This window comes from Geothrix fermentans DSM 14018 (assembly GCF_000428885.1).
In the GTDB taxonomy this organism is placed as follows: domain Bacteria; phylum Acidobacteriota; class Holophagae; order Holophagales; family Holophagaceae; genus Geothrix; species Geothrix fermentans.
In genome coordinates, this window is the sequence record NZ_AUAU01000023.1 from 1 (window position 1) to 54963 (window position 54963).

The window sequence follows — 54963 nt, forward strand, 5'->3', positions numbered from 1 at the left end:
AAAGGCCGCGGCTGAGTTCCTGGCCGACTGGTGCGAGATGGTTCTGGAGGCTGGGTTGGAACCCATGAAGAAGGTCGCCCGAACCCTGATGGAGCATGCCGATGGCGTCCTGCACTGGTTCTGGAGCGGGTTCAGCAACGGACTCCTCGAAGGCATCAACTCCTTGATCCAGGCCGCCAAAGCCAAGGCCCGCGGCTATCGGACCACCCGCAACCTCCTCAACATCGCCTACCTCATCGCCGGCAAACTCGACTTCGCCTTACCGGTCCGCTGAGGTCCTACCCACCCAATTCAGCGAGGAACCGTCTTATGGCGTTCAGAGAATAGACGAATGAGTTTCATGGTTGGAGAGCCCTAACTCTGGATTAGGCATACCGCTCCGTTCGGAACGAGCGATGCCTGGGGTGGGACGGCAACACGATCAGAGCCGGGTATTTCGGCGCACATGCTCCCACCGCGCCGGTCTGATCCTGATCACAACCGGCCGAACGGTAGCAAATCACCCCCCGAACGGTCGTTGAGTGGCCCTGCGGCCTGCTCATCTCCGTCCTCTCCGGCTCACAGCTTTGACCCGCGTCCCATCGCGGACCTCATCCTCCGGTTGCTACCCCGCGCCGAAGCCTCTCCCGCCATCCTCTCGTCCCCTGAGAACTGCCGCCCCTCACCCGCCCGCTCGCCGTACCCGGCTTGGCCCAAGCTCCCGCCTGCCCTCACGCCTCCGGGCGAAGGGCGACGGGCAGCTCAATGCGGCGGTGGGCACGGCTCGCCTCACCGGCCCGCTTCCACCAGGCGCTGCCGGCCTTCCTGGAATAGCTGGTTCCGAAGCGGGCTCAGCTGCCGGGCTTGCAGTCCTCGCAGGGCCTCATGCCGGCCTTCTTGGCCTCGGCCACGGACTTGAAGTCCACGCGGGTGCCGGCCTTCTCGATCTCTTTCACCCACTTGCAGCTGGCCCTGTGGTACAGCTTCGTGTCCTTGCAGCCGACGATGACCTCGGACTTGGGCTCGGCCTTGGCGGGGCCTTCGGCCGGGTGGGCCATCCGGGCCCCCAGGGGGCCGGCCATCAGGCTGGCCAGGACGACGAACGTGAGCTTCCGCATCGGGCACCTCCCGGGATGGGAATCCAGAGACTCAGTTTCGGCCTTGAGGCTCCCCTCCGCCAGGCGAATCCGGGCCCGGCGGTGGGCTCCTGCTAGGATCCCTCCAGACGTTCACGCGGAGTCCCATGCGGCGCCCGAGGCATCGGATCGGCCCATTCCTGGCGGCGGCCCTGCTGATGTCCGCGGCCTGCACGCGGGCGCCCCGCCCGGTGCCCGCCCGGGAGGCCCGGCGGCCGGAGGGGCCGGCGCGGGCCCGGGCGCTGCCGCGGCTGGGCTATACGCTGCAGGCAGGCGCCTTCGCCAAGGTGGAGAACGCCGCCCGCTTCGCCCAATCGCTCCAGGCCCAGGGGCTGGAGGCGGCCTACTACGGCTCCGGGGATGGCCTCTACCGGGTGCGCTTCGGGGACTTCGCCACGAAGGAGAAGGCCCGGGCCCGGGGCGAGGCCCTGAAGGCCGCGGGGGTGATCGAGGCCTTCTGGGTGGTGGCGCCGGACGGATCGGCCCCCGGGGCCGGGGGGCGCCTCCAGGCGCATCCCGAGGACGAGCGGGGCCTGCGGGCCAGCCTGGTGGAGACGGCCCGGGGCTACCTGGGCGTGCCCTACCTCTTCGGCGGCACCACGGAGCGGGGCTTCGACTGCAGCGGCCTCACGGGCGCCGTGTACCGGCTGAACGGCCTGAAGCTGCCGCGCTCCTCCCAGGCCCAGTTCGAGGAGGGCCGGGCGGTGGACCTGGACGACGCCCGGGCCGGGGACCTGCTCTTCTTCGCCACCAACGGCGGGGCCCGGGTGAGCCATGTGGGGCTGTACCTGGGGCAGGGGGCCTTCATCCACGCGCCGCGCCCGGGCCAGGGCATCCGGCAGGACCGGCTCTCGGACCGCTACTACAGCCGCGCCTTCGTGGGGGCGCGAAGCTACCTGTAGGCCGCGCCGGACGATTGACCCGAAGTAAATCGAGACGCATATTCAACCCGCTGACGTCGCGCGCTGGGCCGATGCCTACCCCGGAGGTGTTCGGATGGTCACCTATTCCTATGGTGAATGTCTCAAGCGGTCCTACCGGGTCAACTGGAGAATCAAGGATGTGCTGGGAACGGTGGGGTTCGACCTGAACCGTCCCTGGCTGCCCACGGAGCTGTCCGGGGCGGGGGGGATCCGCTGCCTGGATCCGGGAGAAAAGCGGAAGCTGACGCACCTGGAGATGGGGGCCTACGCCCACCTGTTCCGGTTCGTGGAGGCCTTCATCACCCCCGAGATGCTCGGCCTGGCCCAGGAGGCCCGGTCCCTCAACCTGGAGGCCTTCGAAGCCCTCACGAACTTCGCCTCTGAAGAGGTCAAGCACATGCACCTCTTCGGAGAGATCCGCCGGCTGGTGGACGAGGCGGTGGGCTTCCCCCTGGAACTGCTGGAGGGCGAGAACGAGGTCGCCGGCGTCGTCCTGGGGCGGCATCGGGGCGCCGTGCTGCTCCTCACAGCGGCCATCGAGTGGTTCACGCAACACCACTTCCTCACCGCGATGAAGGATTCCGAGGAACTGGATCCTCTCACCCGGGAGATCTTCCGGCACCACTGGATGGAGGAGGCCCAGCACGCCCAGCTGGACCACCTGGAGGCAGTGCACCTGTTCCGCGAACTGTCCCAGGCCGGACGGGACCAGGCCATCGAGGATCTGGTCTGGCTCCTGGCGGCGGTGGACGGACTGCTCCAGCGCCAGGTGGGCCATGACCTGGCCAACCTCGGGAGGTATCTCGGCCGCACCTTCACGGAGGCGGAGCGGGGGGAGATCCAGGGACACCTCCTCAAGGCAAAGCGCCACTGCTTCATCGAGAGCGGCTGGGCCCATCCGAACTTCCAGGAGCTCTTCCAGATGGTGACCACGCCGGACCAGCAGGCCAGCGTCGGGCAGGCCGTGGGCCTCCTGCTCCAGGGAAATCCCGTGCCCCTGGGCCACGGGGTGGCCTGAATTTCAGGGTTCCGTCGATTTTTTGAAAATCCACGGCCGAATGACCCTACACTGGGAAGGTCCGCCGGTTGTGCGGACATCAGAAAAGCGTTGCTGCCTCGCCTGGAAGGAACAATGCATCTACATCACCAGGTCGAAGAAAGCAGGTAGCAACATGGCTCAGGGAACCGTCAAGTGGTTCAACGCCGAAAAGGGTTTCGGATTCATCACCCCCGATGACGGTGGTGCGGATCTGTTCGTCCACCACTCCGCCATCGAGTCCACGGGCTTCCGCAGCCTGGACGAGAACCAGCGCGTGAGCTTCAACGTGGGTCAGGGCCAGAAGGGCCCCCAGGCCACCAACGTCACCAAGATCTGACCGCACCGGTCACTCTGGATCGGCCTCCTCCGGGAGGCCGATTTTTTTCATGGGGTTGGCGGCAGCTTGCATTCAGCTAATTTCCTTGGCCCGAAAGGCGTCCGGCCGTATTCTGGTCCCTTGCGCAAGGAGGAGCCCATGGCTCACGAAGGTCACGAGCACGGACCGGACTGCAACCACGATCACGACGATTCCTTCGAAATCGAAGTCGTTGAGCTCGAAGACGAGAATGGCGAGAAGGAGGAGTTCGCGATTCTGGAGGAGCTCGAGTTCGAGGGCCGCGACTTCGCCATCCTCGCGCCCCTGGCCGAGCTGCAGGCCCAGGAGGACGGCACCGCCGATCCCGAGGACGGCCTGAGCCTGGAGATCTTCGAGGTGAAGGACGAGATGTTCACGCCCCTCGAGGACGAGGAGCTGGCCGAGCGCCTCATGAAGCACCTCGACGAGCAGGAGGCCAAGCTCAAGGCCGAGGAAGAGAAGGACTGAGCCCGTCCGGCGCACGAAGGCCCCCGGTTCCGGGGGCCTTCGTGCGTACGGGAGAACCCGGTACCCTGGGAGGATGCTGTCCGATCCTGTCCGCTTCGAAGGCCGAGTTCTCTTTCTTACGGAGGATCCGGCCCGGATCCTCCGCCAGCTGGAAGGCGAGGACCTGGACCCATCCGAAGCCCTGCCCCTGCGGGACCAGATCAGCACCGACGAGATCACCCCGGCCTTCATCTGCTACCACTACGACGAGAAGCTGGGCGACTTCCCCTACCTGGGCCTGAAGTGCGGCGAGGCTTTCCCCGTGAAGGCGGGGGCCGTGCGGGCCGGCGGCTTCGCCGTGAGCGTGGCGGGGAAGCGGCGGGGCAAGGGCAGCAGCCGCGAGGCCAGCCCCTACGCCGAGCGGTGCGCGGGCATCCGCCTGGCCATCGCCGAGAGCTTCGAGCGCATCTACCGGCAGAATTGCCAGAACCTGGGCCTGCTCACCAGCACGGACTTCGGCCTGGTTCCGCGCATCCGCCGGGGCGAGGCCATCCCCCTGGCGGAGTTCACCGAGGGCCTGGATCCCGTCACCGCCGAGATCGTGCGCCGCGGCGGCCTCTTCGCCTACAACGCCGCGCGCATGGCGGGTGACGTGGCGCCGCCCCTGCCAGCCCACGGGCTGCGTCCCATGACCTACGCCGAGAAGCTGCTGGCCCGCCATGCCGTGGTGGACGCTGCCGCGGGGCGGGTGGGCCTGCCGGTCGTGAAGCCCGGTGACGGCCTCTTCGTGCAGGCGGACTGGCGCTTCAGCCACGAGTACGTGACGCCCATGGCGGCGAGCTTCCTGGAGAAGGCCCTGGGGCCCGAGGCGGCGCTGCGCGATCCTGCCTCCATCCTCGCGTTCCGCGACCATCTCACCTTCCTGCACCACAGCATGAAGCCCGAGCACCGGGCCATGGGCCTGCTGGCGGTGGCCGACGGCCTGAAGCCAGCCCAGGAGGCCTTCTGCGCGAAGCACGGCATCCGGCTCCACGGTGAGCTGGCGGACGGATCCGGCAGCGAGGGCATCTGCCACGCGCTCATGGCCGAGCGCTACGCCCGCCCCGGCCAGGTGGTGGTGGGCACGGATTCGCACACGCCCCATGCGGGGGCCCTGGGCTGCCTGGCCTTCGGGGTCGGCACCACGGACATCGCCTGCGCCTGGGTGACGGGCGACGTGCGCGTGACCGTGCCGCCCACGCTGCGGGTGCGCCTGAACGGGCGCCTGCGCCCGGGCGTGTCGGCCAAGGACCTGGTGCTGCACCTGCTGGCCCAGCCCCTCATCCGCGAGGGTGGGGCCCTCGGCCACGTCATCGAGTACCAAGGCGGGGCCCTGGCGGACCTGGACACGGACGAGCGGGCCACCCTCACGAACATGGCCGCGGAGATCGGCGGCTTCACGGGCCTGATCGCGCCGGACGCCGAGACCCTGCGCTTCGTGCAGGAGCGGCGCGGCGTAGAGCTGACCCTCGAGCCCTGGATGCGGGGCGATGAGGAGGCGGAGTACACCCACACCCTGGACGTGGACTGTGCGGCTCTGGGCCCCATGCTGGCCCGGCCCGGCGACCCCGGCAACGGCGTGGCTCTGGCGGACCTGGACGGGGCCGTGCCCATCCACATCGCCTACCTGGGCAGCTGCACCGGCGGCAAGCGCGAGGACCTGCGCCGGGCCTACGAGGTGGTGAAGGCCGCCGCGGCGGCGGGCAGGCGCGTGCCCGAGGGCGTGCGGTTCTTCGTGCAGTGCGGCAGCGAGGACGTGCGCCGCCACGCCATCGAGCAGGGCTGGATCGCCGCCTTCGAGGCTGTGGGCGCCGTGGTGCTGGGCAGCTCCTGCGGCGCCTGCATCAACGCGGGCCCCGGCGTGTCCACCCGGCCCGACGAGGTGACCATCAGCGCCATCAACCGCAACTTCCCGGGCCGCAGCGGGCCGGGCCAGATGTGGCTCGCCAGCCCCGCCACCGTCGCCGCCAGCGCCCTGGCGGGGCGCATCGCCGAGGCGGAGGCGTGATCGATCCCGTTCTCGCCGCCCGCTACCGCGCCCTGGTCCTGGTGGGTCTCGCCCGCCCGGGCGCGCCTGCGCTGGCGCCGGGGGCCCGCGTCCTCGTGGTGGACGTGGCCCGCCAGCGCCTGGGATTGCTGGAGGATGGACGGCTGGCCTTCGAGGCGGTGATCTCCACGGCGAGGAACGGCCTGGGCTGCGAGGAGAACTCCTACCGCACGCCCACGGGCTGGCACCGCATCCTCGCCCGCATCGGCGAAGGCGCCGAGCCCGGCGCGGTGTTCAAGGCCCAGAAGCCCACCGGCGAGGTGTGGCGGGGAGAGGCCCGGGAGGAGGACCTCATCCTCACCCGCGTGCTCACGCTGGACGGCCTGGAGGAGGGCTGGAACCGCGGGCCGGGGCGGGATTCCCGGCTGCGCTGGATCTACCTTCACGGCACGAACCAGGAGCAGGAGCTGGGCACCCCCGTGTCCCACGGCTGCGTGCGCCTCTCCAACGCGGACGTGACCGACCTCTTCGACCGCGTGGCCGAGGGCGATCCCCTGCTCATCGCGGAGGACCTGCCCGGCGACGCCTTCGGCCTGGGCCGCCTGCGCTTCGCGGGCGTGGCGGGCAGCGGCATGAGCGCCCTGGCCCAGTTCGCGGCCATGAAGGGCGGCCGGGCGAGCGGCAGCGACCGCAGCTTCGACCGGGGCCAGCGGCCCGAGGCGCGAAGGCAGCTGGAGGCCCTGGGCGTGGTCATCCATCCGCAGGACGGCTCGGGCCTGGAAGGCGACTGCGCGGCCCTGGTGGTGTCCACGGCCGTGGAGGACGAGGTGCCGGACGTGGCCACGGCCCGGCGCCTGGGTGTGCCCGTGCTGCACCGGTCGGAGCTGCTGGCGCACGTCGTCGCGAAGTACCGCACCGTGGCCGTGACGGGCACCAGCGGCAAGTCCACCACCACGGCCATGGTCTTCGAGATCCTGCGGGGGGCGGGCCTCGACCCTTCGGTCATCACCGGCGGCGAGCTGGTGGCCCTCCAGCGCGAGGGGCGCTGGGGCAACGCCTGGGCCGGGGCCTCGAACCTGCTGGTCATCGAGGCCGACGAGAGCGACGGCTCCGTGGTGCGCTACCACCCGGCCCTGGGCGTGATCCTCAACCTGCAGAAGGACCACAAGGAGATGGAGGCCGTGGCGGAGATGTTCCGCGCCTTCCGGGCCCAGGTGCGCGAGGCCGCGGTGGTGGGCGAGGCGGAGAACCTGCGGGCGTTCGCCGTGGGAGCGGTCACCTTCGGGTTCGGGGAAGGCTGTGGGGTGCGGGCGGAGGCGGTGGTGCTTGGCGCGGAAAGCTCTGCTTTCCGCGTAGGGGGAAAAGCATTCAGGCTGCCGGTGCCGGGGCGGCACAACGTGGAGAACGCGCTGGCGGCCATCGCGGCCTGCTCATCGCTCGGGGTGCCGCTGGAGGCCATGGCGGGGCCGCTGGCGGCCTTCCAGGGCGTGGCGCGGCGCTTCCAGGTGCTGGGGACGCGGCGGGGCGTGACGGTGGTGGACGACTTCGGCCACAATCCCGCCAAGGTGGCGGCCTCCATCCGCGCGGCTCACCTGCGCACGGCGGCCATTGGCGGCCGGGTGCTGGCGGTCTTTCAGCCCCACGGCTTCGGGCCCCTGAAGTTCCTGCGCTCCGAGTTCGTGGAGGCCTTCGCCACCGAGCTGGCGCCGGAGGACCGCCTCTGGTTCCTGGAGGTGTTCTACGCCGGTGGCACGGCCTCGAAGGACATCACCAGCGCCGAGGTGGTGGCCGAGATCGCCGCCCGGGGCGTGGCGGCGGAGGCTGCACCGACCCGCGAATGGCTTGTGGCGCGGCTGGCCGCCGAAGCGAGGGAGGGTGACCTCATTCTCGTCATGGGCGCACGGGATCCCTCGCTCACGGAGTTCGCCAGGGCCATCATTGAGTCGCTTTGATCCGGGATGATGAGAACAACCTCAAGCTGGCTTTGTAGCTCTTTAGCTCTTTAGCCCTTTAAGGCCTCCACGAAGGGCACGAAGGAACAAGCCGGGGCCACGAAGGCAGGGGTCGGCATCCGGCCCAGGACATCCGGGCCTTCGGCCCCCGGGCGCGCGTGGCGCGACCGGCTTTTCGGGCGGCGGTCCTTGGCGGCTTCCAAGGGCCGCCATGACCGCCGCCCGCAAAGGGATGTCACGGTGCGTCGGGACCCATTCGCGGCCTTTTCACGCCCGGAAGGGCGCCTTCATGCCCTTCGTGGTGATCTTTTCAAGCTGAAACTTGCGGGCGATCAGGAAGTGGGAATGCTCCCATGGTGTCCTCTGGGCCTCCCGTCTCGCGGTACCCTGGAGCATGGAACCGACCACCCTCCGCGCCGTCATGGCCGCCCTCCGCAAGCCGGAGACGGGCTGCTCCTGGGACCTGAAGCAGAACCACCAGTCGCTGGCCCGCTACCTGCGGGAGGAGGCGGCGGAGGTGCTGGACGCGCTGGCGGCCCACCAGCCCGGCGATCCCGCCACGGAGGCTCACCTCTGCGAGGAGCTGGGCGACCTCTGGCTGCAGATCGCCTTCCACGCCCAGCTGGCGGCGGACCGCGGCGCCTGGGACCTCCACGACGTGGAGCGCACCGTGGTGGAGAAGCTGGTGCGCCGCCATCCGCACGTCTTCGCCGAGGTCAGCGTGGAAGGCGCGGAGGAGGTGCTCACCAACTGGGCCGCCATCAAGCGCGAGGAGAAAGGGCTCCACAGCGAGGAGCCGCGCCTGCTGGAGGGTATTCCCGCCTCGCTGTCGCCCATGGAGGAGGCCCTGGAGATCGGGCGCCGCTGCGCCAAGGTGGGCTTCGAGTGGCCGGACCTGGAGGGCGTACTCGACAAGGTGAAGGAGGAGGTGGCCGAGTTGCAGGCCGAGTCCGAGCCGGTGCGGGTGGAGGAGGAGTTCGGCGACGTGCTGTTCAGCCTCATGCAGTGGGCCCGCAAGAAGGGCGTGGATCCCGACCGGGCCCTGCGCCGCCAGATGGCGCGCTTCAAGGGCCGCTTCCAATCGGTGGAGGACGATGCCCGGGCCGCGGGGGGCTGGGAGCACCGCACCCTCGACGAGATGGAAGCCGCCTGGCAGGCCGCCAAGCGCAGGTCGAAGCCGTGATGGCCCTGACGCTCCTCGCCCCGCGGGGCGGATCCCCGCCGCCCGCGGTGTTCCTGCTGGTTCCGGTGGTCTTCCTGGCGGTGTCCTGGCTCACCAACCGGCTCATGGGCATCCCGGCGCTCTACGCGGCGTTTCCGGCGGATCGCACGGATCCCATCGAGGCAACCCTCGGCTGGCAGCAGGTGGAGTTCGGCGCCCTGCGCGGCCACTCGCCGATGTCTCTCAAGGCTGGCCGCCGCTGCCTGCACCTGAAGCAGCCCTTCCCCTTCCAGCTTGCCTGGTGGCTGGGACCGGCTTCCGTCCCCTGGGATCAGATCCGGGTGGAGAAGGAGGCCAGCGAGTCCTCCTGGGCCTTCCTCAGCGCGGCGGAGTTAAGGCTGGGCGCCGAGGGCCGGGTGATCCGCCTGCGCGGCAAGACCGCCCGGACCCTCCAGGCGAAGGTGCGGGAGAAGCAGGGCCAGTCCGTCGGAATGTCACCCCTCGCGGCGGGGCCAGGGACCATCCGGCCGAGGTGACGTCGGGCTCGATCATTGAAAAGAATTTTGTAAGCGGAGATTGGCGGAGTCGCGGAGGAGCGCGGAGAAAGGCCACGCCACAAGAAGGCGGTTTGCTGTTCTCAGCTTTCCTCAGTTCCTCGTCTGTCCTCCGCTTCTGGCATTCCTTTCCAACGCATTGCCCGATCTCCTGATTCGGCGTGTCAGACCGCGTCGGCGATGGCCTTGCCCATGTCCACGGTGCTGGCCTTGCCGCCCATGTCGGGGGTGCGGGGGCCCGTGGCCAGCACCTTCTCGATGGCGGCCACCACGGAGGCGCCGGCCTCGGGGAAGCCCAGGTGGTCGAGCATCATGGCGCCGGCCCAGATCTGGCCCACAGGGTTGGCGATGCCCTTGCCGTAGATGTCCGGCGCGGAGCCGTGGACGGGCTCGAACATGGAGGGGAACTCGCGCTCGGGGTTCAGGTTGGCGCTGGGGGCGATGGCGATGGTGCCGGTGCAGCCCGGTCCCAGGTCCGAGAGGATGTCGCCGAAGAGGTTGGAGCCCACCACCACGTCGAACCAGTGGGGGTTGCGCACGAAGTGGGCGCAGAGGATGTCGATGTGGAACTGGTCCACCGTCACCTCGGGATAGCGGGCGCCCATGGCCTTCACCCGCTCGTCCCAGTAGGGCATGGTGATGGCGATGCCATTGGATTTCGTGGCCGAGGTCAGGTGCTTCCTCGGGCGCGACTGGGCCAGGTCGAAGGCGTATTTCAGGATGCGGTCCACGCCCTGCCGCGTGAACACGGTCTGCTGCACAGCCATCTCCTGGTCCGTGTCCTCGTAGAGCCGCCCGCCGATGGAGGAGTACTCGCCCTCGTTGTTCTCGCGCACCACGATGAAGTCGATGTCGCCCACCTGCCGCCCGGCGAGAGGGCAGGGCACGCCGGGCATGAGCTTCACGGGACGCACGTTGGCGTACTGCTTGAAGCCGCGCCGGATGGGGATGAGCAGGCCCCAGAGCGACACGTGGTCGGGCACGCCGGGGAAGCCCACGGCGCCCAGGAAGATGGCGTCGTGGTGGCGGATGCGGTCGAGCCCATCCGCGGGCATCATGCGCCCGTGCTCGAGGAAGTACTCGCAGCTCCAGGGGAACTCGTCCCAGGTGAAGCGCAGGTCATGCTTCATCCCGGCGGCCTCCAGCACCCGGATGCCTTCCGGCACCACCTCCTTGCCGATGCCGTCGCCGGGGATGACCGCGATCCTCAAGTCACGCATGGGGTGCTCCTGAGAAGAAACCTGCAAATGGATTCAATCGGAGTGGGTATGGATCCAGCAGAACCGCGCAGATACCGCTTCACACCATGCGACTCAGGGGTAGACTACGCCGCGGATATCCCAAAACCATCCTACTCATTGGAGGCTCCCCATGAGCCATGAATCCGTTCACGGAACGGCCCCGGCCGGAGGCCTGCCCGCCTGGCAGGGCGCTCGGCCCCTCTCGACCCTCGCCGCCTTCCTCCTGGGTCTGATCCTCTACTTCGGTCTGCCCCGGTTGCTGCCCGTGCCGGACGCCAAGCTCTTCACGGGCCAGCCTGCCGCGGCCAAGCCGGCTCCCGCCGCGCCTCCGAAGCCCCTCACCAAGCCCGCGGCGGTTCCCGCGCCCGCCGCCGCACCGGCTCCAGCCAGGCCCCTGACCAGGGCCGAGCAGGAGGCGAAGGCCAAGGTGGATGCAGAGGCCAAGGCGAAGGTGGAGGCGGAGGCGAAGGCCAAAGCCGAGGCCGATGCCCGGGTGAAGGCCGAGGCGGAGGCCAAGGCCAAGGCGGATGCCGAAACCAAGCGGAAGGCCGACTGGGTGAAGGGGCTGCACCTCTTCGCCATCTTCGTCACCACCATCGTGGGCATCATCCTCAAGGCCCTGCCCATGGGTGCCGTGGCCATGGTCGGCATCGCCGCCACGGCCCTCACGGGCACGCTCGGCATCGCCGATTCCATGAGCGGCTTTTCGGACGTGACCATCTGGCTCATCGTCCTGGCCTTCTTCATCTCCCGGGGTTTCGTCAAGACGGGCCTGGGCGCCCGCATCGCCTACACGTTCATGGCCCTGCTGGGGCGCCGGACCCTCGGACTCAGCTACGGCCTGGCGGCCACGGACCTGGTGCTGGCGCCCGCCATCCCCAGCAACACCGCCCGGGGCGGCGGCATCATCATGCCCATCATGGCCTCCCTGGCCCGGGCCTACGGCAGCCAGCCCGGCGACACCAGCGCCCGGAAGATGGGGTCGTTCCTCACGCTGACGGCCTACCAGGTGAACTGCATTACCAGCGCCATGTTCCTCACGGCCATGGCCGCCAATCCCCTCGCCCAGAAGCTGGCGGGGGACCTCAAGGTGAACATCACCTGGGTGGGCTGGGCCGTCGCGGCCGTGGTGCCTGGCCTCGTGGCCCTGCTGCTGGTCCCCTTCCTCATCTACCGCCTCCACCGCCCGGAGATCACGGAGACGCCGGGAGCGGTGGTGATGGCCAAGGACCACCTGCGGGACCTGGGCCCCATCAAGCGCCAGGAGTGGATGATGCTGGGCGTCTTCGTGATGCTGCTGGTGCTCTGGATCTTCGCCAAGCAGCTGGGGGACCTCAATGCGACCACCTCGGCGCTGGCGGGCCTGGCCGTGCTGCTGCTGACCGGGGTCCTCACCTGGGATGACATCAAGACCGAGACCGGCGCCTGGGACACCCTGGTGTGGTTCGCGGCGCTGGTGATGATGGCCAGCTTCCTCAACAAGCTGGGCATGATCCCCTGGTTCAGCAGGACCATGGGCGGCATGGTGGCGGGCAAGGGCTGGATCGCGGCCTTCCTGGTGCTGGGCCTGGTCTACTTCTACAGCCACTACTTCTTCGCCAGCAATACGGCTCACGTGGCCTCGATGTACGCCGCTTTCCTCGGCGTCTCCATCGTGGCCGGCGCCCCGCCGGTGCTCGCGGCCCTGGTGCTCGCCTTCTTCAGCAACCTCTTCGCTGGTATGACCCACTACGGGACCGGTCCCGCTCCGGTGTTATTCGGCACAGGCTACGTGGAGCTCGGCACCTGGTGGCGCCTGGGGTTGTTCATCAGCCTCGTCAACATCGTCATCTGGGTGGGCCTCGGCGGCCTCTGGTGGAAGGTGCTGGGCCTCTGGTGATCGTTTCCCCTGCGAAAAAGCCCCGCCATCCGGCGGGGCTTTTTCGGACGAAGAGGAACCTCAGCCCAGGATCTTCGACAGCCCATAGGCGACGCAGGTGGAGACGCTGACGCCGATGAGGCCGGGGATCATGAAGCTGTGGTTGAGGAGGTACTTGCCGATCCGCGTGGTGCCGGTGCGGTCCATGTTGATGGCGGCGAGGTCGCTGGGGTAGAAGGCGAAGAAGAAGTAGGCGTAGCTGGCGGGGATGAGGCCCAGCAGCAGGGGCGTGGGCAGGCCAAGGGCGTAGCCGAAGGGCAGCATGATGGTGAGCGTGGCGGCCTGGCTCTTCACGAAGGCGGAGACGGCGAACATGGCGATGGCGAAGGTCCAGGGGGCCATCTGCACCATGGCCTTGATGTGGGCCACCAGGTAGCCCTCGTTGGCCTTGATGAAGGTCTCGCTCATCCAGGCGATGCCGAAGATGGAGACCACGGCGATCATGCCCGCGATGAAGACGCTGGAGCGCGCGATGTCCGGGGCCTTCACATTGGTGGCGAAGAGGATGAAGGCGCCGAAGGCCAGCATGATGATCTGCACGACGGTGGTCATGGGGACGACCTTGCCGTTCACCAGGGGGAGCAGGCCGGGCTTCAGGGCGATGAGCACGATGGTGAGCACGCCGGCGAAGAAGAGGGCCACGGAGAGCTTCGCCTTGACGGGGATCTCCTTGTCCAGGGTGGTGACGTTGGCGTCCAAGCCCTTGGCGAACTCGGGGTCCTTCATGCGCTCGAGGAACTCGGGATCCTCGTCCAGCTCCTTGCCGCGGTTGAAGCTCCAGGCCGCGGCGGCCAGGACGCCGATGATGCCGGCGGGCAGGGTGATGCGGACGATGTCGAAGAGGCCCACGGGATGGCCGTTCTTGGCGGCCATGGCCAGGAAGGTGGTGACGGCCGCGGCCACGGGGCTGGCGGTGATGCCCATCTGGGAGGCCACGCTGGAGATGGCCATGGGGCGCTCGGGCCGGATGCGGGTCTTCAGCGCCACGTCCGAGATGACGGGCAGCAGGGCGTAGACCGCGTGTCCCGTGCCCACACAGACCGTGAGGAAGAACGTGGAGAGCGGGGCGAGGATGGTGACGTACTTCGGGTGGGCCCGGAGCAGGCGCTCCGTCAGCTGCACCAGGTAGTCCAGGCCGCCCGCCACCTGGAGGGTGGCCGAGGCGGTCACCACCGCCAGGATGATGAGCATCACGTCGATGGGCGGCGTGCCCGGGGCCACCCGGAAGAACAGCACCAGCACGGCCACGCCCAGGCCGCCGATGAGGCCCAGGGCCACGCCGCCCTTCCGGATGCCCAGAAGGATGGCGGTGAGCACGAGGATGAATTGGATCCAGAACATCAAGGCTGGGGACAGCATGTCTTCTCCTTGGGGACGAGGGGCCCGGTTCCACCTGCTCCCTCGTCGAGCGAGCATAGCAAACCTAACGGTAATGAATGACTCGAACCCGCCGCTTTCTTTAGATCCTAAACCCTTCTCCGGGTAGGCGGAGGCCGCTCCGGCCGTCCCGGGCCAGTCCCGGGCCAGCCCCAGGCGAGCTTGGCGGCAGGCTAGGATGACCTGTGCGAGCCGCGCGATGACGACACTCCCCTTCCATCTGGTGACCCTGACCCACGCCACCTGGGACCAGGCCCTGGCCTGCGCCCGGAGGCTGGGGGGGGACGCGCTGCCGGAGCTGCGCCTGGACCTGTTTCCGGAGGCGGATCCCCGGGCCCTGGTGCAGGCCCTGGGAGGGCGCTGCCTGGTGACCTGCCGCCGCCAGTCCGAGGGGGGGCGCTGGCCGGAGGACGACGAGGCGGGCCGCCTCGCCCACCTGCTGCGCGCCCTGCCGGGCTGTCCCGCCTGGCTGGACCTGGAGTGGGACCTGCCCCTGCCGCCCGAACTCCAGGCGGCCCGGCCCGGGGTGCGGCTGCTCCGCTCGGTGCATGTGGCTCCGGGTGTCTTCGACCTGGACCAGCGCCTCGCGGCCCTGCCCGAGGGGGAGGCCTTCAAGTGGGTGGGCTGGGCCGGGCGCCTGGGGGACTGCGGCCGCCTGCGGCCGGCCCTGGCCCGGGCCCGGGAACGGGGCATCGCCCTCTCCGCCTTCCTCATGGGGCCCAAGGGCCTCGCCAGCCGGGCCATGCAGGCGGCCTGGGGCGGGGCCTTCACCTATGCGGCCCCGGACGATGGTCCTGCCGCGGCGCCGGGCCAGTTGCCCCTGGCCACGCTCCGGGCCTGGCGCAGCGCGGAGCTGGCCCCGGGGGCCGGCCTCTGCGGTGTCATCGGCGATCCCGTGCTGCACTCGCGGGGCCCGGCCTTCCACAACCCCCGGTTCCAGGCCGCCGGCCGGAACCTGCTCTACGCCCCCCTCCCGTGCGGCGAGGCGGGGGAGGCCCTGGAGGCCCTGGAAGCCCTCGGGATCCTGGGCCTGAGCATCACCGCGCCCCTCAAGCTGGCCCTGCCCCAAGCCCTCGGGCTGGAGGGCCCCCTGAACACCCTCTGGCGGCGGGCGCCCGGAGATCCGTGGCAGGGGGCCAATACGGACGCGGAGGCTCTTGAACGCGCGTTGTCGCCTCTCGCACCCGGCCCCGTGCTGCTCCTCGGCGGGGGCGGGGTGGGGCGGACGAGCCGCGCCGTGCTGGAGGCCGCCGGCCGGCCCGTGCTGCAGGTCTCCCGCCAGGCGCCCGCCAGCCCTGCGGCCGTGGCTGCCTTCGGGCCCGTGGGCGTGGTGCAGGCCACCAGCCTGGGCATGGCGGCGGGCGACCCCATCCCCTTCCCGGACCTGCTGGCCGCGGCCCTTCCCAGCGCCCGCTGGGCCGTGGAGTGGATCTACAAGGAGGACACCGCCTTCGTGCGCTGGGCCCGGAACGCCGGCCTGGATCTGGTCCCCGGCGCCTCCCTCTTCGACGCCCAGGCCGAGGCCCAGTCCCGCCGCTTCATCTCCGACTGCGGCCGCTGACGGCTGATAGCCGATAGCCGATAGCTGACAGCCGATAGCTGATAGCGTCTACTCCATGGACCTCCTGCTGGTCGAGGACAAGGACAGCTTCCGGCGCCTGCTCACCCAGGCCCTGGAGGGCTCGGCCTGGACCGTGCGGGCGGTGGCGGACCCCCAAGAGGCGCTGCGGGCGCTGGAGGCCGCGCCCTCCCAGGTGCTGGTGACGGACCTGCGGCTGCCGGGCATGAGCGGCCTGGAGCTGATCCGCCGGGCCCGCCGATTGCACCCCACGCTGCGGGTGGTGCTCATGTCCGCCTTCGGGGAGCCTCGGGACATCGTGGAGGCCATGCGCCTGGGGGCGGAGGACTTCCTGCCCAAGCCCTTCGACCTGGACGTCTTCCTGGCCCTGCTGGACCGCCTGCGGGCCCTGGTGGGCGCGCCGCCCCCGGATCCCGCGGAGCCCTGGATCGCCCACAGCGCCCCCATGCAGGCCCTGGACGAGGCCCTGCGCCGGGCCGCGGGCACGGACCTGCCGGTGCTCTTCCTGGGGGAGCGCGGGGCGGGGAAGGGCCGCTGCGCCCGGAGGCTCCACACCCTGCGGCACCCCGGCGCGCCCTACGCGAGCCTGGCGGCCGCCACCCTGGGGGCGGAAGGACCGGATCCAGCCCTCCTCCAGCGGCTCCAGGGAGGGAGCCTCTACTTGGAGGGCTTGGAGCACCTGGCCCCGGAGGCCGCGGCCCCCCTGGCCCGGGCCATGGATGCCGCCGGACCGGGGCTCCACTGGATGGCCGGGCTGGAGCCGGGGGCCGCCCTGGCCCCGGAGCTGGCCCAGCGCCTGGGCTCGCTGGAGCTGCGGGTGCCGCCCCTGCGGGAGCGCCGGGAGGACCTGCTGGCCCTGGCCCGGGCGATCCTGGAGCGGGCCGCCCGGCTGGAGGGCCGGACCGCCCCCTGGCTGGAGAGGGGCGCCGAGCGCCAGCTGCTGGACCACGCCTGGCCCGGGAACGTGAGGGAGCTGGAGGCCCTGCTGGCCCGGACCCTGGCCCAGTCCGAGGGCCCGGCCATCCGGGGCTTCCCGGACCTGGAGCTGGGCTGCTCCGAGCTCATGAACCTCCCCTGGCCGGCGCCCGGTCCCCTGGACGCCATGGTGAGGGCCGCGGGCCGGTCCGCCGAGGCGCAGCTCCTGCGGCGCGCCCTGGCCCAGGCCGGGGGCGACCTGCCCCGGGCCGCGGAGGAGCTGGGCCTCACGCTGCGCAGCCTGGCCCAGCGCTTGCGGGACCAGGGCATCCCTCTGGAAGATAGAGACAGCCCCGCGCCCCGGAAGGCCCCATGATCCAGGATCCAGCCCAGGCCCCGCCCATCGTCGCCCCGCCCGTGCGGTCGCCGGAAAGCCTCCGCCCCGCGGTGCGCGCGGGCCTCGCGGCGCTCCAGGCCGTGGTGGTGGGGAAGGACACCCAGGTGCGGCGGGCCTTCGCGGCCCTGCTGGCCGGGGGGCACGTGCTGCTGGAGGACCTGCCGGGTGTGGGCAAGACCACCCTGGCCAAGGGCCTCTCGCGCGTATTAGGCGGCAGCTTCCAGCGGGTGCAGGGGACGAACGACCTGCTGCCCTCGGACCTGCTGGGCGTGCACCTCTGGGACGCCAAGGAGCAGGCCTTCCGCTTCCAGCCGGGCCCGATCTTCTGTCAGGTGCTGCTGCTGGACGAGCTGAACCGCATCGGCCCCAAGACCCAGAGCGCCATGCTGGAGGCCATGGTGGAGGGGCAGGTGACACTGGACCGCAGCACCCACCGCCTGCCAGACCCCTTCTTCGTCATCGCCACGCAGAACCCCATGGACCACGCGGGCACCTTCCCCCTGCCGGAGAGCCAGCTGGACCGCTTCTCCTGCTCCCTGCACCTGGGCTACCCGGATCGCGCGGCCGAGCGGCGGATCCTCAAGGGGGAGGCGGGCTCGGAGCGGCTCGACGGGCTGGGCCCGGCCCTGGACCTGGAGGGCTGGCGGCAGGCCCGCGCCGCCGTGCGGTCCGTGCGGGTGGCCGACGCCGTGATGGACTATGCCGAGCGGATGGTGGACCGCATCCGGGCCGGCGGCGGCTTCTGCTCCACCCGGGCGGTCCGGCACTGGCTGGGCCTGTCCCAGGCCGAGGCCTGGCTGGAGGGGCGCGACTACATCACGCCGGACGACCTGCAGGCCACCCTGGCGGACACCATGGCCCACCGGGGCAGCCTGGACGACCGGCGCCTCAACCGCAGCGAGCGCCGGGAGCAGCTGGCCCGCCTGCTCAAAGAGCTGCCCGTGGGATGGGCGGGATGAGGGAGGACGAGACCGTAGGCCAGATCCTGCGGGACGCGCGCGTGGCCAAGGGGCTCTCCCGCGAGATCCTGGCGGTGGAGCTGAAGCTGCCCCTCCGCCACATCGAGGCCATCGAATCCGACGACTGGGCGGCCCTCCCGCCGGGGCGGCCCCGGCCCCTGGCCCGGCAGCTGGCCGAGCGACTGGGGGTGGATCCGGACTTCCACACCGGGGTCTTCCGGACCGTGCCCGGCGTCCAGGAGCTGCCCCCCCCGGATCCCCGGCAGGAGAAGCTGGAGCGCATCGTCATGGCCGTCCTCACCGTCGGCTCGGTGCTGGTGGCGGCCTGGCTGGTGGTGCCCGGCCCCAGCCTCGGCCGGAAGGTGGCCCCGAGCTACCTGACCACCCTGCCCAAGGCCACCCTACCGCCGCCGCCTCCCCCCTCCACCTCGCCCTATCCCGTGCTGGGGGAGCTGCTGCCGGAGGCGCCGCTCAACCAGGAGGGCATCCTCCTCAGCCTGCGCGCCATGGACACCTGCGAGGTGCGCCTGGAGCCCGCCCCTGAGACCGGCGGCCAGGCCCAGACCCACACGCTGCGCGTGTCCGAGCCCTGGCGGCTCCGCGTGAAGGGCCCCTTTTCCCTGAGCCTGGACAATGCGGGCGTGGTGAACGTGGAGGTGGCCGGCGTGCGGATCGTCCACGGCCAGAACGTGGGCGAGGCCTGGACGGGCCGCTTCGATGCCGAGGGTCACTGGCTCCGCCCGGCCCCGCCGCCGGCCCCCGCGCCCGTAGAACCCCAGCCACCCGATGACGAAGAAGACGGAACCGAGTCATGACCCTGAACCCCATCGTCCAGCGCTTCCTCCAGGGCACCCTGCCCGAACCCATGGCCATGACCCTGGTGGGCGGGAGCCTGCCGGTTCCCACCAAGGACCTCCTCCAGGCCCTGGCCCACGCCGCCCTCCGGGAGACGCCCTACACGGCCAAGGCTCTGGAGTGCCTCGGATCCATGCCCGAGTCCATGCTCGCGGGCGCCCTGCTGGAACCCCTGGATCCCCCCGCGCCCCTTCAGCTGGTCCTCTGCCATCGCAAGGAGCCGGCCCTGCTGGAGAAGGCCCTGCTCAACCCCTCGCTCACGGCGGAGATCGTGGAGGCTTCGGTCCCCAGTCTCCCCGGGTCGGTGCTGGAGATCGTGCTGAACAACCAGGTGATGTGGATCGAGCGGCCGCGGATCCTCGACCTTCTGGAGGAGCACCCCGAGGGCGAATACGTCATCAAGCGGCGGGTGAACGAATACCGGTTCGATGTGCTGCGCCTGATCCCCGAGGAGGTCAAGAAGGACCGCCTGGAGATCCTCGACGAGGTGCAGGCCGGGCACCTGGACAAGGCCTGGGCCGAGCTGCCCCTGCCCAAGGAGAAGACGCAGGAGGAGGCCGAGGCGGAGATCGAGTCAGAGGAGATGGCCGCCGAGCGGAGGCTGCTGGCGCAGAAACCGCTGGTGGACGACCAGGGCGAGGAGATCGTCCTCACCCTCTCCCAGCGCGTGGCCAGGCTCCGGACCAACCAGAAGATCATGCTCGCCATCAAGGGCGGGAAGGAGGAGCGCACCATCCTCATCCGCGAGGCCAACCGCCTCATCCAGGTGAACGTCATGCGGAACGGCCGCATCACGGAGGGCGAGGTGGCCTACATCGCCCAGATGCGCACCGTGAACGACGAGGTGCTGCGCATCATCGCCAGCAACCGCGAGTGGATGAAGAAGTACCCCATCACCAAGGCCCTGGTCCTGAATCCGCGCACGCCTCTCCCCCTGGCCATGACCCACTTCAAGCGCCTCCTCGAGAGCGACATGAAGCTGCTGGTGAAGGACCGCAACGTCGCCGAGCTGCTCCGCCGCGAGGCCAAGCGGTACCTGGAGATGAAGGCGTCGGGGAAGGGGTAGCTTTCACCGGTTTTCTGACAGGCCGGAATGTCTCATCAGGGATGAACCGATATGGCACCTCACCCGATCGTTGCTTGCTTCGCCCTGGTCGCCGGGTTGCCGCTGACGGGCGTTTCCGGTTCCGAACCTCCTGCGAGGACGAGCACCCAGCTTGAGCCCAAGCTCATCCGGGATACCGTCGAGGCTCTTTGCCTGCTGCTCAACCAGGAGTATTTTGACCCCGCGGTCGCTGCCAGGACATCTGAGGGCTTGCGGGACCGGCTCTTGAAGGGGCGCTATCTGTTGTTCACCTCGGGAGAGTCTCTGGGAAAGGCTCTGACGGCTGACATGTACGAAATGACCCGGGACAAGCACCTGGTGCTGTCTCCAATCGTGGAGCCATCGCCAAGTCAGGCCATGCCGACCGCGATCGACAGTACCCCCCGGGAGGTCACTGCGCGCCGTTCCAATTTCGGCGTTCAGAGCATCGAGATTCTGCCCGGTAACGTGGGCTATTTCCGTCTCACGGCCTTTTATCGTCCGGCCGAGACCCGCGAAGCCATCGCCTCGGCCATGACCACCTTGCGTCGTGCGGACGCCCTCATCCTCGATCTGAGGGACAACGGGGGCGGATCTTCCGGGACTGTCGCATTGATGGCGAGCTATTTCTTCGAGGCCTCGGGGCTCCCACTTTTCGAGGTGGTGCCGAGACCGCCTGCGAAAGCCACCCGATTTGATACTGAGAGCGCCCCGCTTCAGGACCGGAACGAACAGAGGCCTGTATACATTCTGATTTCCCAGAACACTTGGTCCGGAGGCGAAGGGCTCGCGTTCATCCTCCAGGAGCGCCGCCGTGCGGAGGTGGTGGGCCAGGCGACTCCGGGCGCCGGGAACCAGGGCCGCACTCATCGCCTCAATGCCTGGTTTGAGGTGACCATTTCCAATGGAAGGGTGAGAACGGCGTTCAAGGGAGGCAGCTGGGAAGGTACTGGCGTGACGCCGGATGTCGCGACGCCCCCATCGGATGCTTTGCGAGTCGCCCATGCATGGGCGATCCGCGGGCTGGTCCGGAAGTTCCCGGTCGGGGCCTGGCACGATGTGCTGGTACGCGAACTTGCGACGCTCGAGGGGCAGCATCCGTGAGGAGACTTCCCCATCCGTCATGATTCCCCTCCGGGCGGCGGGCGATGGGGATTCCTCCGCGGCGCCTGCGGCGCCGCTCCGGCCGCGCGAATCGCTGGCACGCCGCTGATTCCTGGCAACAGCCCACTGGGCTGTCGCCAGGGGCGGCTACCTGCCAGCGATTCAGCGACTTCAATCCCCGCCTTTGCCATACTCCAAACTCAAAGGGCCCCGAACGGGGCCCTTTGAGTTTGGAGCGGGCGATGGGGATTGAACCCACGACATCAAGCTTGGGAAGCTTGCGTTCTACCACTGAACTACGCCCGCGGCAGGGGTCCATCCTAGCGCAAGTGCGGAGGCGGGGCCAGCCCCGCTCAGCCCAGGTAGGCTGCGAGGACCCGCTCGTTCCGCCTCAGTTCGTCCGGGGTGCCTTCGACGGCGATGCGGCCCCGCTCCATGACGTAGGCGTGGTCGGCGACTTCGAGGGCGCTCTTGGCGAACTGCTCCACGAGCAGGAGGGTGATGCCCTCCTCCTTGAGGCGCCGGATGGTGCGGAAGACCTCCTGCACGATGACCGGCGCGAGGCCCATGGAGGGCTCGTCCAGCAGCATGACCTTGGGCCGGGCCATGAGGGCGCGGCCGATGGCCAGCATCTGCTGCTCGCCGCCGGAGAGGGTGCCGGAGGCCTGGCGGGCCCGGTCCTTCAGGCGGGGAAACAGCTCGTAGACGCGGTCCAGGTCGGCCTGGGCGCCGGCCTTGAAGCCCAGAAACTTGGGCAGCCGCCCGTAGGCGCCCAGCAGCAGGTTGTCCTCCACGGACAGGGGCCCGAAGACCTTGCGGCCCTCGGGTGAGTGGGCCAGGCCCAGGCGGGCGATGCGGGAGGCGTCAAGGCCCTGCACCTCCTTGCCGTCGAGCAGGACGCGGCCGTGGGAGGGTCTGAGCACGCCGGAGATGGCCCGCATGGTGGTGGTCTTGCCGGCCCCGTTGGCGCCGATGAGCGCCACCACCGCGCCCTGTTTCACGGCCAGGGACGTGCCCACCAGCACCTCGCTGGCGCCATATCCCGCATGAAGATCATCCACGATGAGCATGCTGGTCTCCTTCACGCGGGCTGGGGTTCGGCGGCGGAGGCCTCGGGGCCGCTGGCCTGGCCCAGGTAGGCCTCGATGACCTTGGGATGCCGCTTGACCTCATCCGGCGCGCCTTCGGCGATGATCCGGCCGCCGTCCAGCACCGTCACCTGGTCGCAGAGCTCGCTCACCACGTCCATGTGGTGCTCGATGAGGATGATGGTGACGCCCCGGGCGTGGACGCGCTTGATGATCTCGATCTGCTGGACGACGTCCGGATGGGCGAGGCCCGCCGCGGGCTCGTCGAGGATCAGCAGGTCCGGCTTGCGGGCCAGGGCCCGGGCGATCTCCAGGAAGCGCTGGGCGCCGTAGGTAAGATCCTTGGCCCGGGTCCGCGCCTGGTCCTTCAGGCCGATGAGGTCCAGCAGGGCCAGGGCATCAGCCTGGGCGCGGCGCTCCTCGGTGCGGGCGAAGCCCAGCAGCACCAAGGGCAGGGGCATCCGATAGACGCCCTTGAGGGCCACCATCACGTTCTCCAGGGCCGTGAGTTCGCTGAAGAGCTGGAGGTTCTGGAAGGTGCGCGCCACGCCGGCCCGGGCCACCCGGGTGAGGCTGCCCTGCGGCAGGGTGGCGCCGCGCAGGGAGATCCGCCCGGCTGTGGGCGTGTAGAGGCCCGAAATCACGTTCACCACGGTGCTCTTGCCGGATCCGTTCGGGCCGATGAGGCCGTGGATCGTGCCTGCAAGCACCTGGAGGGAGAGGCCGTCCACGGCCTTCACGCCGCCGAAATGCCGCTTGAGATCCTCCAGGACGAGGAGGGGGCCGTCTCCCTGGGCGTGCTGCGGGAGGACTTCCTCCAGGTTCGACGGTTCGGGCAGGGGCGAGGGGGGGACCCGGAACAGCTTGGCCAGGAAGATGGCCAGGAAGCCCATGAGACCCTCGGGCAGGCCCACCACCACGGAGAAGAGCATCAGGGCGAAGATGCCCTTGCGCCAGTCCTCGGTGTTCTCCACGAAGAAGCCGCCGATGGCGAGGAGGCCCATGGCCACCACGGGGGCGAAGGCCTGGAAGGGGCGCGTGGTCTTCTTCACCAGGCCCCGCAGGCCCGCCGCCAGGGCCACTGCGAATCCGGCTCCGCTGAAGAGATGGAAGAGCGTCCGGTTCGACAGGAGGTTGGGAAGCAGGACCACCACGGTGGCACCCACGAAGGCGCCCCACAGGCTCTTGCGCCCGCCCAGGACCACGCCGAGCAGAAGGATGATCATCAGCTCGTAGACGAAGCTCTGGGGCTGGAGGTACTGGAAGTTGAAGGCGTAGAGGCCCCCTGCGAGGCCGCCCAGGCCGGACCCAAGGGAGAAGGCCGCGACCTTGTGGTAGTAGGTGCCCACGCCCATGGCATCCGTGGCGATGGGGCTGTCGCGCAGGGCCTCGAAGGCCCGGCCCCACTGGGAGGCCAGGAGGTTCCGCATCACCATCCACACCAGGGCCAGCAGGACCAGGCAGAGCCAGAAGAAGATGGGCGGCGTGAGGGTGGTTCCGAACAGCGCCGGCCGGGAGAGGCTCAGCCCCTGGGCGCCGCCCGTGAGACTCTCCAATTCATTGAGGGCCGTGGTGCTGAGCGCCGCGAAGCTGAGGGTGGCCAGGGCGAACTGGGGCCCTTCGAGCCGCAGGGCCGGCAGGGCCAGGAGCGCTCCCAGGAGAAGGCCCACGGCGGTGGCCGCGGCGAGGGCCGGCACCAGGCCGAGGCCCAGCTTGGTGACGACCAGGCCGGCGGTGTAGGCACCCAGGCCCAGGAAGGCCACGTGGGCGAGGTTCACCTGGCCCAGGTAGCCGACGGTGACGTCGAGCCCGATGAGGAGGATGCCGTAGATGGCCAGCAGGGTCAGAAGGCCCAGCGCGTAGGGGTTGACGACCATCAGCGGGATGGTGGCGAGGAAGGCGAAGACGAGGAGCTCCGCACCTCGGAGGAAGAGGATGCGCTTCATCTCAGACCTTCCGGATGACGGCCTTGCCGAAGACGCCGGTGGGGCGCACGGCCAGGGCGAGGATCAGCAGGGTGAGGCTCGGCGCTTCGCGCCAGCCGCTGCCCAGGTAGAAGCTGGCCAGGCTCTCCAGCACACCCAGGGCCATGCCGATGAGCACCACGCCGAAGCCCGAGTCCAGGCCCGCCACCACGGCCACGGAGAAGGCCTTGAGGATGAGGGCCGAGGCCATGGTGGGGCCGACGGTGGTGATGGGGGAGACGAGGATGCCGGCCAGGGCCGCGACGGTGCCGGACAGGGCGTAGGACAGCATCACCGTGCGGGTGGCGCTGATGCCCATGAGTTCGGCCGCGTCGCGATCGGCGGAGACAGCCTCGAAGGCCTTGCCCAGCAGGGTGCGGCGCTTGAACAGTTCGATGAGGCCCATGATGGCGAAGACGCCCACGGCCACGGAGAGCTCCAGCCGTGTGACATCCACCCCGAACACATGGATGGGATCGGCGGAGATGGGCGTGGGGAAGGGGCGGTCGTCGCGGCCCCAGATGTTCTCGGCGGCGGAGAAGAAGAAGAGGCCCAGGATGATCGAGAGCAGGATCCAGCCCTCGCTCTTCTGCTCGAGGGCGAGGCGGACGCCGGTCCGCTCGACGACCAGGCCCAGCAGGGCCCCGAAGAGCAGGCCGCCGGGGACCATGGCCCAGTAGGGCAGGCCCAGGTTGGTGAGGGTGAGGCTGAAGAAGGCGGACACCATCACCAGCTCGCCCTGGCCGAAGTTGATGCTCTTGCTGGTGGCGTAGGTGAGCTGGAAGCCATAGGCGATGAGGGCGTAGACGAGGCCCATGAGGGCGCCGCTGACGGCCATCTGTCCGATGATCGAAGGGTTCATGGCGGTCCTGCCTCGGTGGGGGCGGAAAAGGCGGGGGGCCGAAGCCCCCCGGGTGGTGATCGTCGTGGATCGGCTACTTGGTCTTGCCCTTGGCCTTGGCGGCCGGCTTCGCGGTGGCGGGCTTGGCCGGGGTGCCGGCGGCTTCCTTGATGAGGCGGGCCTTGTCCGAGGCGTTGCCGAAGACCACGCGGCCGTCCTGCACCATGCCCATGACGACCTGCTCGCGGCGGAAGGCCTCATGGGTGGTCACGTCGGCGGGATTCCACTTGGTGTAGGGGTGGTTCCAGGTGGCGATGACGCCCTTCACGGGCTCCTTCAGGTCCTCCAGGGCGGCCTTGATCTTGTGGGTGTCGGTGCTGCCGGCCTGCTTGACGGCGGCGGCGAAGATGAGCACGGCATCGTAGCCCTGGGCGGCGGCCACGGCAGAGGGGATGCGGTCCACCTTGTAGGTCTTGTGGTAGCCGTCGATGAAGGCCTTGGCCTTGGGGGTGATGGGGTCCTCGATGAAGGTCTGGGGCATGAGGGTGCCATTCCCGTTCTTGCCGGCGTTGTCGATGTAGTTGGACATGGACAGGGTCCAGCCGCCGATGAGGGGGGCCTTCATGCCGATCTTGGCCATGCCGTTGGACACGGCGGCCAGCTCGGGGCCGATGGCCCAGATGAGGACGGCCTGGGCGCCGGCGGCCTTGGCGCGGAGCAGCTGGGCGGTCATGTCCTTGTCGCCGATGTTGAACTTCTCCTGGGCCACGACCTGGAGCTTGTTCCCCTGCAGCTTGATCTGGTTCAGCATGTCGTCCCGGCCGGAGACGCCGTAGTTGGTGGAGTCGAAGATCACGGCCACCTTGGTGAAGTGGCGGTTGATGGCCTCCTCGACCACCATGGCGGCCTGGATGCCGTCATGGGCGGCGAAGCGGAAGATGGAGAGGTCCTTCACGCCGGCCTTGCTCCACTGGGTCATGGAGGCGGAGCCCGCCGCGGGGCAGATGATCTTGGTGACGCCCTTCTCCTGGAGGTGCTTGTCGCCGGCCATGCAGACGCCGGTGTTCACGGTGCCGATGACGCCGGAGAGGTCGCCCATGGCGGCCAGCTCCTGGGCGATGAGGGCGCCGCGCTCGTTCTTGGCCTCGTCGTCGCGCTCGATGACCTCGATCTTCATCTTCTTGTTGCCCACCTGGATGCCGCCCGCGGCGTTGATCTCCGCGATGGCCAGCTTGGCGCCGTCGCGCGTGGAGGCGCCCATGGGGGCGGAGCCGCCCGTGAACGGGCCGGTGATGGCGAGCTTGACCGTATCCCCGGCATGGAGGCCGAGGGCCGCCAGGAAAAGGGATCCATAGAGGGTCTGCCTGAGCATGGGGGTCTCCTTGGAAGCAGGTTGTGGGAAAGTGGGACGGATTATGGCAGGTTGCGCCAGATAGGGTGAGGCTTCCGATGGCGGCGGCCCGCTCGCGGATTCCGGCGAACCGGGGCCGGCTTGACGGGGCTCTGGGAGAGGATCTGCCCCCATGGTCGTACGGCCCCCGGCGGGACTGGGCTGGAAATTCGCCCACCGGCTTCCGGGGGGCGCCATCCGGCCGGAATCCGGGCCGGAGCGGTCGGAATGCCCGGCCGAGCGGGGCCCCGGGAAGGTCCAGGCCCGGCGGGAACCCGGTATCGTTGGAAACCGCCCCCTGGAAAGGAGGGACCATGAAGCTGCTGTTCTCCCTCGTCCAGGTGGCGTCCTTCTTCCTGTTCGTGGCGTACGCCTACTGCAACTCGCCCATGTTCCGGATGCGGCGCCTGGAAACCGCCTCGCGGCGGGACCTGGCCGTCATGTACTTCTTCTTCTCGGTGATCTCCATCGGGGGAACCTACCTCGGCCTTCCGGTGCACGGGGCCCTGGCCAACACCCGGGCCATCGGGCCGGTCCTGGCCGGCCTGGTGGGAGGGCCCTACCTGGGGCTCGCGGTGGGGCTCACCGGAGGGCTGCACCGCTACTTCTACGGCGGGTTCACGGCCCTCGCCTGCGGTGTGTCCACCACGGTGGAGGGCCTGCTGGGAGGCGCCGTCCACCTCTATCTGGCGCGGCGGTACGGCCCGGAACGGCCGCTCAGCCCCCTCACGGCGCTGGTCACGATGATGGTGGCGGAGGCCACCCAGATGCTCATCATCCTGCTGGTGGCGCGGCCCTTCCCGGACGCGCTCCAGCTCGTGGAGGTCATCGCCTTCCCCATGATCGCCGCCAACTCCGCGGGGGCCGCGATCTTCATGAGCATCCTGAAGGACCGCCGCGACCTCTACGACCAGGTGGGGGCCGCCTCCACGGCCCGGGCCCTGCGCATCGCGGGGCGGACCCTGGGGCCGCTGGCCAAGGGCTTCACGCCCGAGGTGGCCCCGGACCTGGCGAAGATCATCCTGGAGGAGACGGGGGTCGGGGCCGTGGCCATCACGGACACTCAGACCGTGCTCGCCTTCGTCGGCATCGGCTCGGACCACCACAAGCCGGGCATGGCCCTCGCGGCCGAGTGCCACCGGGCCATCACCCAGCGCGACGTCCTGTTCATGGACGGCGCCCACGAGCCCTACCACTGCGGCTACTCGGACCAGTGCACCCTGGGCTCGGTGCTGGTGGTCCCCCTCCAGGTGGATGGCGAGGTGATCGGGACCATCAAGCTCTTCGAGCCCGCCAGCAAGCGCTTCCTGAGCATCAACCGCACCCTGGGCGAGGGTCTGGCCCACCTCCTGGCGACCCAGCTGCTCCGGGCGCGCTACGAAGAACAGAAGAACCTGCTGGTGCTGGCGGAGCTGAAGCTGGCCCACGCCCAGATCAATCCCCACTTCCTGTTCAACTCGCTGACCACCATCCAGGCCATCATGCGGCGCGACGCGAACCGGGCCCGGGAGCTGCTCAACCACCTCTCCACCTTCTTCCGCATGAACCTCAAGCGCAGCCCCGAGTTCTCCACCCTGGAGGAGGAGCTCACCCACGTGAACGCCTACCTGGAGATCGAGAAGGCCCGCTTCCAGGAACAGCTGACCGTGGAGATCGACGTGGACCCCTCCATGCTCCAGGTGAAGCTGCCCACCTTCACGCTCCAGCCCCTCCTGGAGAACGCCATCAAGCACGGCATCGCCGACAAGCTGGAGCCGGGCTCGGCGCGGATCCACGCCTTCTGGGAGGACGGCGCCGCCCGGATCGACGTGGAGGACGACGCAGGCACCTACTTCGAGCGCGGGGAGCGCGGGAAGGACGGCCTGGGCCTCGGCATCGTGGAGAAGCGCATCCGCAACCTCCTGAAGGGCGGATCCGGCCTGACCGTGGCCTGCGACCCCCATGTGCGGACCTGCGTCTCGATCCGCATCCCCGCGGAGGAGGCCCGGGCGTCATGATGCGGACCCTGATCGTCGACGACGAGATGCATGTGCGGGAGGAGCTGGAGACGCTCCTGTCCGAGACCGGGGAGTACCTGGTGCTGGGAACCTGCTCCAACGCGATCCAGGCCCTGCGCGCGGTGAAGGCCATGCGGCCCGAGGTGATGTTCCTGGACATCCACATGCCCAAGGTGGACGGCTTCCAGTTCCTGGGGATGCTCGACCCGGAGCAGATGCCCCTGGTGGTGTTCGTGACGGCCTACGACGAGTACGCCCTCAAGGCCTTCGAGGAGAGCGCCCTCGACTACCTGCTCAAGCCCGTCCAGGCGGACCGCCTCGCCCGCACCACCGAGAAGCTGAAGCGGTTCCTCCGGGAGGGGAGCCGGCCGGCCTACAGCAGCCCCTCTCTCGAGCGGATCCCCTGCATCTCCGGCCACGGCATCAAGCTCGTCGACGTGGCCGAGGTCGAGTTCGTGCGGTCCAGCGAGAGCGGCGTGCACCTCGTGACCGACAAGGGGGAGTTCCTCACCGAGCTCACGCTGACCGTCCTGGAGACCAAGGTCCCCCACCTGGCCCGCTGCCACAAGCAGGTGCTGGTGAACCTGCGCCAGATCGACGAGATCCTCCGCCAGGACGCCGCCTCCCTCATCCGGACGCGGTCCGGGAAGGTCGTGCCCGTCAGCCGCCGGTTTCTGTCCTCGCTGAAGGAGCGGCTGCTGATCCACTGAGGCGGGCCAGGATCCAGGCCAGCAGCGGCTCCCCGCCGGACACGCGCTGCTCCGCCACGTACAGGGGGAACTCCAGGACGGAGCGGTGGGCGGGACCGAGCTTGACCGCGTCCTTCTCGGTGCAGACCAGCCAGGCCGAGCCCAGTTCCCGGGCCCTGGACTGGAGCCAGGCCAGTCCCGTCTCGGTGGGGCCCTGGTGGTCCGGGTAGCTGTGGGTCCCGGACCAGGCCTGGCCGGCCACCAGCAGGTCGGCGTAGAAGGCCTCCGGGTGGCCCAGCCCGCACCAGGCGAAGGCGGGGCCCTGGCCGGGCAGGGGGATGGGCTGGCGGTCCTCCGGGCCCCAGCGGCGCAGGGAACCCAGGGCGAAGTCCACCCAGAAGACCGGCCCTCCGCTGCCGTGGCGGGCCCACCAGGCCTCCACCGCCGGGCGGTCCTTCACGCGGGCGGCCCGCGTGACCACGAGCGCATGGGCCCGGCGGGCGCTGTCCATGGGCTCGCGCAGGTCCCCCAGGGGCAGCAGGCGCCCGTTCCCCCAGAGCCGCACGCCGTCGAGCACCAGGAGGTCCAGGTCCCGGTGCAGGGCGCGGTGCTGGAAGCCGTCGTCCAGCAGCAGGCAGCGCAGCTCCGGCCGCTGGGCCAGGGCCCGCAGGGCGGCGGCATGGCGCTTCCGGCCCACCACCACCCGCTCCGGCCCCAGGCGCCGGGCCATGAGGAGGGGCTCGTCGCCGGTCTGGCGGGGGTCTGAATCCGGCTCCACGCTCATGGGGTCGATGTCGCGCCGCCCCCCGTAGCCCCGGGACAGCACGGCGTTGGCCCAGCCCGCCGCCTCGAGGCCCTCGGCCAGGAACAGGGTGAGTGGCGTCTTCCCGGTCCCCCCGGCGCTCAGGTTGCCGACGGACACCACCGGCACGGACACCCGTGCGGCCCGCTCCGGATGGGCATCGAAGCTGCGGTTCCGGGCGCGCACCACCATCCCGTACAAGGGGGACAGGGGAGCCGCCAGATAGCGCAGAATGGACATGGCATCAGGTTAGCGGAGGTGTGGATGAGCGAGGGGATCCTGCTGGAGCCGGTGGCGCGGGGGACGCTGCTTCCGGAAGCCGCGCGGGTGGCGCGCCTGGAGGCGGCCCTCCCCCAGATCCTCGCCGCCCTGGAGGGCGAAACGGACGAAGTGGCCGTGGAGGCGACCCTGGCCTGCCTCCTGTGGGAGACCCTGCCCCAGGCGAACTGGTGCGGTTTCTACAGGCGCGTGGCCGACCGGATGCTGGCCGTGGGCCCCTACCAGGGCGGCATGGGTTGCCTGCGCATCCCCTTCGAGCGGGGTGTCTGCGGCGCCTGCGCCCGCACGGAAACCACCCAACTCGTGCCCGATGTGCATGCTTTTCCCGGCCACATCGCCTGCGACGACGCCACGCGCTCGGAACTGGTGATCCCCATCACGGTTGGCGGGCAGCTCCGGGCCGTGCTTGACCTCGATTCGCCGCACCCGGACGGGTTCTCGGGCGCCGAGGCCCGGACCTTGGAATCCCTGCTGGCCCGGGTATTCTCAAGTGCGGTTTTCCCAACGCCTGGCATGGGTTAACCTAGGGCACTCTCCGGGATTTTCATGGCAGAACCCAGCTTCATCGAACAAAGCAAGCTGCGCTTCCGTGAAGGCGAGGTCATCTTCCGTAAAGGCGAGATGGCCCAACAGATGTACATCATCCTCTCCGGCAAGGTCCGGCTGTACGTCTCGGAGGAGCCCAAGGGGGAATGGGCCGAGGAACTGGCCAAGGGCGATTTCTTCGGGGAGGGCAGCCTGCTGGAGGCCCTGCCGCGCCAGCACACGGCGCTGGCCCTGGAGGACTCGGATCTCATCGCCATCAACCGCGGCACCTTCATGCGCATGATCCGGCAGAACCCGGAAGTGTCCGTGAAGATGATGCAGCGCCTGGCGCAGCGGCACCGGGAGCTGGGCGAGCGGGTGGAGGAGCTGGATGCCAGCCGGCCCGCCAAGGCCGCGGGGACGCCCGTGGCGAACCTCGTGTCCGTGCTCAGCGGCAAGCCCCACCCCATCCTGGCCCACGGCTCCCTCATCGGGCGCTTCGACCCCACCACGGGCGTGCATCCCGACATCGACCTCACCGAGGAGGACCACAACCTCAGCGTATCCCGGCGCCATGCCCGCATCCTGTGCGAGCACGGCCGCTACTTCCTGCTGGAGGAGCCGGGTGTGGCCAACGGCACCTTCGTGCGGGGGGAGCGCATCCAGCCCGGCGAGCCCCGGGAGCTCAAGCACGGGGACCGCGTGGGCTTCGGCATGGTGGTGCTCTTCTTCGAAAAGAGCTAACTTTCCACCGGACGAGCGCGGGAGGCGGCCATGGGTACGGACCTGCACGTCGAGTTGTGGCGGGATGAGCACGGCGTCATCCGGGAGCTGGTGCAGTTCGGCCTGGATGAGATCGGGGGCGCCTGCGTCATCCGGGAGCGGAACAGCCTGGACGCCCTGGATGGCGACGTGAACGAGGGCGACATGGTGGTCGCCCGCTTCGGCGACCCCGAGGACGCCCGGGACTTCCTGCGCGACGAGGGCTTCGAGCCCGTGTGATTTCTGTGTCCTCCGGAATGCCGCCCAGCTGCGCTTGGCGGCATTCCGGAGCAATGAACGACGCTCTGGAGGAGGAACCCCACAATGAATTCCCTGTTCATCCCCGCCGACCGCGAGGCCCTGTCCCACCGCCTGGCTGCGCTGGAGCCCGGGGCCGCCCGGCAGTGGGGGAAGATGGACCCGGCCCAGATGCTCTGCCACTGCGCCATCTCCATGGGCGACCCCCTCGGCGAGCGGTCGGCGAAGCAGGTCTTCCTCGGCAAGCTGGTCACCCCCTTCATCCGTGGCGCCGTCTTCGGAGGCAAGCCCTTCCGCCGCAACTCACCGACGGACCCGACCTTCGTGGTGTCGGCCTCCACGGATTTCGAGGCCGAGCGGATCCGCCTGGCCACCCTCATCGACCGGGTGGTCCAGCGCGGCGCCGCGAAGACAGAAGGCCTCGTCCACCCCTTCTTCGGCCGCCTCAGCGGCGAGGAGTGGGGCATCCTGATCTACAAGCACCTTGACCATCATTTGAGGCAGTTCGGGGTCTGAGCCTTTCCCTTCCTCCAAAAACGAAGCCCGGCCGAGGCCGGGCTTCGTTTTTGGAGCATGGAACAGCGATCAGTTGGAACCGATGCCCATGGCCTTCGCGGCCTTGGTGAGCTCGGGCACGACCTCGAACAGATCACCCACGATCCCGTAGTTCGCCAGCTTGAAGATGGGGGCCTCGGGGTCCTTGTTGATGGCGACGATGAACTTGGAGCCGCTCATGCCGGCGATGTGCTGGATGGCGCCGCTGATGCCGCAGGCGATGTAGAGGGTGGGGCTCACGACCTTGCCGGTCTGGCCCACCTGCATGCTGTGGGGCAGGCCCCAGCCCGCGTCCACGGCGGCACGGGAGGCGCCGACCACGCCGCCCAGGGCGTCCGCCAGCTCCTCGAGGATCTTGAAGTTGGCGCCGTCCTTCATGCCGCGGCCGCCGCTCACGATGACATTGGCTTCGCTGAGGTCCACCTTGCCGCTGGCCTTGGCGAGGATCTCCTTCACCACGGACTTGAAGTCCCCGGCGGGGGCGGCGAGGGCCTCCGTGGCGCCGGCGCCGGCCTTTTCGGCGGCGGGGAACACGTTGGGGCGGGTGGTGGCGGTCTGGACGGCGCTGGCGAAGGAGGTGGTGGCGAAGGCCTTGCCGGCGTAGACCGGGCGCACGGCCTGGAGCTTGCCGTCCACCATGGAGAGGCCGGTGACGTCGGAGGCGTAGCCGGCGCCCAGGCGGGCGGCGGCGCGGGGGAGCACGTCCTTGCCCACGGCGGTGGCGGCGGCCAGCAGCACCGTGGCGCCCTTGGCCTTGACCGCATCGGCCAGGACGGTCGCGAAGGCGTCGCTGGAGTAGGAGGCCAGGCTGGGGCCCTCGGCGGTGAGGATCACGTCCGCGCCGAACTTGGCGGCCTCGGCGGCACCGGCGCAGGACGCGCCGGCGAAGAGGGCGCCGAGCTTCTTGCCGGAGGCGTCGGCCAGGCGGCGGCCCTCGCTGAGGGCTTCCGCGCTGGGCTTGCGGATCTGGCCGTCCTTCAGTTCACAGAACACGAGAATCATGGAATCGTCCTTTCGAGTCGGGGGTCGGCGGGAAGGCTAGAAGACCTTGGCTTCGTCCTTGAGGGCCTGCAGCAGGGCCTGGGCCTGCTGGGCGGCGTCGCCCTGCAGGAGCCGGCCGGCGGGCCGCTCGGGGGGCAGGGCCAGGGCGCTCACCTGGGCGGCGGTGGTGACGGCCGCGGCGTCCAGTTCCTCGATGGTCTTCTTCTTGGCGGCCATGATGCCCTTGAGGCTGGCGTAGCGGGGCTCGTTGAGGCCCTTCTGCGCGGTGATGACCGCGGGCAGGGCGCCCTCGACGATCTCGGAGCCGCCTTCGATCTCGCGCTCGGCCTTGAAGGTGCCGTCACCCAGCTCCAGCTTCACGATCACGTTGGCCTGGGCCACGCCGAGCAGCTCGGCCAGCATGGGGCCCATGGCGGCGTTGTCGCCGCCGAGTCCCTTGTTGCCGCAGAGGATCAGGTCGAAGCCCTTGTCCTTGGCATAGGCGGCGATCACCTGGGCCACGGCGTAGGGGTCGCCCTGGCCTTCCCCCTTCAGCAGGACGGCGCTGTCGGCGCCCAGGGCGAGGGCGTTCTTCAGGACATCCTTGGAGGCATCGGAACCCACGGAGAGGGCCACCACCTCGGCGCCCTTGCCCTCCTTGAGGCGGATGGCCTCCTCCAGCGCGTATTCGTCGTAGGGGCTGGTGATCCACTTGACGTCCGCGGGATCGAGGGATTTGCCATCCGCGGCGACTTTGATCTTGGTCTCAGTATCGGGGACCTGTTTGAGGGCGACGAGGATCTTCATGGGCGCTCCCTGATGCGTCGTGAATGTGCCGGTCTGGACCGGGGGAAAATGAATTCTAGCGCGGCGTGACCTTCCACCTTAGCGGCCTTTGAGGATCTTTGTGCCGGTAATCACGTGCCTGTCTCCAGGTAAGTTGCAGCTGTCTCCAGGTAGGTGGGGCCAGCCTTCCGGTAAGGTGGTCGGATCATGAGCGACACGACACCGACTTTCGATGGAGCCATCGTCCTCACGGGAGGAGGCACCGGCGGCCACTTCTTCCCGGCCATGGCGCTGGCGGAGGGTGCGCACCGCCGATGGCCCCAGCGCACCGTGGCGTTCGTGGGAGCCCGGCGCGGCATCGAGGCGCGCGAGCTGCCGGCCAGCCCCTGGCCCCACCTGCTGCTGGACGTGGAGGGATTCCTGGGACGGTCGCCGCTGCGGGCCGCGAAGTCCGCCTGGAAGCTCTGGCGCGCCACGGCGAAGCTGAAGGCCCTGTGGCGCAAGGACAGGCCCTGGGTCGTCCTCGGGACCGGCGGCTACGGCGCGGCGCCGGCCCTCCTGGCCGCGCGGGCCCTGGGCATCCCCTACTTCCTGCACGAGAGCAACGCCGCGCCGGGCGCCCTGGTGAAGCTGGTGGCGCCGAAGGCCGGGCGCGTCTGGTGCGGCCTGGAGGCCGTGCAACCCCTGCTCCCCGGCGCGGACTGCCGCGTGGTGGGCACGCCCGTGCGCGATGCCTTCCTGCGGGACTTCCGGCCCGCCGGCACGCTGATGCCGCCCCACCGGCTGCTGGTCCTGGGCGGCAGCGGCGGCGCCCGGGCCATCAACGAGGCCCTGCTGGAAGCGGCGCCCGCGCTGCTCGAGGCAGCTCCGGCCTGGGAGATCCTCCACCAGGCCGGCCCTGCGGAGTTCGAGCGGCTGAAGGATCGACCCCGCCACGCCCGCCACGCCCTGGTCCCCTTCATCGCCCGCATGGACGAGGCCATGGAGGCCGCCAGCCTCGTCCTGAGCCGCTCCGGGGCCAGCACCTGCGCCGAACTGAAGGCCGCGGGCCGGGGCGCGGTGCTGGTGCCCCTGCCCACCAGCGCCAACGACCACCAGCGCATGAATGCCCGGGCCCTGGCCGCGGAAGGGCGGGCCACCCTCGTCGAGCAGGGCCCGGATTTCCAGGCGCGCCTGCGGGAAACCCTCACTGCGCTGATGGCCGACGACGGGTCCCGCCTGGCCCTGTCAGGCCGGGGGGAGCCCAACCGGGCCGTGGCCCTCTGCCTGGAGGATCTGGAGGGCTACTTCGGTGCCCGGGGCTCCGCCGCCCAGGCCACCACCACGGAGATGAAGTAGAGGCCCAGCAGGACCACGCTGAAGAAGATGGTGGTCACCACCACATCGCCCGGCGTGAAGAAGGCGCTGAAGATGAGGATGGCCATGGTGGCGTGGCGCCAGTACTTCAGCATGAGCCGCGCGGTCACGATGCGGAACTTCGCCAGGAAGAAGAACAGGACCGGCAGCTCGAACATCACGCCGGTGATGAGCGTGGTGGAGATGAAGAGGTCCAGGTAGTCCGAGGCGTGCAGGTTGGCGCGGAGGCCCGCCGAGGCGGCCTCCTGGAACAGGATGTCGCCCAGGAACTTGAAGGCCTGGGTGTAGGCGAAGGCCGCGCCGGCCAGGAAACAGCCCGAGGTCACCACCACGAAGGGGATCACCAGGCGCCGCTCCTTGGGGAGCAGGCCGGGCCGGATGAAGGCCCAGAGCTGGTAGAAGAGGAAGGGCGCGCAGAACACCGCGGCGGACCACAATGAGAGCCGCATCATGCTGAAGAAGGGCTCGGTGAGGTCCGTGAAGGCGAAGGGGTCCAGGCTCCCGATGGGCTTCCCGGTCTGGCGCGCCATGGCCTCCAGGAAGGGCTTCTGGGCCCAGGCCCAGAGCTTGAACCGGAAGGCGTAGGTGACGGCGAAGCCCACCGCCACGATGGCGAGCGAGCGCACGATCCGCACCCGCAGCTCCTGCAGGTGCTCCCAGAAGCTCATCTTGTCGGGCGGCGTGGCCGGAAGCGCCATGGTCCTCGATGGGGAGAAAAGGCCGGCCTCCCCGGGGAGACCGGCCGGTGGAGGGCCTGTCAGCCTACTTCTTGTCCTTGTCGGAGGAGGCCGGGGGCGCGGCGACGTCCTCCTTCACGGAGTCCGTCAGCTCGCGGCTGGCCTTCTTGAACTCCTGGATGCCCTTGCCCAGGCTCTTGCCCAGCTCGGGCAGGCGGGAGGGGCCGAAGAAGATCAGCAGCGCGATGCCGATCAGCAGGATTTCCATCATTCCGAGGTTGCCCATGTCCGTGCTCCTTGGCGGTACGTGTGCCCTTCAGGGTTTGAGATCCGCCAGCGCCAGGCCGGCCGGAAGGTCGAGTTCCATTCTAAGCAGCGCCTGCCCGTGGGTCTTGCCCTGGGCATCGGTTTTCACGCTCTCGCTGCCGCCCCCCCCAAGCGAGTCATGAAGAATAAAGTTGATAGCCTTGAGGTTAGGAACTTCGAAGCGTTCAACACTACCTTTGCATATGGTTGAAAAGTGATGTTGGACACGCTCCGCGGTCAGCTCCCGCTGGAGGAACCGGTAGCCGGCCTCCGTGTAGGCGATCAGCCCCACGTTGGAGCCGTCCCCCTTGTCGCCGCTGCGGGCGTGGGCGATCTCCTCGAGCCGGATGCGGGTCATTGGACCTCCACGGTGCGGCGTCCCAGGGAATGGTAGGTCCAGCCCTTGGCCTCCATGGCCTCGGGGCGGAAGAGGTTGCGGCCGTCGAACAGGCGGCGGGCCTTGAGGGCCCTGGCCACGGCTTCCAGGTCCGCCTCGCGGTACTGGGCCCACTCCGTGGCGATGATCAGGGCATCGGCGCCTTCGCAGGCGGCCAGGGGGGATTCGGCGTAGCGGACCTTGTCGCCGATCCTGGCCTTCACGGCGACCATGGCGGCGAAGTCGTGCACCACCACCTCGGCCCCCAGGCTCACCAGGCCGTCGATGAGCTCCAGGGCCATGCTCTCCCGGATGTCGTCGGTGTTGGCCTTGAAGGCCAGGCCCCAGAGGGCGAAGCGCCGGTCCTTCAGGGGGGCGGGCACACCCGCCTTCACGCCGAAGTGGGCCTTCAGCTTGCGCAGGAGCACCTGCTTCTGGTGGCGGTTGGCCTCCACGGTGGCGGCCAGCGTCATCATGGGGTGGCCCTGCTCCCGGCCCACCTTGAGGAGGGCCTGGAGGTCCTTGGGGAAGCAGGAGCCGCCGAAGCCGGGGCCCGGATTGAGGAAGGCGGGACCGATGCGGTGGTCCGCGCCGATGGCGGTCTTCACGTGGTCGATGTCGGCGCCCACGGACTCCGCCAGGTTGGCGATCTCGTTGATGAAGCTGATGCGCAGGGCCAGCATGGCGTTGGCGGCGTACTTGGTCAGCTCCGCGCTGGGTGGATCCATCCGGAACCACTTGCCGCCGCTGCGGTCCAGGAAGGGCTGGTAGAGCCCCTTCATGACGGTTTCGGCGTGGTCCGTGCGGCAGCCCACCACCACGCGATCGGGTTCCAGGAAGTCGCCGATGGCGGAACCTTCGCGCAGGAACTCGGGGTTGCTCACCACCTCGAAGCTGCGGTCCGTGCGGGCGGCGATCTCCGCGTGGACGCGGGCGGCCGTGCCCACGGGGACCGTGCTCTTGTCCACCACGATGAGGGGCTTGGCGTCCTTGGCCCGCAGGGCCGTGGCCTCGCCCAGCTGCCCCGCCACGGCCAGCACGAACTTCATGTCCGCGCTGCCGTCCTCGCTCTGGGGCGTGCCCACGCAGATGAAGGCGGCGTCGGCATCGGCGATGCCAGCCTTGAGGTCCGTGGTGAAGCGCAGGGCGCCGGACTTGAGGTGCTTCACGAGCAGGTCGTCCAGGCCCGGCTCGAAGATGGGCGACTGACCCCGGGACAGGGTGGCGACCTTGGCGGCATCCACGTCCACGCCGATGATGCGGTGCCCCGCCTCGGCGAAGCAGGCCGCGGCCACCAGCCCCACGTATCCCGACCCGATGACCAGCACCTGCATGGCGTCCTCGCGCAAAGCACCCAGTGTAGCCGCATCCCCGCTTGCTATCATTTCCTGGACGGAGGCAGCATGGCGATCCTGGCGGCACCCACGGGCAATGAGGTCAACCTGCTGGAGGTGATGCTCCACGCAGGTCCGGTCTCCAAGTCGGTGCTGGCGATCCTCGCCACATTCTCGCTCCTGAGCTGGGTCGTGATCATCCGGAAGGCGCTGCTCTACCACCGGAGCCGCGAGGTGTCCGAGCGCTTCCGCGGCGCCTTCAAGCGCGCCACGGACTGGCGCGACCTGAAGCAGCAGGTGGAGCGCTTCGCCCTGAGCCCGCTCGTGGGCCTCTTCGTGGCCGGCTACGGCGAGGTCACCTACCAGCTGCGCCAGGTGGGACCCGACGGGCGCCCGCAGCTCCGCAGCATGGAGGCCGTGGAGCGCAGCCTGCAGCGGGCCAGCGTGGTGGAGATGGGCCGGCTCGAGCGCTCCCTGGGCGGCCTGGCCACGGTGGCGGCCGTGAGCCCCTTCATCGGCCTCTTCGGCACGGTGTGGGGCATCATCGACGCCTTCCGCGGCATCGGCGCCACGGGCAACGCCAACCTGGCCACGGTGGCCCCCGGCATCTCCGAGGCCCTGGTGGCCACGGCCATCGGCCTCGTGGCGGCCATCCCCGCCCTCATGGCCTACAACTTCTTCCAGGGCCAGCTCAAGCAGTTCCAGACCGAGCTCGACGACTTCTCCCTGGAGTTCATCAGCCTCTCGGAACGGAACTTCACCTGAGACCTTCACGCCTGCCGCTCTCCCTGGACTGGGAGGACTGGTTCCAGCTCTGCTGCCCGCCCTATGACCGGCCCGAAGCCCTGGACCGCTTCGAGTGCCGGCTGCCGCAGGCCACGGAGCTGTCCCTGGCGCTCTGCGCCGACCTGGGGGCCACGGCCACCTGGTTCTGCCTGGGTGACCAGGCCCGGCGCCATCCGGCCCTGCTGCGGCGCATCGTGGCGGCGGGCCACGCCATCGGCCTGCACGGCCTCACGCACCGCCGGGCCTTCGAGATGGACTGGGCCGCCTGGCGGGCCTCGGTCCGCGACGGCAGGGCCCTGCTGGAGGACCTGGCCGGCCAGGCCGTCGTCGGCTACCGGGCCCCGGAGTGGAGCCTGCGGGGGCCCGCGGAGGACTGGTGGCGGGACCTGCCGGAGCTGGGCTTCCGCTACGACTCCAGCCGGGCACCCCTGGCCGTCATCGGCGATCCCGCCTGGCCGCGGCGGCCGCACCGGCTCGCGGAGGGGCTCTGGGAACTGCCCCCGCCGGTGCTCTGGTCCGGGCCGCCCCGATCGCCCCTCTGGGGTTGGGGGCCGCGGGTGCTGCCCTTCAGCCTCGTGCGCCGGGAGCTGGCCTTCCTGGCCGCGGAGGATGCGGGCACGCCCCTGACGATCCACCCCTGGGAGCTGGACGAGGGCCAGCCGGACCTGCCCGGAGCCTCCTTCGGCCACCGCTTCGCCCACGGCGCGGGCCTGAAGGGCCATGGCGCCCACCTGCGGGACCTCCTGGCCGGGTTCCGGCTGACCACCCTCGAAGCCTGGGTGGGGGACCAGTGAAGGCCGCGCCGCTCATCTTCCTGGCCCCGTCCGAGGACAAGGCCCCGGGCGGAATCCCCGGGCCCCTGCCGGAGACGCCCGCCCAGCGCTGGGTGCGGGAGCGCCTGGTGGCCCTGGCGAAGACCGGATCGCCCGAGGTCCTGAGGAAGGCCTTCGACGTGAAGGACCTGGCCCTGGACAAGGCCCGGACCGAGGCCCTGGCCCTGGCCTCGACCCGGCACCTGCCCCAGCTGCCGGCGCTGGCCCGCTACACCGGTGTGGCCTTCCAGGCCCTGGACGCGGGTTCGCTTCCCCAGGAGGCCTGGCGGCAGGTGTTCGTCCTGTCCAGCCTCCGGGGTCTGGTGCGCGGCGACGAGCCGGTGCCGCCCTACAAGCTCAAGCTGGGGGCCATTCCGGGCCTGAAGGCCCACTGGCGGAAGGCGCTGGCGGTTCAGCTCCCGCTCCTGCCGGAGGGCCCGGCCTGGGAGCTGCTGCCCGGGGACGCGGCCGACCTGCTCCGGGGCTGGGACCGGCCGCGGCACACGGTGGAGATCTTCGATGCGAACGGGAAGGCCATCAGCCACTTCTCGAAGAAATACCGGGGGCTGGTGGCGCGCTGGATCCTGGCGCACGGGCAGGGGGACCCCCGGAAGGTGCTGAGGGGCCGCATTCCCGGCTGCCAGTGGGCCGGGGTGGATGAGAACGACCGGGGCGGCCTGGCCCTCCGGCTGCTGGTGGAGCCATGAGCGACGACTGCAACCGCACCCCCTTCTGGCAGCGCCAGCCCCAGCTCCCCCTGGAGATCCAGCGCTTCTTCCAGGCCCGGACCGAGGCGGCCCTGGGCGATCCGGAGGCCCGCCAAATCCTGGTCTGGCCCACGATCCTGGGCGCGCCCGCCCTGCGGCGGGCCCACCCCGAGGGCGTGCCCGAGCCGGAGCTGCTGGATCACGCGGCCCGCATGCTGAGCGCCCTGGGCCACCATGACCCGGCCGCGGCCTGGGCAGGGCACCGGACCGCCTGGCCGGACACGGCCGAGGCCGGGGCCATGGGCTGGCGGCCGGCGGCGGGCTGGGGCGCCTGGGGCCCCCTGGTGAGCCTGCGCTGCGGCTGGCAGCTGGCGGCCCTCACGCCCCTGCCCCTGGGTGCGCGCTACCCGCTGGCCTGCGGCGTGTCCCTCTTCAACCACGGGCTCTACCACGAGTGCCACGATGCCCTGGAACCCCTCTGGGACGGCGCGGAGGGCGAGCTGAAGGGCCAGCTGAAGGGCCAGCTCCAGGGCCTCATCCTGCTGGCGGGCGGCTACCACCACCTCCAGCAGCACAACCTGCGGGGCATGATGTCCCTCTGGGAGGAGGCACTGGGCCGGCTGGAGGCCTGCGGAGGCCGGGTGGCCACCCCCTGGGGCGAGGTGCGGGCCGAGGCGGCGCTGGACCTGACGGCCCGGCGGCTGGACCATGGAAGGCGCGCGACGGACGATGCGGACGATGATGCGGTGTGGGGTCCCCTGTGGGCCCTGGACCGCCCCACCTGGGAGCTGGCATGAGGGAAGCGGCGGATCTGCTGGTGCTGGGCGCGGGGATCGCCGGCTGCTCGGCGGCCCTGCGGGCGGCGGACCAGGGCATCCAGGTGGTGCTGGTGGCCAAGGATGAGCTGGGCGGCAGCAACACCGCCTGGGCCCAGGGCGGCATCATCGGCAAGCCCCCGCCTGAGGAGGGCGACTCCCCGACCCTGCTGGCCGAGGACATCGAGGCGGCCGGCGCAGGCCTGTGCCGGCCCGAGGCCGTGCGCCAGCTGGCGGAGGAGGGGCCGAAGCTCTGCCGGAGCTTCCTCTGGGAGCGGCTGGGCGTGCCCTTCGACCTCGGGACCAACGGGACGCCGGATCCCACCGCCGAGGCCGCCCACAGCGCCCGGCGCATCTACCACGCCAAGGACGCCACGGGCCTGGCCATCCAGACGGCCCTCAGCGACGCCGTGCGGAAGCATCCGAACATCCAGCTGCGGGAGCGCCTCTGCCTGGTGGACCTCATCACCAGCCCGCACCACTGCGTGAGCCCGGTACGGGTCTACGAGCCCATCCGCGTGCACGGCGCCTACCTCTTCGATCCTGCCACCGGCGAGGTCGAGGGGTTCCTGGCCCGCCGGACCATCCTGGCCACGGGGGGCCTCGGCTACCTCTACCTGCACACCACCAACCCCCCGGGGGCCACCGGAGATGGTCTGGCCGCCGCCTACCGGGCCAGCGCCCGCATCGTGAACTGCGAGTACCTGCAGTTCCATCCCACCACCCTCTACGTGCCGAACAAGCCCCGGACCCTGCTGACGGAGGCCCTGCGGGGCGAGGGCGCGCAGCTCCTGAACGGCAAGGGCGAGCGCTTCATGGCGAAGTACGCGCCGGATCAGCTGGAGCTGGCCCCCCGCGACGTGGTGAGCCGGGCCATCTTCCAGGAGATGGCGGTCACCGGGGAGCCCTGCGCCTACTTGGATCTGGCGCCCGTGGCCGCGAAGCTGGACCTGGAGGAGCACTTCCCCACGGTGCTGGCCGCCTGCCGGGCCGAGGGCATCGACCCGGCGCGGCATCCCATCCCCGTGGTGCCCGCCGCCCACTACTTCTGCGGCGGCGTCCTGGTGGACCTGGAGGGCCGCACCAGCCTGCCAGGGCTCTTCGCCGCGGGCGAGGTGGCCTGCACCGGCCTCCACGGCGCCAACCGCCTGGCCTCCACCAGCCTGCTGGAGGGCCTGGTCTGGGGCTTCCACAGCGCCGACGCCGCCGTGCGGGAGCTGGGGGAGACCGTGGACCCGGATCCTGGCGACCTGGCCCCCTGGCGCATGCCGGAGGCGCCGGAGGAGACTGACCCCCTGCTCATCGACCAGGACTGGCGCCTCGTCCGCAGCACCCTCTGGAACTACGCGGGCATCGTCCGCAGCAGCGCCCGCCTGGAGCGGGCCAAGGCCGACCTGCACTACCTGGCCCACCGCATCGAGCGCTTCTACCATGAGGCCCCCCTGAGCCGGGAGCTGCTGGAGCTGCGCAGCGGCATCCTCTGCGCCCGGCTGATCCTCAACGCGGCGCTCCAGAACCCCGAGAGCCGCGGCTGCCACTACCGCGTCGATTGATTGCATTTAGCGGGACAATGGGGGCATGGTGCTGTCCGTCTTCGACCTCTTCCGCATCGGCATCGGGCCCAGCTCCTCGCACACGGTGGGGCCCATGCGGGCGGCGCGCAGCTTCGCGCTGGGGCTGGAGGCCTCGGGCCTGCTGGAGGCCACGGCCGCGGTGAAGGCGGAGCTGTTCGGCAGCCTGGGCGCCACCGGGCGGGGGCACGGCAGCGACAAGGCGGTGCTCCTGGGCCTGCTGGGGGAGACCCCGGAGGGCGTGGACGTGGAGGCTGTGGAAGGCCTGGTGGCCAGGATCCGCGAGACGCAGCGGCTGGCCCTCCTCGGGAAGCGGGACATTCCCTTTCATGAGCCCGAGGACCTGCACCTGCTGCACAGGAGCCTGCCCTTCCACCCCAATGGCATGCGCTTCACGGCCCTGGACGAAGCCGGCGGGACGCTCCGGGCCCAGGTGTTCTACTCCGTGGGCGGCGGCTTCGTGGTGGAGGAGGGCGTTCCGGTCCAGGCGGCCCCGGGCCCCGAGCCGCCCCACCCCTTCCATACCGCGAAGGAGCTGCTGGCGCGCTGCCGGGAGGCGGGCCTCCCGGTCAGCCAGCTCATGCTGGCGAACGAGCGGACCTGGCGTTCCGAGGCGGAGATCCGCTCGGGCCTTCAGGACATCTGGTCGGTGATGCAGGCTTGCGTGCGGCGCGGCTGCGCCACCGAGGGCCTGCTGCCTGGCGGCCTGAAGGTGCCGCGCCGGGCTCCCGCCCTCTATCGGCGCCTGACCGAATCCCCGGAGGCCGGCCTCAAGGACCCCCTCACGGCCCTGGACTTCGTGAGCCTCTACGCCCTGGCGGTGAACGAGGAGAACGCCGCCGGCGGCCGGGTGGTGACGGCTCCGACCAACGGCGCCGCGGGCATCCTCCCCGCGGTGCTGCACTACTACCGCCGCTTCGTGCCCGGGGCCACGGACGAGGGGGTGGAGCGGTTCCTCCTGACGGCTGGCGCCATCGGCGCCCTCTACAAGGAGAACGCCTCCATCAGCGGCGCCGAGGTGGGCTGCCAGGGCGAGGTGGGCGTGGCCTGCTCCATGGCCGCCGGGGCCCTGGCGGAGGTGATGGGCGGCTCGCCGGACCAGGTGGAGAACGCCGCGGAGATCGGCATGGAGCACAACCTGGGCCTCACCTGCGATCCCATCGGCGGCCTGGTGCAGGTGCCCTGCATCGAGCGCAACGCCATGGCCAGCGTGAAGGCCATCAACGCCGCCCGCATGGCCCTCCACGGCGACGGCCACCACTTCGTGAGCCTGGACAAGGTCATCAAGACCATGCGCGACACCGGGGCCGACATGAAGAGCAAGTACAAGGAGACCGCCCGGGGCGGCCTCGCCGTGAACGTGCTCGAGATGCCCCTGGACTTCACCGTCAACCTGCCGGAGTGCTGATGCGCCGATCCGCCGCCCTCTTCCTGACCCTGCCCGCCGTCCTGGCGGCCCAGCCCGCGGGGCTGGACGAAGGACGCCTGGATCCGGCCTGGTTCGGTCCTGCCGCTGCCTTCCAGCCCTCCAGGACCCTGGGCTTCCAGTGGGTGAAGCCCGGCCTGGACCTGCGGAACCGCACGCTCCAGCTGCGGGCTTGGGAAGCCCCGGCCTGGGTGCTGGGGAAGCGCGAGATGAAGGACCGGGTCTTCCTCCGGCGGGTGGAGGACGCGCTTCCGAAAGCGCTGGACCACGGGCTCCGGCGCGGCCTGAAGGGAAGCCTCCCCGTGGCCGCCGGCGGGGATGTGCACCTGGTCGCCCGGGTGGTGGACGCCGTGGGCCAGGCCGACGACTACATGGCCGCAGGCCAGGTGAAGCTCACCTTCGACCTCAAGCTCGTGGACGGCGATACGGGCGAGCTGCTGGGCGCCTTCCACGACACCCTCCAGGGCCCGGGGCCGGACTTCGTCTCCGGCGGCTTCGAGCGGTGGTCCGAGCAGCTGGGCCGGCTGCTCGCCGCCTCTGCCGCCGCGCCAGCCCCCACCCAGGCCCCGCAGGTGGCCGCGAAGCCCCTGCCGCCGCCACCCCCGCCCTTCGACCTGGAGGGCGCCCTCCGCCGCATCGAGGGGCTCAAGCGCGACGGCCTCCTCAGCGAGGCGGACTACCAGGCGCTGCGGAAGAAGGCGGCCGAGAAGGCCGGGTCTCCTAGATAGGCCAGGGGCCGGCGCCCTCGCGCAGGAGGACCGGCTCCTCGGAGGTGAGGTCCAGGATGGTGCTGGGAACCCCCAGGGGCTGGCCGCAGTCCACCACCATGTCCAGGGCGTGGCCCAGCTCCTCCTCGATCTCCCAGGCCGTGTTCAGGATGGGTTGGTCGGGCAGGGCGACACTGGTGGTGATGATGGGCTCGCCCAGGAGCGCCACAAGGGCGTGGCAGAAGCGCTGGTCCGGGATGCGGAGGCCCACCACCTGCTTGTTCTGGAGGTGGCGCGGCACCTCGCGGCTGGCGGGCAGGAGCACGGTATAGGGCCCCGGCAGCAGCTGTTTGAGGATGCGGAAGGTCGGCGTGTCCAGGTGGCGCGTGTAGTGGCAGAGCATCTCCATGTCGGAGCACATGATCGACATGGGCTTCTTGGGATCGCGGCCCTTGATCAGGTGGATGCGGTCCACGGCCTTCTTGCGGGAGACCAGGCAGCCCAACCCGAACAGCGTGTCCGTGGGGTAGGCGATGACGCCGTCCTTCCGCAGGATCTCCGCGAGGCGCTCGAGGTGGCGCGCCTGGGGCGTCTCGGGATGCAGGGTGAGGATCATGGCGCGTCCAGCTCGCGCCAGCGCGCGCGGCCCGCGGAGGGGTGGTCCTTGGGCCGCTGGAAGAACCGCTCCGCCAGCGCCGGGTCCAGGGCCGCGGCCACGCCGCTCCTTCGTCCCTGGAGAGCCAGCAGGGCCACCACCGTGAGGCTGTCGGTGATCTCGCCGGCCAGCACGCGGCGGAGGCAGTCCTGGAAGGGCTCGCGATGGAGCATCAGCTCCTCGTCGTCCTCGGGGTGGTGGCCCTCGGCGGGGCCGAGGCCCGTGGCCAGGAAGAGGAAGGCCTCCTCCTCCGTGGAGGAGTTGCTGGTGTGGAAGAAGGCCAGGGGCTCCCAGACCTGGGCCGCGAGGCCGGCCTCCTCCGCCAGCTCCCGGCGCATGGCCTCGAAGGGGCTCTCCGAGACATCGCCGCCGCCCTCGGGGATCTCCCAGGAGTAGGCCTCCAGGGGATAGCGCCACTGGCCCACGAGCACCACGCGGTCCTGGCCGTCCAGGGCCAGGACGCCGCAGGCGGTGCGGTGGAAGCCGCAGACGGCGTAGCGTCCCTCGGCGCCCCGGCGGTGGCGGAAGCGGTCCTCCCGGATCCGGATCCAGGGCGAGTCGTAGATGAACCGCCGGCCGGTGACCGTGTAGGGATCCGGGTGCTCGGGACGGGGCAGGGGCTTCAGGTCCATGTCCTGAACATAGCAAAACGCCCGCTTGCGCGGGCGTTTTGGAGAGCAGAACCGTTCCCTACCGACGGAGGCCCAGGCGCTCGATCAGCTTGGCGTAGCGCTCCTTGCTCTTCTTCTTGAGGTAGTCGAGCAGGCGGCGGCGCTGGCCAACCATGATCATGAGGCCGCGGCGGCTGTGGTAGTCCTTGGTGTGGGTCTTGAAGTGCTCGGTCAGGTCGTTGATGCGCTTGGTCAGGATCGCGACCTGCACCTCGGGCGAGCCCGTGTCCGACTCGTGCTGCTTGTAGTCGTCGATGATGATCTTCTTCTGTTCCACGTTCAGGGCCATGGTGGCTCCTTTTCGGGGGTTCTCCCGTCACCCTGCCCTCAGTCCCGTACCGAGGATGGGTCGAACCTGGGAAAGGCCAGGTGCCTTGGTTTTTCAAGACTTCGGCCCGCGCAGCGGGCCGAAGGGTGGTGCGGATAGAGGGACTCGAACCCCCACGTCTTGTGAACACTAGTACCTGAAACTAGCGCGTCTACCAATTCCGCCATATCCGCTTGAAAGAACGCTCCGGGGCCCGCGGGTTCCGGATGTGCCGAACACCAAGCCTAGCGTGGTCCACGCTTCGAGGCAACAGCGATTCTCACCAGTCCCGGTAGGGGATGCCGTTCATGCCGGTCCCTGGTGCGAGGCTGTAGACATCGTAGACGTGGCCGCCTCCCCAGCTGGAGCTGTTGGCGTCGTCGTTGCTGTTCCGGAGCCCCCAATCCGTCTTCCCCGTGAAGGGGTCCACGGGGATGCGGCGGAGGAAACGCACTTTCTTGTTGAGGGAGCCGGCGGCGGGCACGCCCTCCACCAGGACCTCCAGGCTCTCCGGATAGCCGTTGGCCTCCGCCGGCGGGGCCTTGATCTTCTGGCCGTCCGCCTGCTTCTTGTACTCGTCGATGGCCAGCCGCATCTCGCGCAGATCCCGGCGCAGCTCCAGCTCCTTCTCGCGCTTCAGGCCGTTGCGGGCCAGAGGCACGGTGACGGAGGCGAGGATCAGCAGGACGGTGGCGGTGACCACCAGCTCCAGCAGGGTGAATCCGCCCTGGCGGCTCACTGCACCGTCACGAGGGCGTTGGACCAGCGCCCGGAGATGGGCGCGGTGCCCGCGAGGAACTGGCCGCTCTGGATGAGCACCGGCGCGTTGCCCGGCGTGAGCCCCGACAGGTCGAGGATGGCCAGCTGGCCGGCGTCCACCTCGGTGCCGTTGCGCTTGAACACGAGCTTCAGCGCGCCGTCCTTCCCGGGGAACTGCTCCAGGCTGCCGCCCTCGGTGGTGATGAAGTCGCCGGGGGACACGGAACCGAGCTTGAGGCCCGCCGGCAGGCGGAGCTCCAGCGTGCCGGAGCTGAGGCCCTTGCCGCCGCTGACCGTGAGCGCGATCTGGACCCGCTCGCCGATCTTGATCTCCGAGGCCACGGGGGTCATGAAGATCACCAGGTCGGAGGCCGCGGGGCGCGGTTCCTCAGCGGGCCCTTCGGGCTTCTTCTCCTGGATGGTGTCGGAGGGGGCGGACACGGGAGGCGCGGCGGCACCCTGGGGAGCGCCCGGCGCGGCCTGGGCCGGCCCGGGCTGGGAGGCGGGGGCCGCCAGGGCGCTCTGAGCGCCCTGGGCCGCCGGCTTGGCAGTGGTCTTCGCGGCGGCCTTGGCGGCGAACAGGCTCGACTGGGCGGCCGCATCGTCGGGGTTGAAGGCGGCGAGGTCCTGCTCCGTGAGCACGGGCTTGCGCACCAGGACCGCGCGGATGGTGAGGATCACGTCGGTCTTCGCCTTGCTGTTGCGCGTGTTCCCGGTGAGGCGGCCGATGAGGGGGATGTCGGCCAGGCCCCAGATGCCCTGGAGGCTCTTCTGCTCCTCGTCCTTCAGCAGGCCGCCGAAGATGGCGGTCTCGCCATCGCGCAGGCGCGCAGAGGTGATGATCTCCCGCTTGCCGAGGTCGGGCCGGCCCGGCGTGGAGCCGGACTTGAGCGTGGTGACGAGGCTGTTGATCTTGAGGGTGATCTCGCCGTTGTGGTGGACGCGGGGCTCCACCTTGATCTTCACGCCCACGTCCTCGTAGGAGTAGGAGGTCTGCCCCACGCCGCCCAGGAGGGAGGAGGTGGCGGCCGTGGCGGTGGTGCCCGTGGTGGGCAGCGACAGCTGGCTCTGGGTGGTGGAGATCTTCTCGCCGATGTTCACTTCGCCGGTCTCGCCGGAGAGCACGCGCACGTTGGGGCTGGCCACCAGGCGGGCGTCGCCGTTGCCCTTGAGGAAGTCCAGGGCGAGGTTGGGGAACAGCACGCGGATGTCGGCCGTGTGGATCTTGGTGAAGCCCGAGTTGGTGTTCAGGCCCGAAGTGTTGTTCACCGTGGTGGCGCCCATGCGGAAGGTGCCGGAGGTGTCCGAGGCGTTGATCACGGGCAGCAGGCCCACCTGCTCCAGGCTGTTCTCCGTGACCTCCATCAGCTCCATGTAGACCATGACCTCGGCCTTGGCCTTGTCGAGGCTGCGGATCACCTGGTCCACCACGGCCAGCTCCAGCGGCTTGGCCTTCACGATGATGGCGTTGATGCGCTTGTCCGTGAACACGCGCAGCTGGGGGTTGAGCGTGGTGAGGGTGGAGCGCAGCTCCGTGGGATCGGCGTTGGACAGGTAGTAGGTCTTGAGGATCTGGTTCTCGTACTGGTCGCGGTTCTGCGGGGTGGCCTTGAAGACCATGATGGTGTTCTTGTCGATCACCTTGTAGAACAGGTCGTTCTGGAGCATCAGGGTGTCCAGCACGCGCTGGAAGGGCAGGCCCCGCAGGTCGATGGAGATGTTCTGGTCCTGGAAAGAGGTGTGGGTGATGATGTTGACGCCGGAGGCCTTGCTGAGGGTGGCGAAGATCTCGCGCAGGCTCGCGCGGCGGCTGAAGTTCAGGTCGATGCCCTCGAGGGACCGCGGGTTCAGCTGCACGGCGTTCACGGTGTCGGCCTTGGCCTTCAGCAGCTCCAGGTCGTCGGCGGCATCGGCCTCGGCCTTGTCCTGGGCGGCCTTCTGCTCCAGGCGGATCAGCCAGTCCTGCGCGATCTGGTTGTCGGGATCCAGCACCAGGGATTTCCGGACTTCCGACAGCACCGTGTCGGGCAGGCCCCGCTGCTCGGCTTGCCGGGCCAGGGAGATGTGCCATTCGGCGGCGCGCTGGGAGGCCCGCTTGATGCCGATGCGGGCCTTGGTGTTCGACGGGTCGCTGCGCAGGACCTCACGGTAGGCGGCCACGGCGTCGTCGTAGCGGCCTTCGTCGTAGGCCTGGTTGGCCTTGTGGAGGCTGCAACCGATGGCCAGGAGGAGGAGCGCGGCGGCGGCGATGAGCTTGCGGGCGGGAACGAAGGAGGGGAGCGGCATCGGTGGCATCCTTCGGATCAGAATTGATTGACGGGCGCGCCGCCGGAGGCTTCGCGGGCCTCCAGGACCATCCGCAGGTCGGGGTACTTGGTGTTCTGGAATTCGGCGCGGTTCTCGAGGATGGAGACGAGCTTCCAGCGGTCCCGGAGGACCGTCCCCTGGACCAGGGTCACGGGCTCCTCGCCTTTCATGAAGGCCCCCACCAGGCCGGCGGGGTTGCCCTTGAAGAAGCCGAGGTAGCGGAGATCCTGGGGCCGGCTGGCGAACTCCGCGGCCTTCTCCTGCGCCAGGCGCTGGGCCTCCAGCTCCGCGGGCGTGGGCGGCGGCGGCGGGGGGGGCGGCTTGACGGGCTTGGGCGGGGGCGCGGGCGCTTCGAAGAGGAAGAGGTCGCGGCGGACCTTGGCGCCCGGGGGAAGCTCGCCCGCCCGGTCCAGGGCCGCGAGGTCCGGCAGCTTGCGGAGGCCCACCAGCTGGCGGGGATCCAGGCCGGTGCCCACGCCCGCGACCAGGGGGCGCTTCGCCTTCGGCGCGTCCGGCGCCAGGATGGTGTAGAGGGCGAAGGCCAGGACCAGCACGAAGGCCCCGAGGGCCACCTGGGTCCGGCGATTGGCGCGGAGCTCCTGGAGCATGGCCTGGAGGTCGAGGGTGCGGGCGGGGGTGCTCATGCCTCCTCCTCGCGCTCGGGGCCGCCGGCCTTGCGGAAGGCCCGGAGGATGATGTCGAGCCGCGCGCCCTCGGGGCTCTCCTCCAGGCGGCCGTCCCGCACGGCGAAGGGCAGCCCGGAGCCCTCCAGCTCGAGCATGAAGGCCTTGTGGTTGGCGTAGACGCCCACGGCCACGAACTCCACGTCCACGGCCTCCAGGTCCGACCCACGGGTGCCTTCGCGGCTGGGCAGGCCGTACTTCACCGTCTGGAGACGGAGGCCGTGCTTCTTGGCCAGCTCATGGAGGGTCTTGCTCAGGCTCCACTGCAGTTCCCCGGCGGAGCCGCGGGGCAGGCGGGTTTCCAGGTTCTCGAGGGTGGCCTGGCCCCGCCGGATGCGGTCGGCCAGCTGCTGGAGGTCCTGGAGCTGCTGCATCTGCTGGTTGCGGTTCAGCTCGGCCTCCCGCTTGGCCTTCAGCTTCTGGGCCAGCTGCTGGGAGGCGTCCGGGAGGAGGAAGAAGGCCACGCCGAGGCCCAGGGCCAGGCCCAGTGCGCCCAGCGCCAGGCGAAGCCGGCTTGCGCGGAGAGGGCTGCTCATCGCGGGGGCCTCCTCGAACGGCGGAAGCCGCGGGTCGGAACCGATTCGTCATCCTCGCCCTGCGCGGGGCGGAGCTGGACTCCCTCCCGGCCGCCCGGAGTCAAGGGGGCGACGGGGACGTTCGGCGGAGGGGCCAGGCGGGACGCAGGCGCCGTGGCTTGAGTGGGGGCTGGAGCGGGTGCGGAGGGTGCCGGGCGGGCGGCGGGGGCGGGCCTGGGCGGCGGCGCGGGCGCCGGCGCGGCGGCCCCCATCTTGACGGGTCGCTGCTCGAAGGGCGGAGGCACGGCGGCGGCGGGCAGGCTCAGCTCGAAGTCCCAGCCGCCCCCCTGGCGCTCGGCCTCCCGCTCCAGGATCACCTCGGAGAAGACCGGCGCGGCGCGGAGCGCATCCACGAAGGCCGCTTCGGCCTCGCGAGTCTGGGCCTCGCCCTTGAGCTTCATCACCACCTGCTGGGCGTTGCCGCGGGTCCGCTGGAGACCCTTGAGCCGCATGCCCGGCACCATGCACTGCTCGAGCTCCGCGGTGACGCGCGACCAGGGCAGGCTGCGCTCCTGGAGGATGCGCTCGGCCAGCTTCCAGCGGGCCTGCTCGCGGGTGGCGTCCATGCCCTGGAGAGAGGCCTGGATCTGGGCCTCGGAGCGCGCGGCCCGCCGCGTCTCCTCCGTGAGGCTCACGGCGTCGCGGCCGGCCCGGCCGGCCTGGTGATAGGCCCGCCAGGTGAGGCCGAGGGAGCCCAGGAGGAAGACGGCGCCGAAACCGAGGGCCGCCCAGCCCAGGAGGCGGTGGCGCTGGCGCCAGAGGCTGGGGCGGGGGGCCAGGTTGAGGTGGAGGGCAGGAACGGCCATCAGGGCGTCTCCACCAGGGCGAAGCGGTCATCCAGGATGCGCGCGGGGATTCCAGCGTCCGGCCAGGCCGGGGCGCCCCAGATGGCCAGGCTCTGCGGGGTCCGGGACTCGCGCTGGAGGAAGGCGGCGCTGGGGGTGATGCGCTCCTCGATCCAGCCCTGGGGATCCAGGGGCTCTGTCCACTGGCGGAGCAGGCAGAGGGTCCGGCCCCAGGCCACCAGGGTGCCTGCGTAGCGGCCCTGGCCGGCGGGGCTCAGGGAGAGCAGCATGCCGGGGAGGTTCAGGGTCGGCGCCAGCAGGTTGTAGAGGTGCAGCCAGCGGGGCGTGATGGCGTGGAGGTTCCGGTCCAGCTTGAGGCCCAGCTGGAGCAGGGTCTCCCGGAACGACTCGGGGATGCCCGAGGCCAGCCAGATCCCCGGCTCGACCTCCAGGGCCTGGACGAAGTGGGGCTCCTCGAGGGCGAGGGCCTGGGTGAAGCGCCAGCGGAAGAAGGCCTCCTGGGCCTCGGCGCCCTTGGGCAGCTCCGTGAGGTCCCGCAGGAGGACGGAGGGCGTCCACAGGTCGTCCAGCACCCAGCGGGTGGGTCCCTGGGGCAGGGCGGCCATGGCCTGGGCCAGCTGGTCCTCCGTTGGAAGGCCCGACAGGGCGCGCCGGTGGGTGCCCGCGTGGATCCGGTGGACCTCCAGCCACACCAGGGAAGTGACCGGGTCCTGGAGGAACGGCAGCCTCATGGCATCCACCCCCTGCTCCCCGCCGCCGGATTTGTGCAGGATGCCCCCGGCCGGGCGTCCGTCGCCGGTTCGCGCAGGGGGAGGCTGATGGAATGCACAGGCGACTCCTGACAGGACAGGGGAAGGAATCGAGTCTACCGGGCCGCCACCGGATTCCCAAGGGGACGGGGATCACGTCTGGTATGGAATGATGGAGGCAGATGTTCCCCATCCCCCTCCCCGGAGCGCTGACCGCGTGCGCCTGATCGCCCTCGAACTCCATGGTTTCAAATCCTTCGCCGACGCCCAGAAGCTCAGCTTCCCGGGCGGCATGACCGCGGTCGTGGGCCCCAACGGCTGCGGGAAGTCGAACATCTCCGACAGCCTCGCCTGGGTGCTGGGCGAGCAGCGGGCCTCCATGCTCCGAGGGGCGGAGATGGCCGATGTGATCTTCGCCGGCACCGCCCAGCGCCGCCCCACGGGCCTCGCCGAGGTGAAGCTGGTGCTGGAGATGCCCGATCCCGCCCTGCCGGGCTCCACGCGGGAGGTGACCATCTCGCGCCGGCTCTACCGCGACTCTGGCAGCGAGTACCGCATCAACGGCCGCGAGGCCCGGCTCAAGGACGTGCAGGACCTCCTGCTGGACACGGGCATGGGCACCCGCGCCTACAGCTTCATCCAGCAGGGCCAGATCGACCTCATCCTCAGCAGCAAGCCCAAGGACCGGCGCCTGCTGCTGGAGGAGGCCGCGGGCATCACGCGCTACAAGCTGCGCCGGGCCGACGCGGAGAAGCGCCTGGACGAGACCCGGGCCAACCTCCAGCGGCTGGACGACATCCTCTTCGAGCTGAACAAGCAGATGGACTCGCTGCGCCGGCAGGCCGCGCGGGCCCGCAAGGCGAAGGAGCTCGACGAGCAGATCAAGGCCACCCAGCGGATCCTGCTGGCGGGCAAGGCCGTGGAGCTGGAGGCGGCCAAGCGGCGCATCCTGGATGACCTCGACCATGCCGAGCGGCGGGTGGCCGAGCTCACGGCCCAGGTCTCCGAGAAGGCCTCCGAGGTGGAGGCCCTGCGCCTCTCCGTGGACGAGCAGCAGCAGGCCCAGGCCAAGCGGGCGAGTGCCATCCTCGGCCTGGACCAGCGCCTCCAGCTGGCGGACCAGGAGCGCAGCTTCCAGGAGGACCGGCGGACCGAGGCGCGGGACCAGCGCGGAAGGCTGGAGGAGCACATCCAGATGCTGGCGGCGCGTCTGGCCGAGTCCGGCGATTCCTTCGCCGCGCTGGAGGTCCAGCTCCGGGAGGCCGGCGCGCGGCTGGAGGGGCGGGAGGCGGAGCTGGCCAAGGCCGAGGAGGCCGTGGCCCTGGCCCAGGGCGGCCTCCGCCACGCCGAGGCAGAGCTCCACGGCCACCGCGAGCGCAAGGCCGAATCCCAGAAGGAGGCCCAGGCCCGCCAGAAGCAGCGCCTGGGACTCCAGACCCAGATCGCGCAGCTGGAAGGGCGCCTGGACACCCTCAACCACGAGGAGTCCGTCCGCGCGCCGCGCCTGGAGAGTCTCGAGGCCGAGGCGGGCCAGGTGGAGCGCTCCCTGGAGGGGCTGCTGTCCCAGCTCGAGCAGGCTGAGGAAGCGGCCCTGGACCAGCGCCGCCGCGCCGAGCAGCTGGAGGAGGCCCAGCGGACCCTGGCCAAGGACCACCACCGGGCCGAAGCGGAACTGGATGCCGCCGAGCGGCGCTTGCGGCAGATCTCCGACCTGCTGGCCAAGAGCTTCGGGGAGGCCGAGCTGCAGAAGGGCCTCACGTGGCTGAAGGAGCAGGGCGTCCGGCCCCAGACCCTGGTGGACCTGCTCACGGTGGACGAGGCCCTGCGGCCCGACCTCGAGCGGCTGCTTGGCAGCTGGCTCCAGGTGCTGGCCGCCGACGAGGACCTGGCGGGCCGCGCGTCGTCGGCGCCGGGCCACCTGCTGCTGGCCCTGGAGGCCCAGGCGGAGCTGCCGCCCGTTCCCGAGGGCTGCGAAGCCCTTCGTGACCACCTCCGGTGGAGCGGCGCTGACCGTCCCCTGGGCGGCCTGCTGGACCGGGCCTTCCGCTGCTCCGATGAGCTCCTGCCAGCCCTGGCCCTGGCCCATCCGGACCTGGCCTTCGTATCGCCGGCCTTCGTGCGCCTGCCCTACGGCCCCGTTCAGCTGGGCGTGTCCGCCCCGGCGGCCTCGCCCCTGAAGCTGCGGGCCGAGCAGGAGGAGGCCCGGGCCACCCGCGAGGCCCTGTTGGACCGCATCGAGGACCTGGAGGCCCGGCGGGGCAAGGGCGGCGATGACAGCCGGGCCGCCCGCGAGCGTTCCGTGGAGATCGACGAGGATCTGCGGGCTCTTCGCCGCAGGACGGACACCCTGAAGGCGCAGCGCACGGCCCTCCAGGGCCAGCTCTCGGAGATCCGGGCCGCCAGCGAGCGGGCCGACGCCATGTGGGAGCAGATCGAGGCGGAGATCAAGGGGCTCCAGGGCCAGCTCCGGGAGCTGGAGGCCCTTCCGGAAGAAGCCCACGACCAGGCCCTGGAGGAGGCCATCCAGCAGGCGGAGACCGCCGTCCGCGAGGCCCGGCACCGGCTGGACGAGCGCCGCGACCAGCGGCTGGAGGCCGCGCGGGGCCGCGATGCGGCCTGGGCCGAGCGGGATGGCCACGAGCGGCACCTCCAGCTGGCC

Annotated in this window: 54 protein-coding genes and 2 tRNA genes (1 of these 56 only partly in view); 31 read left to right on the top strand and 25 right to left on the bottom strand. The window is 70.3% G+C overall.

Annotated features, from left to right (window positions below):
- On the top strand, positions 1–274 hold a 274-nt coding region (locus tag G398_RS17215), incomplete at its 5' end, for a transposase (RefSeq protein WP_043484419.1).
- 556 nt (positions 275–830) lie between these two features.
- On the opposite strand, the gene G398_RS0108390 is transcribed toward G398_RS17215, so the two are convergent.
- Positions 831–1097: an Ada metal-binding domain-containing protein gene (locus G398_RS0108390; protein WP_026853270.1), complete on the bottom strand. Its 267-nt coding sequence runs from the start codon at positions 1095–1097 to the stop codon at positions 831–833.
- 125 nt (positions 1098–1222) lie between these two features.
- Between G398_RS0108390 and G398_RS0108395 the strand changes: the two genes are divergently transcribed.
- The 8 genes from G398_RS0108395 to G398_RS0108435 all read left to right on the top strand — a co-directional run bounded on the left by G398_RS0108395 (position 1223) and on the right by G398_RS0108435 (position 9555).
- Positions 1223–2017: a C40 family peptidase gene (locus G398_RS0108395; protein WP_211229062.1), complete on the top strand. Its 795-nt coding sequence runs from the start codon at positions 1223–1225 to the stop codon at positions 2015–2017.
- A 94-nt stretch (positions 2018–2111) separates the two neighbouring features.
- Positions 2112–3056 (top strand): diiron oxygenase, encoded by a 945-nt coding sequence (locus tag G398_RS0108400; RefSeq protein ID WP_026853272.1) that lies wholly within the window; start codon positions 2112–2114, stop codon positions 3054–3056.
- Positions 3057–3210: 154 nt separating this feature from the next.
- The gene (locus G398_RS0108405; protein ID WP_026853273.1) at positions 3211–3414 is read left to right on the top strand and encodes a cold-shock protein; all 204 of its coding nucleotides are present in this window, start codon (positions 3211–3213) and stop codon (positions 3412–3414) included.
- A 138-nt stretch (positions 3415–3552) separates the two neighbouring features.
- Complete coding sequence (locus G398_RS19565) at positions 3553–3900, top strand: DUF1292 domain-containing protein (protein WP_052571697.1); 348 nt, start codon at positions 3553–3555, stop codon at positions 3898–3900.
- 73 nt (positions 3901–3973) lie between these two features.
- On the top strand, positions 3974–5926 hold the full coding sequence (locus G398_RS0108415) for an aconitase family protein (protein ID WP_043484421.1): 1953 nt from the start codon (positions 3974–3976) through the stop codon (positions 5924–5926).
- Positions 5923–7857, top strand: coding sequence for a L,D-transpeptidase family protein (locus tag G398_RS0108420; protein WP_084512303.1), 1935 nt, complete (start codon positions 5923–5925; stop codon positions 7855–7857). Before G398_RS0108415 ends, G398_RS0108420 begins: the two co-directional genes overlap by 4 nt.
- 394 nt (positions 7858–8251) lie before the next feature.
- A complete protein-coding gene (mazG, locus tag G398_RS0108430; protein ID WP_026853276.1) occupies positions 8252–9040 on the top strand; it encodes a nucleoside triphosphate pyrophosphohydrolase in 789 nt (262 codons plus the stop codon).
- Positions 9040–9555 carry a hypothetical protein gene (locus G398_RS0108435; protein ID WP_026853277.1) on the top strand — a complete coding sequence of 172 codons (516 nt, stop codon included), beginning with the start codon at positions 9040–9042 and terminating at the stop codon, positions 9553–9555. The genes mazG and G398_RS0108435 overlap by 1 nt, the downstream gene beginning before the upstream one ends.
- A 182-nt stretch (positions 9556–9737) precedes the next feature.
- Here G398_RS0108435 and G398_RS0108440 read toward each other — a convergent pair whose 3' ends face one another.
- Positions 9738–10793, bottom strand: coding sequence for a tartrate dehydrogenase (locus tag G398_RS0108440; RefSeq protein ID WP_026853278.1), 1056 nt, complete (start codon positions 10791–10793; stop codon positions 9738–9740).
- A 151-nt stretch (positions 10794–10944) separates the two neighbouring features.
- On the opposite strand from G398_RS0108440, the gene G398_RS0108445 reads away from it, so the two are divergent.
- The gene (locus G398_RS0108445) at positions 10945–12693 is read left to right on the top strand and encodes an anion permease (RefSeq protein ID WP_084512307.1); all 1749 of its coding nucleotides are present in this window, start codon (positions 10945–10947) and stop codon (positions 12691–12693) included.
- 60 nt (positions 12694–12753) lie between these two features.
- Here the strand turns inward: G398_RS0108445 and G398_RS0108450 are convergent, their stop codons facing one another.
- Positions 12754–14091, bottom strand: a complete 1338-nt coding sequence (locus G398_RS0108450; protein WP_026853280.1) for an anaerobic C4-dicarboxylate transporter — start codon at positions 14089–14091, stop codon at positions 12754–12756.
- Positions 14092–14308: 217 nt separating this feature from the next.
- On the opposite strand from G398_RS0108450, the gene G398_RS0108455 reads away from it, so the two are divergent.
- Genes G398_RS0108455 through G398_RS0108480 form a run of 6 tightly spaced genes read left to right on the top strand, consistent with a single transcriptional unit; the run spans position 14309 to position 21002 of the window.
- The gene (locus tag G398_RS0108455; RefSeq protein ID WP_026853281.1) at positions 14309–15670 is read left to right on the top strand and encodes a type I 3-dehydroquinate dehydratase; all 1362 of its coding nucleotides are present in this window, start codon (positions 14309–14311) and stop codon (positions 15668–15670) included.
- 55 nt (positions 15671–15725) lie between these two features.
- Positions 15726–16979, top strand: a complete 1254-nt coding sequence (locus G398_RS0108460; protein ID WP_026853282.1) for a sigma-54-dependent transcriptional regulator — start codon at positions 15726–15728, stop codon at positions 16977–16979.
- On the top strand, positions 16976–17959 hold the full coding sequence (locus tag G398_RS17225) for an AAA family ATPase (protein ID WP_084512312.1): 984 nt from the start codon (positions 16976–16978) through the stop codon (positions 17957–17959). The genes G398_RS0108460 and G398_RS17225 overlap by 4 nt, the downstream gene beginning before the upstream one ends.
- Positions 17956–18774 carry a helix-turn-helix domain-containing protein gene (locus G398_RS0108470; RefSeq protein WP_026853283.1) on the top strand — a complete coding sequence of 273 codons (819 nt, stop codon included), beginning with the start codon at positions 17956–17958 and terminating at the stop codon, positions 18772–18774. Before G398_RS17225 ends, G398_RS0108470 begins: the two co-directional genes overlap by 4 nt.
- A complete protein-coding gene (locus G398_RS19570; protein ID WP_052571699.1) occupies positions 18771–19880 on the top strand; it encodes a hypothetical protein in 1110 nt (369 codons plus the stop codon). The genes G398_RS0108470 and G398_RS19570 overlap by 4 nt, the downstream gene beginning before the upstream one ends.
- Before the next feature lie 51 nt (positions 19881–19931).
- Entirely contained in the window at positions 19932–21002 is a 1071-nt protein-coding gene (locus tag G398_RS0108480) for a S41 family peptidase (RefSeq protein ID WP_026853284.1), read from the top strand.
- Positions 21003–21233: 231 nt separating this feature from the next.
- Here G398_RS0108480 and G398_RS0108485 read toward each other — a convergent pair.
- The 5 genes from G398_RS0108485 to G398_RS17235 form a co-directional block, all read right to left on the bottom strand.
- A tRNA-Gly gene (locus G398_RS0108485) sits at positions 21234–21308 on the bottom strand.
- A 47-nt stretch (positions 21309–21355) separates the two neighbouring features.
- On the bottom strand, positions 21356–22072 hold the full coding sequence (locus tag G398_RS0108490; protein WP_026853285.1) for an ABC transporter ATP-binding protein: 717 nt from the start codon (positions 22070–22072) through the stop codon (positions 21356–21358).
- An 11-nt stretch (positions 22073–22083) separates the two neighbouring features.
- Positions 22084–24036 (bottom strand): branched-chain amino acid ABC transporter ATP-binding protein/permease, encoded by a 1953-nt coding sequence (locus G398_RS0108495; RefSeq protein WP_026853286.1) that lies wholly within the window; start codon positions 24034–24036, stop codon positions 22084–22086.
- 1 nt (position 24037) lies between these two features.
- Positions 24038–24916 carry a branched-chain amino acid ABC transporter permease gene (locus G398_RS0108500; RefSeq protein WP_026853287.1) on the bottom strand — a complete coding sequence of 293 codons (879 nt, stop codon included), beginning with the start codon at positions 24914–24916 and terminating at the stop codon, positions 24038–24040.
- Between the two features lie 73 nt (positions 24917–24989).
- Positions 24990–26267 (bottom strand): ABC transporter substrate-binding protein, encoded by a 1278-nt coding sequence (locus G398_RS17235; protein ID WP_052571700.1) that lies wholly within the window; start codon positions 26265–26267, stop codon positions 24990–24992.
- A gap of 332 nt (positions 26268–26599) precedes the next feature.
- On the opposite strand from G398_RS17235, the gene G398_RS0108510 reads away from it, so the two are divergent.
- Positions 26600–28282 carry a sensor histidine kinase gene (locus G398_RS0108510; protein WP_026853288.1) on the top strand — a complete coding sequence of 561 codons (1683 nt, stop codon included), beginning with the start codon at positions 26600–26602 and terminating at the stop codon, positions 28280–28282.
- Positions 28279–28992, top strand: coding sequence for a two-component system response regulator BtsR (gene btsR, locus G398_RS0108515; protein ID WP_026853289.1), 714 nt, complete (start codon positions 28279–28281; stop codon positions 28990–28992). Before G398_RS0108510 ends, btsR begins: the two co-directional genes overlap by 4 nt.
- Here the strand turns inward: btsR and lpxK are convergent.
- The gene (gene lpxK / locus G398_RS17240; protein ID WP_052571701.1) at positions 28943–30013 is read right to left on the bottom strand and encodes a tetraacyldisaccharide 4'-kinase; all 1071 of its coding nucleotides are present in this window, start codon (positions 30011–30013) and stop codon (positions 28943–28945) included. The genes btsR and lpxK overlap by 50 nt on opposite strands.
- A 24-nt stretch (positions 30014–30037) precedes the next feature.
- Between lpxK and G398_RS0108525 the strand changes: the two genes are divergently transcribed.
- From G398_RS0108525 to G398_RS0108540, 4 genes are all read left to right on the top strand, one after another.
- The gene (locus G398_RS0108525) at positions 30038–30574 is read left to right on the top strand and encodes a GAF domain-containing protein (protein ID WP_084512318.1); all 537 of its coding nucleotides are present in this window, start codon (positions 30038–30040) and stop codon (positions 30572–30574) included.
- 24 nt (positions 30575–30598) lie between these two features.
- On the top strand, positions 30599–31321 hold the full coding sequence (locus G398_RS19575; protein ID WP_052571702.1) for a cyclic nucleotide-binding domain-containing protein: 723 nt from the start codon (positions 30599–30601) through the stop codon (positions 31319–31321).
- Between the two features lie 30 nt (positions 31322–31351).
- Positions 31352–31579, top strand: a complete 228-nt coding sequence (locus G398_RS0108535) for a hypothetical protein (RefSeq protein ID WP_026853291.1) — start codon at positions 31352–31354, stop codon at positions 31577–31579.
- A gap of 84 nt (positions 31580–31663) precedes the next feature.
- The gene (locus G398_RS0108540; RefSeq protein WP_026853292.1) at positions 31664–32113 is read left to right on the top strand and encodes a DUF1569 domain-containing protein; all 450 of its coding nucleotides are present in this window, start codon (positions 31664–31666) and stop codon (positions 32111–32113) included.
- Between the two features lie 69 nt (positions 32114–32182).
- Here G398_RS0108540 and G398_RS0108545 read toward each other — a convergent pair whose 3' ends face one another.
- Positions 32183–33154: an electron transfer flavoprotein subunit alpha/FixB family protein gene (locus G398_RS0108545; RefSeq protein ID WP_026853293.1), complete on the bottom strand. Its 972-nt coding sequence runs from the start codon at positions 33152–33154 to the stop codon at positions 32183–32185.
- A gap of 36 nt (positions 33155–33190) precedes the next feature.
- Entirely contained in the window at positions 33191–33940 is a 750-nt protein-coding gene (locus tag G398_RS0108550; protein ID WP_026853294.1) for an electron transfer flavoprotein subunit beta/FixA family protein, read from the bottom strand.
- Positions 33941–34126: 186 nt separating this feature from the next.
- On the opposite strand from G398_RS0108550, the gene G398_RS17255 reads away from it, so the two are divergent.
- Positions 34127–35257 carry a UDP-N-acetylglucosamine--N-acetylmuramyl-(pentapeptide) pyrophosphoryl-undecaprenol N-acetylglucosamine transferase gene (locus G398_RS17255; protein ID WP_043484424.1) on the top strand — a complete coding sequence of 377 codons (1131 nt, stop codon included), beginning with the start codon at positions 34127–34129 and terminating at the stop codon, positions 35255–35257.
- Here the strand turns inward: G398_RS17255 and tatC are convergent.
- The 4 genes from tatC to G398_RS0108575 form a co-directional block, all read right to left on the bottom strand.
- Positions 35203–35973, bottom strand: a complete 771-nt coding sequence (gene tatC, locus G398_RS0108560; RefSeq protein ID WP_026853295.1) for a twin-arginine translocase subunit TatC — start codon at positions 35971–35973, stop codon at positions 35203–35205. The genes G398_RS17255 and tatC overlap by 55 nt on opposite strands.
- Before the next feature lie 64 nt (positions 35974–36037).
- Positions 36038–36238, bottom strand: coding sequence for a twin-arginine translocase TatA/TatE family subunit (gene tatA / locus G398_RS0108565; RefSeq protein WP_026853296.1), 201 nt, complete (start codon positions 36236–36238; stop codon positions 36038–36040).
- 30 nt (positions 36239–36268) lie between these two features.
- Positions 36269–36616, bottom strand: coding sequence for an AtuA-related protein (locus tag G398_RS0108570; protein ID WP_026853297.1), 348 nt, complete (start codon positions 36614–36616; stop codon positions 36269–36271).
- Complete coding sequence (locus G398_RS0108575) at positions 36613–37968, bottom strand: UDP-glucose dehydrogenase family protein (RefSeq protein WP_026853298.1); 1356 nt, start codon at positions 37966–37968, stop codon at positions 36613–36615. Before G398_RS0108575 ends, G398_RS0108570 begins: the two co-directional genes overlap by 4 nt.
- Positions 37969–38037: 69 nt before the next feature.
- Here G398_RS0108575 and G398_RS21480 point away from each other — a divergent pair, with 69 nt between their 5' ends.
- The 7 genes from G398_RS21480 (at position 38038) to G398_RS17275 (ending at position 44813) form a co-directional block, all read left to right on the top strand.
- Complete coding sequence (locus G398_RS21480; protein WP_052571703.1) at positions 38038–38733, top strand: MotA/TolQ/ExbB proton channel family protein; 696 nt, start codon at positions 38038–38040, stop codon at positions 38731–38733.
- A gap of 119 nt (positions 38734–38852) precedes the next feature.
- The gene (locus G398_RS21485; RefSeq protein ID WP_342669700.1) at positions 38853–39548 is read left to right on the top strand and encodes a DUF3473 domain-containing protein; all 696 of its coding nucleotides are present in this window, start codon (positions 38853–38855) and stop codon (positions 39546–39548) included.
- On the top strand, positions 39545–40273 hold the full coding sequence (gene yaaA, locus G398_RS19580; RefSeq protein WP_052571705.1) for a peroxide stress protein YaaA: 729 nt from the start codon (positions 39545–39547) through the stop codon (positions 40271–40273). Before G398_RS21485 ends, yaaA begins: the two co-directional genes overlap by 4 nt.
- Entirely contained in the window at positions 40270–41070 is an 801-nt protein-coding gene (locus tag G398_RS19585; protein ID WP_052571706.1) for a DUF309 domain-containing protein, read from the top strand. Before yaaA ends, G398_RS19585 begins: the two co-directional genes overlap by 4 nt.
- Positions 41067–42641 carry an L-aspartate oxidase gene (nadB, locus tag G398_RS0108600; RefSeq protein WP_043484427.1) on the top strand — a complete coding sequence of 525 codons (1575 nt, stop codon included), beginning with the start codon at positions 41067–41069 and terminating at the stop codon, positions 42639–42641. The genes G398_RS19585 and nadB overlap by 4 nt, the downstream gene beginning before the upstream one ends.
- A gap of 25 nt (positions 42642–42666) precedes the next feature.
- Positions 42667–44067, top strand: coding sequence for an L-serine ammonia-lyase (locus G398_RS0108605; protein WP_026853301.1), 1401 nt, complete (start codon positions 42667–42669; stop codon positions 44065–44067).
- Complete coding sequence (locus tag G398_RS17275; protein WP_043484429.1) at positions 44067–44813, top strand: hypothetical protein; 747 nt, start codon at positions 44067–44069, stop codon at positions 44811–44813. Before G398_RS0108605 ends, G398_RS17275 begins: the two co-directional genes overlap by 1 nt.
- Here the strand turns inward: G398_RS17275 and G398_RS0108615 are convergent.
- The 10 genes from G398_RS0108615 to G398_RS0108660 form a co-directional block, all read right to left on the bottom strand.
- Positions 44806–45408 carry an L-threonylcarbamoyladenylate synthase gene (locus tag G398_RS0108615; protein ID WP_026853302.1) on the bottom strand — a complete coding sequence of 201 codons (603 nt, stop codon included), beginning with the start codon at positions 45406–45408 and terminating at the stop codon, positions 44806–44808. The two genes, G398_RS17275 and G398_RS0108615, sit on opposite strands and share 8 nt — an antisense overlap.
- The gene (locus G398_RS17280) at positions 45405–46079 is read right to left on the bottom strand and encodes an NUDIX domain-containing protein (protein WP_052571707.1); all 675 of its coding nucleotides are present in this window, start codon (positions 46077–46079) and stop codon (positions 45405–45407) included. Before G398_RS17280 ends, G398_RS0108615 begins: the two co-directional genes overlap by 4 nt.
- Positions 46080–46137: 58 nt before the next feature.
- Positions 46138–46407: a 30S ribosomal protein S15 gene (rpsO, locus tag G398_RS0108625; RefSeq protein WP_026853303.1), complete on the bottom strand. Its 270-nt coding sequence runs from the start codon at positions 46405–46407 to the stop codon at positions 46138–46140.
- Between the two features lie 126 nt (positions 46408–46533).
- Positions 46534–46619 (bottom strand) — tRNA-Leu (locus tag G398_RS0108630).
- Positions 46620–46705: 86 nt separating this feature from the next.
- Positions 46706–47164: a type II secretion system protein gene (locus tag G398_RS0108635; RefSeq protein ID WP_026853304.1), complete on the bottom strand. Its 459-nt coding sequence runs from the start codon at positions 47162–47164 to the stop codon at positions 46706–46708.
- Positions 47161–49470: a secretin N-terminal domain-containing protein gene (locus G398_RS0108640; RefSeq protein ID WP_026853305.1), complete on the bottom strand. Its 2310-nt coding sequence runs from the start codon at positions 49468–49470 to the stop codon at positions 47161–47163. The genes G398_RS0108635 and G398_RS0108640 overlap by 4 nt, the downstream gene beginning before the upstream one ends.
- 17 nt (positions 49471–49487) lie before the next feature.
- A complete protein-coding gene (locus G398_RS0108645; protein WP_026853306.1) occupies positions 49488–50135 on the bottom strand; it encodes a hypothetical protein in 648 nt (215 codons plus the stop codon).
- Entirely contained in the window at positions 50132–50710 is a 579-nt protein-coding gene (locus G398_RS0108650; RefSeq protein ID WP_026853307.1) for a hypothetical protein, read from the bottom strand. The genes G398_RS0108645 and G398_RS0108650 overlap by 4 nt, the downstream gene beginning before the upstream one ends.
- Positions 50707–51555, bottom strand: coding sequence for a PilN domain-containing protein (locus G398_RS21930; RefSeq protein WP_026853308.1), 849 nt, complete (start codon positions 51553–51555; stop codon positions 50707–50709). Before G398_RS21930 ends, G398_RS0108650 begins: the two co-directional genes overlap by 4 nt.
- Positions 51555–52286: a hypothetical protein gene (locus G398_RS0108660; protein WP_026853309.1), complete on the bottom strand. Its 732-nt coding sequence runs from the start codon at positions 52284–52286 to the stop codon at positions 51555–51557. The genes G398_RS21930 and G398_RS0108660 overlap by 1 nt, the downstream gene beginning before the upstream one ends.
- A gap of 235 nt (positions 52287–52521) precedes the next feature.
- On the opposite strand from G398_RS0108660, the gene smc reads away from it, so the two are divergent.
- Positions 52522–54963, top strand: partial view of a chromosome segregation protein SMC gene (gene smc / locus G398_RS0108665; protein WP_169720634.1) — the 5' portion only. Its footprint extends 1068 nt past the window's final position; 2442 of the gene's 3510 nt are visible here — the first part of the coding sequence; its start codon is at positions 52522–52524; the stop codon falls past the right edge of the window.

Bases quoted from the DNA above. Each gene is read 5' to 3' on its own strand.
- G398_RS0108390 (WP_026853270.1), bottom strand. From the start codon at position 1,097: ATGCGGAAGCTCACGTTCGTCGTCCTGGCCAGCCTGATGGCCGGCCCC.
- G398_RS0108395 (WP_211229062.1), top strand. From the start codon at position 1,223: ATGCGGCGCCCGAGGCATCGGATCGGCCCATTCCTGGCGGCGGCCCTG.
- G398_RS0108400 (WP_026853272.1), top strand. From the start codon at position 2,112: ATGGTCACCTATTCCTATGGTGAATGTCTCAAGCGGTCCTACCGGGTC.
- G398_RS0108405 (WP_026853273.1), top strand. From the start codon at position 3,211: ATGGCTCAGGGAACCGTCAAGTGGTTCAACGCCGAAAAGGGTTTCGGA.
- G398_RS19565 (WP_052571697.1), top strand. From the start codon at position 3,553: ATGGCTCACGAAGGTCACGAGCACGGACCGGACTGCAACCACGATCAC.
- G398_RS0108415 (WP_043484421.1), top strand. From the start codon at position 3,974: ATGCTGTCCGATCCTGTCCGCTTCGAAGGCCGAGTTCTCTTTCTTACG.
- mazG (WP_026853276.1), top strand. From the start codon at position 8,252: ATGGAACCGACCACCCTCCGCGCCGTCATGGCCGCCCTCCGCAAGCCG.
- G398_RS0108435 (WP_026853277.1), top strand. From the start codon at position 9,040: ATGGCCCTGACGCTCCTCGCCCCGCGGGGCGGATCCCCGCCGCCCGCG.
- G398_RS0108440 (WP_026853278.1), bottom strand. From the start codon at position 10,793: ATGCGTGACTTGAGGATCGCGGTCATCCCCGGCGACGGCATCGGCAAG.
- G398_RS0108445 (WP_084512307.1), top strand. From the start codon at position 10,945: ATGAGCCATGAATCCGTTCACGGAACGGCCCCGGCCGGAGGCCTGCCC.
- G398_RS0108450 (WP_026853280.1), bottom strand. From the start codon at position 14,091: ATGCTGTCCCCAGCCTTGATGTTCTGGATCCAATTCATCCTCGTGCTC.
- G398_RS0108455 (WP_026853281.1), top strand. From the start codon at position 14,309: ATGACGACACTCCCCTTCCATCTGGTGACCCTGACCCACGCCACCTGG.
- G398_RS0108460 (WP_026853282.1), top strand. From the start codon at position 15,726: ATGGACCTCCTGCTGGTCGAGGACAAGGACAGCTTCCGGCGCCTGCTC.
- G398_RS17225 (WP_084512312.1), top strand. From the start codon at position 16,976: ATGATCCAGGATCCAGCCCAGGCCCCGCCCATCGTCGCCCCGCCCGTG.
- G398_RS0108470 (WP_026853283.1), top strand. From the start codon at position 17,956: ATGAGGGAGGACGAGACCGTAGGCCAGATCCTGCGGGACGCGCGCGTG.
- G398_RS19570 (WP_052571699.1), top strand. From the start codon at position 18,771: ATGACCCTGAACCCCATCGTCCAGCGCTTCCTCCAGGGCACCCTGCCC.
- G398_RS0108480 (WP_026853284.1), top strand. From the start codon at position 19,932: ATGGCACCTCACCCGATCGTTGCTTGCTTCGCCCTGGTCGCCGGGTTG.
- G398_RS0108490 (WP_026853285.1), bottom strand. From the start codon at position 22,072: ATGCTCATCGTGGATGATCTTCATGCGGGATATGGCGCCAGCGAGGTG.
- G398_RS0108495 (WP_026853286.1), bottom strand. From the start codon at position 24,036: ATGAAGCGCATCCTCTTCCTCCGAGGTGCGGAGCTCCTCGTCTTCGCC.
- G398_RS0108500 (WP_026853287.1), bottom strand. From the start codon at position 24,916: ATGAACCCTTCGATCATCGGACAGATGGCCGTCAGCGGCGCCCTCATG.
- G398_RS17235 (WP_052571700.1), bottom strand. From the start codon at position 26,267: ATGCTCAGGCAGACCCTCTATGGATCCCTTTTCCTGGCGGCCCTCGGC.
- G398_RS0108510 (WP_026853288.1), top strand. From the start codon at position 26,600: ATGAAGCTGCTGTTCTCCCTCGTCCAGGTGGCGTCCTTCTTCCTGTTC.
- btsR (WP_026853289.1), top strand. From the start codon at position 28,279: ATGATGCGGACCCTGATCGTCGACGACGAGATGCATGTGCGGGAGGAG.
- lpxK (WP_052571701.1), bottom strand. From the start codon at position 30,013: ATGTCCATTCTGCGCTATCTGGCGGCTCCCCTGTCCCCCTTGTACGGG.
- G398_RS0108525 (WP_084512318.1), top strand. From the start codon at position 30,038: ATGAGCGAGGGGATCCTGCTGGAGCCGGTGGCGCGGGGGACGCTGCTT.
- G398_RS19575 (WP_052571702.1), top strand. From the start codon at position 30,599: ATGGCAGAACCCAGCTTCATCGAACAAAGCAAGCTGCGCTTCCGTGAA.
- G398_RS0108535 (WP_026853291.1), top strand. From the start codon at position 31,352: ATGGGTACGGACCTGCACGTCGAGTTGTGGCGGGATGAGCACGGCGTC.
- G398_RS0108540 (WP_026853292.1), top strand. From the start codon at position 31,664: ATGAATTCCCTGTTCATCCCCGCCGACCGCGAGGCCCTGTCCCACCGC.
- G398_RS0108545 (WP_026853293.1), bottom strand. From the start codon at position 33,154: ATGATTCTCGTGTTCTGTGAACTGAAGGACGGCCAGATCCGCAAGCCC.
- G398_RS0108550 (WP_026853294.1), bottom strand. From the start codon at position 33,940: ATGAAGATCCTCGTCGCCCTCAAACAGGTCCCCGATACTGAGACCAAG.
- G398_RS17255 (WP_043484424.1), top strand. From the start codon at position 34,127: ATGAGCGACACGACACCGACTTTCGATGGAGCCATCGTCCTCACGGGA.
- tatC (WP_026853295.1), bottom strand. From the start codon at position 35,973: ATGGCGCTTCCGGCCACGCCGCCCGACAAGATGAGCTTCTGGGAGCAC.
- tatA (WP_026853296.1), bottom strand. From the start codon at position 36,238: ATGGGCAACCTCGGAATGATGGAAATCCTGCTGATCGGCATCGCGCTG.
- G398_RS0108570 (WP_026853297.1), bottom strand. From the start codon at position 36,616: ATGACCCGCATCCGGCTCGAGGAGATCGCCCACGCCCGCAGCGGCGAC.
- G398_RS0108575 (WP_026853298.1), bottom strand. From the start codon at position 37,968: ATGCAGGTGCTGGTCATCGGGTCGGGATACGTGGGGCTGGTGGCCGCG.
- G398_RS21480 (WP_052571703.1), top strand. From the start codon at position 38,038: ATGGCGATCCTGGCGGCACCCACGGGCAATGAGGTCAACCTGCTGGAG.
- G398_RS19585 (WP_052571706.1), top strand. From the start codon at position 40,270: ATGAGCGACGACTGCAACCGCACCCCCTTCTGGCAGCGCCAGCCCCAG.
- nadB (WP_043484427.1), top strand. From the start codon at position 41,067: ATGAGGGAAGCGGCGGATCTGCTGGTGCTGGGCGCGGGGATCGCCGGC.
- G398_RS0108605 (WP_026853301.1), top strand. From the start codon at position 42,667: ATGGTGCTGTCCGTCTTCGACCTCTTCCGCATCGGCATCGGGCCCAGC.
- G398_RS17275 (WP_043484429.1), top strand. From the start codon at position 44,067: ATGCGCCGATCCGCCGCCCTCTTCCTGACCCTGCCCGCCGTCCTGGCG.
- G398_RS0108615 (WP_026853302.1), bottom strand. From the start codon at position 45,408: ATGATCCTCACCCTGCATCCCGAGACGCCCCAGGCGCGCCACCTCGAG.
- G398_RS17280 (WP_052571707.1), bottom strand. From the start codon at position 46,079: ATGGACCTGAAGCCCCTGCCCCGTCCCGAGCACCCGGATCCCTACACG.
- rpsO (WP_026853303.1), bottom strand. From the start codon at position 46,407: ATGGCCCTGAACGTGGAACAGAAGAAGATCATCATCGACGACTACAAG.
- G398_RS0108640 (WP_026853305.1), bottom strand. From the start codon at position 49,470: ATGCCGCTCCCCTCCTTCGTTCCCGCCCGCAAGCTCATCGCCGCCGCC.
- G398_RS0108645 (WP_026853306.1), bottom strand. From the start codon at position 50,135: ATGAGCACCCCCGCCCGCACCCTCGACCTCCAGGCCATGCTCCAGGAG.
- G398_RS0108650 (WP_026853307.1), bottom strand. From the start codon at position 50,710: ATGAGCAGCCCTCTCCGCGCAAGCCGGCTTCGCCTGGCGCTGGGCGCA.
- G398_RS21930 (WP_026853308.1), bottom strand. From the start codon at position 51,555: ATGGCCGTTCCTGCCCTCCACCTCAACCTGGCCCCCCGCCCCAGCCTC.
- G398_RS0108660 (WP_026853309.1), bottom strand. From the start codon at position 52,286: ATGAGGCTGCCGTTCCTCCAGGACCCGGTCACTTCCCTGGTGTGGCTG.